Here is a 57671-nt window from a genome sequence, read left to right as displayed (position 1 = left end):
AATGACATTCGGGCCGAGGTCGCCGCCGCCCGGCAGGGCCCGCGGGCTCTTGCTCCGGCCCGCGGGCGCGGCGGAGGCGGGAGTGGACAGCCCGGCGAGGGCGGGGGCCGATGCGACGGCGGCCGCGGCGCCGAGTACCGCCCTGCGGCCGACCGCGGGGCGGCCGGAGGAGGAGGGCGTGGGGGAAGGTGTCATGGGGGCGTCTCTCCTGGTTCAGTAAATGAACGGGATGGGGGGTGAGGGAGCGCTCTCTTGCCGTCGCATGCTTCAGCCATGTGAATGACTCGTCAAGAGTTGTGACCGTAGTCCTTACATCTTGTTGCCTTTTGAGCGCCAATTGACCTGGTAAATCCGGTGGTTCGGGCGCACTTGGGGGAGATTCGCGGAGTCGCGCGTCCAAGGTCGTTGTGTTCAAGAGGTTAGGGGAGTCGGCGTCCGATCCTTTCCGTTCGGTGCCTTGACACCTTCACGTCCCCGCCCGGACACTCCCATCTCGGAGAGCGCTCTCCAATTGTTGTCACGGGCCTTTGACGGTCCGTCATGCGGGCGGCCCGGCCCGCACCCACGGCGCCGCGAATCCTCGCCGTGCACGGCCGCCTGGCCACCTTCACCCTCTCCATGTGGCAGGAGTCCCCATGGCACGGAGATCGAAGATCGTTTCAACCACTCTGATCACAGGCGCGCTGCTGCTGACCTCGCTCGGGCTCGGTGGTATCGCGATGAGCGCCGAAACGCCCCCGGCGAAGTCCGCGGGCGCCGGTGTCACGGCGGCCCACGCCGGGCACACCATGGCGGCGTCGTCCGCCTCCTCACCCGAGGACCCGGACGGCGACGGCTACATCCCCGCGAATCCGCCGGTCACCGGCGTCACACCGTCCACCAAGGAGCCGCCCCACCGCTACTTCCACGAGTTCCAGGCCAACTGCTCGGTGAGCCACACCAAGGCGGACGACCCCATCGTGTATCCGCAGCAGCCGGGCGCGTCCCATGACCACACCTTCATGGGCAACACCACCACCGACGCGGCCAGCACCACGGCCTCCCTCGAGGCCGGCCGCACCACCTGCAAGGCGCCGGGGGACAAGTCGGGCTACTGGATGCCCACGCTGTCCAACGGCGACAAGCCGGTGCTGCCCATCGGCCCGCAGACCATCTACTACAAGGCGGGCGTGACCGACTACACCAGTGTGCGGCCGTTCCCGAGGGGGCTGCGCTTCGTGGTGGGCGACCCGATGCAGAGCGCCGAGGAGTTCCGCCACCACCCCGGCTTCGTCGAGGGCTGGGAGTGCGGCGACAGCTTCTTCAACATCGAGTTCCCCAAGGACTGCCCGAGTCGGCCCGAGGTCCAGCTCAACATCCGTTTCCAGGCGCCCAGTTGCTGGGACGGGAAGTACCTGGACACCCCCGACCACCGCAGCCATATGGCGTACCCCGTGGTCAACCCCGGCACCAACAACAACGTGTGCCCGGCCGACCACCCGGTCGCACTGCCGATGATCGAGTTCAAGATGGCCTTCCCGGTCAACGGTGACCTCTCCAAGGCGAGGCTGGCCAGCGGCCCCAGTTGGTCGTTCCACTACGACTTCTTCAACGCCTGGGACGCGCCCACGCTCAAGGCGCTCGTCGATCACTGCGTCGTCGGGGCGCTCCAGTGCGACGCCCGCGGCTACGACCAGACCCACCCCGAGGCCGGAGCGGCCCTCGACGAGAACTACGAACTGCCGTGACACGTACGGCCCGGCCGCCGCGCACACCGTGGCGGCCGGGCCGTACGCACCCCCACCCCCCCGACACACCGAAAGACACCACCATGACCCGGACCCGTACCGCTCCACGCCGTATCGCGGCGCCCCTCACCGCCGGGCTGCTGGCCGCCGGTGCCCTCGCGCTGCCCGGCCAGCAGGCACACGCCGCCGGAAGCGTCGTCAAGGTGACCGGCGCCCAGGGCGACTGGCGGCTGACCGTGGATGGCCAGCCGTATCAGATCAAGGGCCTGACCTGGGGCCCCGCCATCGCGGACGCCGGACGCTATATGCCCGATCTGAAGTCGATGGGCGTCAACACCATCCGCACCTGGGGCACCGACGCCACCAGCAAACCCCTCTTCGACTCCGCCGCCGCCAACGGCGTCAAGGTGATCGCCGGTTTCTGGCTCCAGCCCGGTGGCGGTCCGGGCAGCGGCGGCTGTGTGAACTACCGGACGGACACCGCCTACAAGGACCAGATGCTCGCCGAGTTCCCCAAGTGGGTCGCCACGTACAAGGACCACCCGGGCGTGCTGATGTGGAACGTCGGCAACGAGTCGGTGCTCGGCCTCCAGAACTGCTACAGCGGCGATGAGCTGGAGCGGCAGCGCGACGCCTACACCACGTTCGTCAACGACATCGCCAAGAAGATCCACGGTGTCGACCCCGACCACCCGGTCACCTCCACCGACGCATGGACCGGCGCCTGGCCGTACTACCGGAAGAACGCCCCGGACCTCGACCTCTACGCCGTCAACTCCTACAACGCCGTCTGCGATATCAAGGCCACCTGGGAGCAGGGCGGTTACACCAAGCCGTACATCGTCACCGAAACCGGACCGGCGGGGGAGTGGGAGGTCCCCGACGACGCCAACGGGGTGCCGGAGGAGCCCACCGACCAGGCCAAGGCCGAGGGCTACACCAAGGCGTGGAACTGCGTCACCGGCCACAAGGGCGTGGCGCTCGGCGCCACGATGTTCCACTACGGCACCGAGGACGACTTCGGCGGCGTCTGGTTCAATCTGCTGCCCGCGGGCCAGAAGCGGCTGTCGTACTACGCGGTGAAGAAGGCGTACGGCGCGGACACCTCACGCGACAACACCCCGCCGGTCATCTCCTCGCTGGCCGTGGACGGCGACCCGGCCAAGGTGGAGGCCGGCCGTGATCTGAACCTCACGGTCAAGGCCACCGACCCCGACGGCGACGCCATCTCCTACCAGGTGCTGGGCAGCACGATGTACCTCGACAAGGACAAGGGCCTCATCCCGCTGCCCGCCACCGACCTCGGCGGCGGCCGGCTGAAGGTCACCGCGCCGGACCGCCCCGGTGTGTGGAAGGTCTACGTCAAGGCCACCGACGGCAGGGGCAACGTGGGCATCGAGACCCGCTCCGTACGGGTCGTCCCGCCCGCCGTGAACGGCACCAATGTGGCCCTCGGCAAGACGGCCACCGCATCCTCGTACCAGACGGGCGGCGGCGACTGCCCCTGCACCCCCGCCAACGCCGTGGACGGCAAGGCGGACACCCGCTGGGCCGCCGACTGGAGCGATCCGCAGTGGCTCCAGGTGGACCTCGGCGCGTCCACCCCCTTCACCCATGTCCAGCTGGTCTGGGAGGCCGCCTACGCCAAGGCGTACACCATCCAGACCTCCGACGACGGCCAGAACTGGCGCAGCGTCCGCGAGGTGACCGACGGCAACGGCGGTGTCGACGACTTCGACGTCTCCGGCACCGGACGCTACGTCCGTGTCCACGGCACCGCGCGCGGCACCGGCTACGGCTACTCGCTCTACGAGTTCGGCGTCTACCGCTGATCCATGGCCGGCCGGAGCACGCCCATGCGCACCCCGGTGGAGTCGGGAGAGCGCTCTATGCCCTCGGCGCGCGCTGCCACTAGGGTGCGGGCATGAACCGACAGGCCCCGACCTTGGAGGATGTCGCCCGGGAGGCCGGTGTCTCCCGGGCGACCGTGTCCCGGGTCGTCAACGGCGTCCGCAATGTGGATCCGGCCATCCAGGACCTGGTCCGTCTGGCGATCGAGAGGACCGGATACGCGCCCAACCGGGCGGCCAGATCGCTGGTGACCCGCCGCACGGGCACCGTGGCGCTCGTCGTCTCCGGGGCCGGGGACACCTCGGAGCAGGAGCAGAACGCCTTCGCCGCGCGGGTGTTCGCCGATCCGTTCTTCGGCCGGGTGGTCGGTGGCGTGGTGGGTTTTCTGCGGCCGCGCGCGACACACCCGGTGCTGATGTTCGCCGAGTCCCCCGAGGCCAGAGGGGAAGTGCTGAGGTATCTGCGGCAGGGAAACGCGGACGGGGCGCTCGTGGTGTCCACCCACCCCGACGATCCGCTGCCCGCCCTGCTGGCCGACGCCGGACTGCCCGCCGTGCTGTTCGCCCGGCCCGTACGGCCGGTCGCGCTCAGCCATGTGGACCTGGCCCACTGGGACGGTGGCCGCCTCGCGGCCGAGCGCCTGCTGGCCCGGGGGTGCCGGAAGGTGGCCACCGTGTCGGGGCCGTGGGCGGTGGCGGCGAGCCAGGAGCGGCTCGCCGGGTTCCGCGACACCATGGCCCGCGGTGGCCATCCGTATGTGCCGGTGGCCGAGGGCGGCTTCACCCTGGACAGCGGGGTGGCGGCGATGACCGGGCTGCTCGCCGAACACCCCGATCTGGAGGGCGTGTTCGCCGCCAACGACCTGATGGCCCAGGGGGTCTGCCAGGTGCTGAGGGAGCGCGGCCGAAGGGTGCCCGGCGATGTCGCCGTCGTCGGCTTCGACGACTCCAGCGTGGCCGCCACCTGCCGCCCGCCGCTCACCACGGTCCGCCAGCCGGTGGAGGACATGGCGGCGGCCATGGCCCGGCTGCTCGACGAGCACATCCGGGGCCTGCGCGACGAGCCGGCCTCGGTCCTCTTCGAACCGGAGCTGGTGGTACGGGAGTCGGCGTAGCCCCTGCGCGGGGCGTGTGCGTAGCCGCTGCGCCAGCCGTGTGCATGGCCCCTGCGCGGACCGTGTACGCAGCCCCCGCGCGGGCCGTGTACGCAGCCCCCGCGCGGGCCGTATGCGCTGCCGCTACGCCAGCCGTGTGCCCAGGGTGGTGCGCCACGCGGGGGACGGCTCCGGCGAGGGGCTGGGCGGCAGATGGCGCCCGCCGCGTGCGAAGAAGGCGGCCAGCGGCAGGATCGCGGCGCCCACCGTCACCGCGTCCGGCCCCAGCGCGCCCAGGTCGATGCCGACGCGTCCGGAGGGGTACGGCAACGCGTAGGACAGCGCGTGGTGGCGCACCGAGTCCAGGAAGCGCGCGCCGAGCTGGAGACCGGCCCAGCCGCCGACGAGGATGCGCTCGGGCTGGAAGAGGTTGATCAGGTCGGACAGTCCCGCGCCCAGGTACTCCGCGGTCTCGGCCAGGACGGCGGCCGCCACCGGGTCCGGGGCGGCCCCGTCCGGGGGGTAGGCGGCGGCCAGCATCGCCGTCAGGGCGGTCTCCTCGTCGGTGTCGGACGGCGGCTGCCCGCCCGCCTCCTGCCAGCGCTCCAGCAGCGCTTCGGCGCCCGCGTACGCCTCCAGACAGCCCAGCGCCCCGCAGCGGCACCGGCGGCCCCGCACCCGCACCGTGAGATGGCCCCACTCCACCGCCCGGCCGCGCTCCACCTCCTCGGTGACGACGCAGGCGCCGACGCCCGAACCGAAGAGCACGACCACCGCGTTACGCGCACCGCGCCCGGCGCCGAACCACATCTCGGCCTGCCCCAGCGTCTTGGCGCCGTTCTCGATGAAGTACGGAATTTCCTCGGGGAGATCGCCCGGTCCGCGCAGCATCCGCTCCAGCGGAACCGCCTCCCAGCCGATCGGCTGGCAGTGCACCACCGCACCGTCCTCCGCGGAGTGTTCGACGATGCCGGGCACGCCGATGCCGACGCCGAGTATCCGCTCGGGGGTGAGTCCGGCCGTGTCCAGGACCTCGGCGATACCGTCGCGGATATGGCCCGCGATCAGCCGGCTGTCGTAGCGGTCCCGGTGCCCGTCCCCGCGTGTGGGCAGTGGCCGGTCGGCGCTGGCCCGCTCCGCGAGCGAGAGATCGAACAGCTCGACGCGGACCCGCGTCTCGCCGACATCGACCCCGATCATATGGCCGCTGTGCGGGGTGATCCGCAGCAGGGTACGCGGGCGGCCGCCGTCGGAGTCGACGCTTCCGGCCTCCTCCACCAGCCCCTCGGCGAGGAGCTCGGCGACCACGTTGCTGATGGAACCTGAACTCAACCCGGTCGCGGGGGCGAGCGAGAAGCGGCTCATCGGCCCGTCGAAATACAGCCGGCGCAGCACGGCGGCCCGGTTCTCCCGCCGCAGGTCACGCACCGTACGGCCGTTCTGCTCTGCCACCTGGCCTCCTCAACTCGCCGCTCCGCGCCGCAAGATACCTCCGCCGGATCTCTTGACGCGACCTTCTCTTGAGGTTTAACTCACGTCCTAAATTAAGCCGTGAGCGGTTTCGGGAGTTGAACGCGGTTGGCGCGCCCGTGGCCCTTCTTGGCATTTACCACTCCCGGAAGGGACACCAGGAGCCATGCGCAGCATCCGAGTCGCGGCCATAGGCGCCGTCACCTTGTCACTCGCCCTCGCCGTCTCGGCCTGCGGAGGCGGTTCCTCGACGGCTGGCGGCGGCGGATCCAACGACTCGCCCAAGACGCTCACCTACTGGGCCTCCAACCAGGGCGCCAGCATCACGGTGGACAAGAAGGTCCTGAAGCCCGAACTCGACAAGTTCGAGAAACAGACCGGGATCAGAGTGAAGCTCGAGGTCATTCCCTGGTCGGAGCTGCTGAACCGGATCCTCACCGCCACCACCTCCGGTCAGGGCCCCGACGTCCTGAACATCGGCAACACCTGGAGCGCCTCCCTTCAGGCGTCCGGCGCGCTGCTGCCGTGGGACGACAAGAACTTCGACTCCATCGGCGGCAAGGACCGCTTCGTGGACTCCGCCCTCGGCTCGACCGGTGTGAAGGGCGAGGACCCGGCCGCGGTGCCGCTGTACTCGATGGCGTACGCGCTCTACTACAACAAGAAGATGTTCGCCGACGCGGGCATCTCCAAGCCGCCCGCCACCTGGGACGAACTGGTCGCCGACGGCAAGAAGATCTCCAAGGACGGCAAGTGGGGCCTCGGCGCCGAGGGCGCCAACCTCTCGGAGAACATCCACCAGGTCTTCGTCTTCGCCAAGCAGCACGGTGCGGACTTCTTCACCGCGGACGGCAAGCCCGACTTCACCTCCGAGGGCGCGGTCGCCGCGATCAAGGACTACGTCGACCTGATGGCCAAGGACAAGATCATCGCCCCGGGGAACGCCGAGTACGCGCAGAACCAGTCCCTGAGCGACTTCGCCAAGGGCAAGACGGCGATGATCCTGTGGCAGACCGCCTCCGCCACCCTCACCTCACTGGGCATGAAGGACGACGAGTGGGGCGTGGCCCCGGCGCCCGTCCGCTCCGGCACCCCCGGCACCGGCACCTCCGTCAACTCCATGGTCGCCGGCATCAACCTGGCCGTCTTCAAGAACACCGACAACCACGACGGTGCCCTGAAGTTCGTGAAGTTCATGACCAGCGACGCCGAGCAGAAGACCCTCAACAAGGCGTACGGCTCCATCCCGCCGGTCAAGGCCGCCCAGTCCGACTCCGCGTTCAACACCCAGGCGACGGCCGCCCTGCGGGACACCCTCGCCAAGAGCGCCGAGGCGCTGCCGCAGGTGGCCGACGAGTCGCAGTTCGAGACGTCCGTCGGTACGGCCGTCAAGGAGCTGTTCGCGGACGCCGCCGCCGGACGCCCGGTGACCACCGAATCGGTGAAGGCCAAGCTGGAGAAGGCCCAGCAGCAGATGCCGGCGAAGTGAGTGCGGACACCCCATGACCACCACGACCGCTACCGCCAAGACAGACGGGCGGACGGAGTCGGCGGGGAGCACCCCCGGGGCGGCGCGAGGCCCGCGCCGCCCCGGGCGGATCCGTCGCATCGGACTGCCGTACCTGCTGCTTCTGCCCGCCCTGGTCCTCGAGCTCCTGGTCCATCTGGTGCCGATGGTGATGGGCATCCTGATGAGCTTCAAGGCGCTCACCCGGTTCTCCATCCGGGACTGGGGCGCCGCCCCCTGGTCCGGATTCGACAACTACAAGATCTCGGTGGACTTCAACGCGCCTGCCGGTGAGGCGCTGCTCCACTCGTTCTGGGTCACCTGCGGTTTCACCGTGCTGTCGGTCGGGCTGTGCTGGCTGCTCGGCACCGCCACCGCCATCTTCCTCCAGGACACCTTCCGCGGACGGGGCCTGCTGCGCGCCCTGTTCCTGGTCCCCTACGCGCTGCCGGTCTACGCCGCCGTCATCACCTGGGCGTTCATGTTCCAGCACGACAACGGGCTGGTGAACCACGTCCTCCACGACCAGCTGGGCCTCACCGACAAGCCCTCGTTCTGGCTGATCGGCGACAACAGCTTCATCGCGCTGCTGACCGTATCGGTGTGGAAGGGCTGGCCGTTCGCGTTCCTCGTCGTCATGGCCGGTCTCCAGAACATCCCCAAGGAGCTCTACGAGGCCGCCGCCCTCGACGGCGCCGGGATGTGGCAGCAGATCCGCCGCATCACCCTGCCCTCGCTGGCCCCGGTCAACCAGGTGCTGGTGCTGGTGCTGTTCCTGTGGACGTTCAACGACTTCAACACCCCGTATGTGCTGTTCGGCAAGGCGGCGCCGGAGGCCGCGGACCTCATCTCGATCCACGTCTACCAGACGACGTTCGCCACCTGGAACTTCGGCACCGGCTCCGCGATGTCCGTCCTGTTGCTGCTCTTCCTGCTCGTGGTGACGGGCGGATACCTGCTGCTGACCTCCCGACGAAGGAAGACGGCCGATGTCTAGTGCTTCCCAGGGGCCGCCCCGCTCGCCGATGGCCGCGCCCCGGTCCTTCCTCTGGGCCCGCCGGATCTTCCTCACCCTGCTCACGGGCTTCGTGCTGCTGCCGGTGTATGTGATGGTGTCCAGCTCCCTGAAGCCGCTCCAGGACGTGTCGGGCACGTTCCGCTGGCTGCCGAGCGGGCTGACCATCCGCCCCTACATCGACATCTGGTCCACCGTCCCGCTCGCCGACTACTTCGTGAACTCGGTCATCGTGGCGGGCGCGGCCACCGTGTGCTCGGTGGTGATCGCCGTCTTCGCCGCGTACGCGGTCAGCCGGTACCGCTTCCGGGGCAAGCGGGTGTTCACCGTCACCGTCCTGTCCACCCAGATGTTCCCCGGGATCCTCTTCCTGCTGCCGCTGTTCCTCATCTACGTGAACATCGGCAACGCCACCGGTATCGCCCTCTTCGGCTCCCGGGGCGGCCTCATCCTCACCTATCTCACCTTCTCGCTGCCGTTCTCGATCTGGATGCTCATCGGGTACTTCGACTCGGTGCCGCGCGATCTGGACGAGGCGGCGATGGTGGACGGCTGCGGACCGCTCGGCGCGCTGTTCCGGGTCGTCGTCCCGGCCGCGATCCCCGGCATCGTCGCCGTCGCCGTCTACGCGTTCATGACCGCCTGGGGCGAGGTGCTCTTCGCGTCCGTGATGACCAATGACACCACCCGCACCCTCGCCGTCGGCCTCCAGGGCTACGCCACCCAGACCGAGGTGTACTGGAACCAGGTCATGGCCGCCTCGCTCGTCGTCAGTGTCCCCGTGGTCGCGGGCTTCCTGCTCCTCCAGCGCTACCTCGTCGCCGGACTCACCGCCGGAGCCGTGAAGTGACCGGCCTCCCCACCTCCGAAAGGACGTACGTGTCCGAACTCCTGGACCTCACAGCCCTCCCGCACGACTTCCTGTGGGGCACGGCCACCTCCGCCTACCAGGTCGAGGGAGCCGTCGCCGAGGACGGACGGTCGCCCTCGATCTGGGACACCTTCTCGCACACCCCCGGCAAGATCGCGGGCGATGACCACGGCGATGTGGCCTGCGACCACTACCACCGCTGGCGTGAGGACATCGGGCTGATGAAACGGCTGGGCACCAATGCCTACCGGCTGTCCATCGCCTGGCCACGGGTGGTCCCCGGCGGCGACGGGCCGGTCAACGCCAAGGGCCTGGCCTTCTACGACCAGCTGATCGACGGCCTGCTGGAGGCGGGCATCACCCCGTCCGTCACCCTGTACCACTGGGACCTGCCCCAGGTGCTCCAGGACCGGGGCGGCTGGCCCGAGCGCGACACCGCGGAGCACTTCGCCGCGTACGCCTCGGTGGTGGCCGAACGCCTCGGCGACCGGGTGCACCACTGGACCACCCTCAACGAGCCGCTGTGCTCCGCCTGGATCGGCCACCTCCAGGGTGTGATGGCGCCCGGGTTCACGGATCTCACCGCGGCGGTCCGCGCCTCGTACCACCTGCTGCTCGGCCACGGCCTGGCCGCCCAGGCGATCCGGGCCGCGGCGCCAGGCGCCGAGGTCGGCATCGTCAACAACCTCAACACCGTCGAGGCCGCCAGCGACCGGCCGGAGGACCAGGCGGCCGCGCGGCGCGAGGACGGCCACACCAACCGCTGGTGGCTGGACCCGGTCCACGGCCGCGGCTTCCCCGCGGACATGCGCGAGGTGTACGGGGTCGAACTGCCCGAGCGCCCCGGCGACCTGGAGACCATCGCCGCGCCCCTGGACTGGCTGGGCCTGAACTACTACTTCCCGGCCACCGTCACCGACGACCCCACCGGCCCGGCCCCGCACGCCCGCGCCATCCGCCGCCCGGACGTCCCCCGCACGGGCATGGACTGGGAGATCGACGCCACCGGTATCGAAACCCTCCTGCTGCGGCTGACCAACGAATACGGCGCCCGCAAGCTGTACGTCACCGAGAACGGCTCCGCCTACCCCGATGTCGTACGCCCGGACGGGACCGTGGACGACCCCGAGCGCCAGGACTACCTCGTCCAGCACCTCGCGGCGTGCGCCTCGGCGGCCGCCAAGGGCGCCCCGCTGGCCGGCTACTTCGCCTGGTCGCTGCTCGACAACTTCGAGTGGGCCTACGGCTACGACAAGCGCTTCGGCCTCGTCCACGTCGACTACGACACCCAGGTCCGCACCATCAAGGGGACCGGCCACCGCTACGCGGAGATCATCCGCGAACACCGGGGCCGGGCCCGCCACGCCGCCTAGCAGGTACCCAAGGGGGCCTGCCGCCTACGCCGGACTCGCCCCCTCCCCGCCCCTTCCCACAACTGAGGCTCCGCCCCAGCCCCCGCAGCTGGGTCTCTGCCCCAGCCCCCACAACCGGGGCTCTGCCCCAGCCCCCACAACCGGGGCTCCGCCCCAGGCCCCACAACCGGGGCTCCGCCCCAGGCCCCGTAACCAGGGCATTCGTCCCAGGCCCTGTAACCGGGGCTCTGCCCCAGGCCCCCCAGCTGGGGCATCCGCTCTAGGCCCCACAACCGGGGCTCTGTCCCAGGCCCCGTAACTGGGGTATCCGCACTGGGCCCTGTAACTGGGGCTCCGTCCCAGGCCCCGTAACTGGGGTATCCGTCCTAGGCCCCGTAACTGGGGCGTCGTCCTAGGCCCCGCAGCTGGGGCATCTGTCCAGGCCCCTTAGCTGGGGCGTCCGCCCTGGGCCCTGTAACCGGGGCTCTGCCTCAGGCCCCGCAACTGGGGCATCTGTCCAGGCCCCGTAACCGGGGTATCCGCCCTGGGCCCCGTAACTGGGGCTCTGCCCCAGGCTCCGCAGCTGGGGCATCTGTCCCAGGCCCTGTAACCGGGGTTCCGCCCTAGCCCCCGTAACTGGGGCGTCCGCCCTGGGCTCCGCAGCTGGGGCGTCCGCCCTGGGCCCTGTAACCGGGGCTCCGCCCCAAACCCCGTGCCCCGGGGCCCGCAGCTGGGGCATCCGGCTCAGGTCCCGGAGCGGGGCTTCGACTCTTCCCGGGGTGTCGATTGCGGTTCCGCCGCGTTGGGGGCTCCGCGCCGGACCTCGGGGTCCAGGGGCGGAGCCCCTGGTAACGGGAAGGGGCGGGGAGGGGGAAAGCCCACCCGCGCCACACAGCTACCACGCAAAGCACCTCGGCACGACGGAAACACCACGGCACGACGGAAACACGACGGCACGTCAGCACTACGGCACTACGGCACGACGGCACATCGGCACCGCACCCGCACCCCCACCACCTCATCGAGGAGAGCCGCATGCCATCCCGTACCTCCCGCACGCTGCTGAGCGCCCTCGCCACCCTGGCCACGGTGGCACTGCTGTCCACGGGCCCGGCCCTCGCCACTCCCACATCGCACTCCACCGCGGCCGCCGCCCAGGCGACATGGGACACCGACCGGGCGGCGGCCGCGTACGCCGCGAACCCCGGCGCCGTCACCGCGTCCGGCAGCGAGAACGACGGCACCGGACCGGGCCTGGCCTTCGACGGCAACGGGTCCACCCGCTGGGCCAGCCCGTTCACCAATGACGCATGGATCCGTGTCGACCTCGGCGCCACCATCCGGATCGACCGGGTCGTCCTGGACTGGGAGGCCGCCTACGGCAAGAGATATGTCCTGGAGGTGTCGAAGAACGGCACCGACTGGACCCCCTTCTTCACCGAGGACGCCGGTACCGGAGGATCCCTCACCGCCCACACCTATCCGCAGGACGTCACCGGCCGCTACGTACGGATGCGTGGCATCGAGCGCGGTACGCCCTACGGCTATTCGCTGTACTCGTTCAAGGTCTACGGCGGCGAGCCCGCCCCCGCGTCCACCAGCCGGACCAATCTCGCCCTGAACCACCCCGCCTACTCCAACTACTACCAGCACGCGGGCAATTCACCGGCCTTCGTCACCGACGGCGGCTGGCCCGCCAATCTCAAGGACGACCAGACCCGCTGGTCCAGCGACTGGAACGCCGACCGCTGGGTCTCGGTGGACCTCGGCGCGACCTCCACCATCGACACCGTCGACCTCTACTGGGAGGCCGCCTACGCGGTCGACTACCAGCTCCAGGTGTCCGACGACAACCGCAACTGGCGCACGGTCCACCAGCCCTCCGCCGCCGACGTGGCCGCGCGCCGCGCGGACGTCAAGTCCCCCGCCGACGCGGTGGGCCGCCATGACACCGTGAAGCTGTCGCAGCCCGCCAGCGGCCGCTATGTGCGGATGCTCGGCAAGGAGCGCCGCTCCTTCTACAACCCGGCCCCGGCCACCGCCCAATTCGGCTACTCCCTCTATGAGTTCCAGGTCTGGGGCACGGGTGGGAGCGCCTCCGCCGCGTACCCCGCGCTCCCCGGTGAACAGTCCGGGGCGTACCGCACCACGTTCTTCGACGACTTCACCGGCGCCTCGCTCGACCGCTCCAAGTGGCGTGTGGTGCGGACCGGCCAGGAGATGGGATCGGTCAACGGCGAGTCACAGGCGTATGTCGACTCGCCCGACAACATCCGCACCGAGAACGGCAACCTCGTCCTCAGGGCGAAGTACTGCAAGGGCTGCACCCAGGCGGGCGGCGGCACCTACGACTTCACCTCCGGACGCATCGACACCAACACCAAGATGGACTTCACCTACGGGCGGGTCAGTGCCCGGATGAAGCTGCCGGTCGGCGACGGGTTCTGGCCCGCGTTCTGGCTGCTGGGCAGCGATGTGGACAATCCGTCGGTGTCCTGGCCCTCCTCCGGCGAGACCGACATCATGGAGAACATCGGCTACGGCGACTGGACCAGCACCGCCCTGCACGGCCCCGGCTATTCGGCGGACGGCAACATCGGCGCCCGCCAGGTCTACGAGGGCGGCGGCCGCGCCGACCAGTGGCACACCTACGCGGTGGAGTGGACACCCACCGGGATGCGCTTCCTCGTCGACGACCGGGTGGTCCAGGAGACGAGCCGCAACAAGCTCGAATCCACCCGTGGCCAGTGGGTGTTCAGCCACAACCAGTACGTCATCCTCAACCTCGCCCTGGGCGGGGCGTACCCCGCCGGATGGAACAAGGTCACCACCCCCTACTGGGGCCTGCCGCAGTCCAGCGTCGACCGCATCGCGGCCGGGGGAGTGCAGGCGGAGGTGGACTGGGTGCGCGTCGAACAGAAGTAGTGAGCGCTGCATGATGGGACGTTGACGGGCGGCCGCCACGGCCGCCCGGCAACGGCCGCGGCAGAAGGAGGAGCGTCGATGCGGGTGGCGTTGCACTCGGTTCTCAAGGAGGGCCAGGAGTCCGGTTATGAGCAGGCGCACGCCACGGTCCCGGAGGACCTGCTGGCGGCGTTGCGACGAGCCGGGATCACCGACTGGCGGATCTGGCGCAGTGGGCGCCATCTCTTCCACCTCGTGGACTGCGAGGACTTCGCCGCCGCGATGGCGGCGCTGGACGAGGACCCGGCCAACCAGCGCTGGCAGGAGTTCATCGGCGCGTATGTCGACCACTTCGAGGACACCGGCGGTTCCCCCGCCGAGGCGGAGCGGATGGCGCTCGGCGAGGTGTGGCAGCTGAGCGCACAGGCCAAGGCCGCAGAGCGCGGGTAGGCACTCCCGGCAGCCGGGCCGGTCGGCCGAACCGGCGGAGCCTACCCGTCCGCACCGTTCGGCGCAGCCATTCATCAGACCTTGAGTACGGGTGAGAGCGGGGCGACGCGTCCTCGTACGACGTGGTGGCCCCGCGCGGAGGCGGGGGCGGAACGCACAAGTGCTCCGCACCCGCCTGCCGCGCATCCCCGACTGGAGGTCAGTGAGTTGAGCCACCGACGTGTGAACAAGCGGACCCTCGCCATTTCCGGAGCCGCCATCGCCGCGCTCGGGGCAGCGGCCATTCTGCTGCCCAACGCGAACGCGAACCCGGATGAGACGTCGGGCGCGAAGACCTTCTCGTCCCCGGCCGCCGTGAAGCTCGCGCGGAGCCTCGCCTCTGACCTCGGTGACAACGGCGCGGGCTGGTACTACGACGGCGCGAACCGCCAGCTGGTCATGAATGTGATGGACCAGGACTCCGCCGAGTCCGTCCGCGCCCAGGGCGCCGTGGCGAAGGTCGTCCAGAACAGTATGGCCGAGCTGAAGGCCGCCACCGAGACGCTGAGCAGCGATGCCTCGGTGCCCGGCACCGCCTGGTCGATCGACCCGGTCACCAACAAGGTCCAGGTGACCGCCGACCGGACGGTGACCGGCGCCAAGTGGGCCACGCTGACCAAGGCCACCGGCCGGATGGAGGGCACGGTCAGCGTCAAGCGCAGCCAGGGCGAGTTCAAGAAGTTCGACGGCGGGGAAGCGGCCCAGCCCGGCGACAACGGCGACAACGGCGACAACGGCGACAACGGCGGTACGGGCGCCGGGGACGCGGCGGGTGACGCGGGCGCGGCGGGTGGCGCGGGCGACGCTGGTGCCGGCGCGGTGGGCGGTGCTGGTGACGCGGGTACGGGCGGTGCGGGTGACGCCGGTGGCGGCGGGGACGCCGCGGCCGGTGGGCTCGACGGCGGCGATGCCATCTTCGGCGGGGGCGCCCGCTGTTCGCTGGGCTTCAACGTCAGCGTCGACGGCGCCCCGGGCTTCCTGACCGCCGGCCACTGTGGCAACGAATCCCAGACCTGGAGCTCGGACCAGGCCGGTGCCCAGCAGGTGGGCACGGTGCAGGACTCCCAGTTCCCCGAGAGCGACTTCGCGCTGGTGATGTACGACGACGCCACCACCCAGGCGTCCAGCACGGTCGACCTCCAGAACGGCAGCACCCAGGAGATCGGGCGCGCCGTCGAGGCGAGCGTGGGCCTGAAGGTGCAGCGCTCCGGTTCCACGACCGGGGTCAGCGACGGCACGGTCACCGGTCTCAACGCCACGGTGAACTACGGCAACGGCGACATCGTCAACGGCCTCATCCAGACCGATGTGTGCGCCGAGCCCGGCGACAGCGGCGGTGCGATGTTCGCCGAGGACGCGGCGGTCGGGCTGACCTCCGGTGGCAGCGGCGACTGCGCCCAGGGCGGCGAGACGTTCTTCCAGCCGGTGACCGCCGCACTGGAGGCCACCGGCGCGGTCATCGGCGCGGGCGACGGCGGAGCCGGTGGCGGCGACGCGGCGGGTGGTGCCGGTGACGCGGCCGGTGGCGCCGGTGACGCGGCGGGCGGCGCCGGTGCGGGCAACGCGGGATCGGGCAACGCGGGATCGGGTAACGCGGGATCGGGCGACGCGGGCGCCGGTGACACAGGCGCCGCCGCCGGAGCCGGTGACACCGGCGGCGACATGGGCCAGAGTCTCAACTGATCGGGCCCACCCCATGAACGAGGCCCCGGGCGCCCTCCTGCCCCAGTGCCCGGGGCCTCCCCTTCCCGGTCAGGACGGATCGGTCCCGGAGACCGCGAGCCCCGCCGCCTCCGCCGCGGCGCCCAGCACCTCGCGCAGCATGGCCGGGGTGAGCCGTCCGGTGAAGGTGTTCTGCTGGCTCACGTGGTAGCAGCCGAAGAGCGTGAGCGGCGCCCCGCCGTCGGTCGCCCGCAGTGTGGTCCGCGCGCCGTGCGCGAACACCGGCCGTGGCCTGGGCACGGCCCATCCGGCCGCCTCCAGCACGGGCAGCACGGCCTGCCAGCCGAACGCGCCGAGCACCACGACGGCCCGCAGCGTCGGCCGCAGCAGCCGCAGCTCCCGGGCCAGCCAGGGGCGGCAGGTGTCCCGCTCCCCGGGGGTGGGGCGGTTGGCGGGCGGGGCACAGCGCACCGGTGAGGTGAGCCTGACCCCGCGCAGCTCCAGACCGTCGCCGCGGTGGGTGGCGGTGGGCCGGTTGGCCAGCCCCAGGTCGTACAGCGCGGCGTACAGGAAGTCGCCGGCGCGGTCGCCGGTGAACATCCGGCCCGTACGGTTTCCGCCGTGGGCGGCCGGTGCCAGACCCACGATCGCCACCGCGGCGTCCGCCGGTCCGAAGCCGGGCACCGGACGCCCCCAGTAGTCCCAGTCGGCGTAGGCCCGGCGCTTGGTGCGGGCGGCTTCCTCCCGCCACTCGACCAGGCGGGGGCAGGCACGGCAGTCGATGACCCGTGCGTCCAGCTCGGCGACGGTTTCGGCGCCGGGGGCCTGACGGGCGGGGTAGGAGTGCGCGGGTTCGGAGGTGGTCATGTAGAGGGCCGCTGCCCCGTGCCCTTGCGCAGGAAACGCCGCAGCCGGGTCAGGGGCCAGGTGTTGATGACATCGTCCGGGGTGAGCCAGCCCCGCTGGGCCATGCCCACCCCGTACCGCATGTTGTCCAGATCGCGGGTCGAGTGGGCGTCGCTGTCCAGGGCGAACACCACTCCGTAGGACTTCGCCCGCAGGATGTTGTCGTCCGACAGATCGAGCCGGTCCGGATGGGCGTTGATCTCCAGCGCGGTGCCGGTGCGGGCGCAGGCGGCGAACACCTCGTCCAAGTCGGCGTCGATACCGGGCCGTTTGCCGATCAGCCGGGTCGTCGGGTGGCCGATGACATGGACGTACGGATTCTCGCAGGCCCTCACCAGCCGCCGGGTCATGGCCTTCCGGTCCAGCCCGAACTGGGTGTGCACCGAGGCCACGCACACATCGAAGTCCTCGAGGAAGTCGGCCGGCCAGTCCACGTCCCCGTCGACGTCGATGTTCAGCTCCACACCGTGCAGCAGCCGGGTGTCCCGGTGTCCGCGCCCACGGTCGAGTGCGCGCACCCGCTCCCGCTGGGCCAGCATCTTCTCCTCGGTCATCTGCTGCATATAGAGCTTGGGCGCGTGATCGGTGATGGCGTAGTACGCGTAGCCGCGCCGCTCCGCCTTGGCGATCATGTCCTCCAGCGATTCCAGCCCGTCGGTGAGGTTGGTGTGGGTGTGCAGATCGCCCCGCAGATCGGACTCCGTGACCAGCCGGGGGAGTCGGCCTTCGAGGGCGGCCTTGATCTCGCCCCGGTCCTCGCGCAGCGTCGGCGGGATCCACTCCATGCCGAGCCGGGCGTAGACGTCCTCCTCGCTGCGCGAGGCGATCGTCTTCCCGCTCTTGGTCTCGAAGAGGCCGTACTCGGAGAGTTTGAGGCCATGGCGCACCGCGATCGCGCGGATGCGGATGTTGTGCGCCTTCGAGCCGGTGAAGTAGAGCAGTCCCGCGCCCCAGGAGTCCAGCGGCAGCACCCGCAGATCCACCTGGAGCCCCTTGACGGTGCGGATCGATGTCTTCTTCTGGCCGTGGGCGATCACCTCGGAGGTGAGCGGTAGCCGGGTGAACGCCTCCATGAACGGGCCGGATTCCTCCGCCGCCACCAGGATGTCCACATCGCCCACGGTCTCCCGCATCCGGCGCAGCGACCCGGCGTACGCACACCGCCGGCAGCCGGGCACCCTGGAGAGGGCGGAGACGATGTCATCGGCCACGTCCATGGCCTCGTCGAGCGGGATGCGGTGGCCCGCGGCACGCATCAGCGCGATGCCGTGGAGGATGTTCTCCTCGGACTTCGGCCCGAAGCCCTTGAGGTCGCGCAGCTGGTGGTCCTCGATCGCGTCGGCCAGCTGGTCGATCGAGGAGATCTCCAGCTCCTCGTAGAGGATCATGGCCTTCTTCGGTCCGAGCGCCGGGATGGCGGTCAGCTCCCGCACCCCGGCTGGGATCGCGGCGCGCGCCTCCTCGACGGCGGGCATGGTGCCGGTGCGCAGATACTCGACCACCTTGTCGGCGATCGACCGGCCCACGTTCGGGATCTCCCGCAGCCCCTTGGCGTCGAACTGCGAGATGTCGGCCGCATGGCCGCCGATCGCCCGGGCGGCCTTCTCGTACGCACGCGCCCGGTACGCGTCCCCGCCCGTGATCAGGAGGAGATCGGCGTACTCACGCAGGAGGGCTTCGACCTCCTCGTTGGAGCGAGCCATGACAGCGATTCTAGTCGGCTCTGGCGATCCCGGTGAGGTGGAGGGATCCTGGGGTCAGGAGCGAAACGGCGATCCGCGGCAGTCGGGTCGACCGGTTTCTGGCGTGTGTTTCCCCGGTTTGGGGGAGGTCATGGACGTTGGATTCCTGAAGCCGTTGTTCGACCGCCCCGGTCCATGGGCGGGCGTCTACATGGACACCTCTCGCAGTACGGAGGACGCGCCCACGCGGCGCAGGCTGCGGGAGCGGTTCGTGGCGGATCAGCTGACCAGCCAGGGCGCCGACCGCGCCACCTGCGACGCGGTGGTCGAGCGGCTGGCCGGTGAGGAGGAGGCCAGGGCGTCCGCGGGGCGGGCGCTGTTCGCGGCGGGTGGCGAGGTGGTGCTCGACCTGCCGCTGGCCACGGCCCCGATCGATGTGGTGACGTCCTGGTCGATGCTGCCGCGGGTGGCGCCGCTGGCCACGTTCCGCGGTGAGTGGCCGGCCTGTCTGGTGGCCTTCGTCGACCAGGCGGGGGCCGATCTGGAGCTGCGGGACGACACCGGAACCCGCCCGGCGGGCCGCGCCGCGGGCCGCCGGGCGCACGGCCGGGGCCATCGGTCGGTGCCCGCGGACCGCTATGAGTGGCACTACCGCAACCGGGTCGGGAACACCTGGGAGCAGACCGCCGATCGGGTGGCCGACGAGCTGGTGCGGCAGTGGGCGGAGAGCGACGCCGAGCTGCTGATCCTGGCCGGTGATCCGCGCGGGCGCCGGGCCGTGCGCGACCGGCTGCCCGAGTCGCTGCGGGCCAAGACGGAGGAGATGCGCCACGGCAGCAGGGCCGCCGGCTGCTCCGAACTGCTGAACACGGAGATCGACCACGCTCGGGCGGAGTGCGCCCGCGCCCACCTGGAGTCGGTCCTCGATCTCTTCCGCGCCGGGCGGGGCCGCCCCGGCGGGCCGGGCCCGAGCGGACACGACGGCGCGGGGCCGCCGAGCAGCGGGGCGGCGGAGGGGGTGCCGGCGGTCGTGGAGGCCATGCGCAGCCATCAGGCGGCCACGCTGCTGCTGGGGCACACCGGGGGCGATATGCGCCATGAGGTGTGGATCGGCCCCGACGCCGATCAGGTCGCCGTACAGCGCTCCCAGGCGCGCGCCATGGGCGTCAGAGCACCCGAGCCCGCCCGTGCGGACGACGCGCTGATGCGGTCCGCCGCGGTGGCCGACACCGAGGTGCTGCTGGTGCCCGAGGGGGTCCCGGGACCGGCCGGGGGCCTGGGCGCGGTACTGCGCTGGCACGCCTGACGAGGCGCGGAGGGAAGAGGCGCGGAGCGGTGGCGCTCCGCGCCTGATCGCGCTGTTGCGCCGGACGGGCCATTTCCCCGCGGGGCTGATTGACATGACTCGTTCAGCTCTCTACCGTCCCTGGTTTGTTAGGAAACCTACTTGACCAATGCTCTGCCTGCCCTCAGGGAGACATCCGTGGTCCTGCGTCCGGTATCACCCCGGCGGCGGGCGCGAGCCCGCGTCCGACGCGCCCTGACCGCCTCGCTCGCCGTCGGCGGCCTGCTCCTCACCGTCTCCCTCACCACGGGCGCGGCGCCCCCGCGCACCGCGCCGGCGGCGGGCGCCCCGGCCCCGGTGACCCGGGTGGGCGCGGCCCCCGGCACCGCGACCCCGCTCGCGGGCTTCGCCACGCAGTCCTCGGCCAAGGTGACGGACACCCCCGCGGACATCTCCACCCCCGGCTACCCCGCGTCCGGCTGGCACTCCGTGGGGCCCCGGTCGACGGTGCTCGCCGGGCTGCTCGCGGCCGGGACGTACCCGGATCCGTTCTACTCGACCAACCTGGAGAAGATCCCCGCGGCCGACTTCGCCGTCCCCTGGTGGTACCGCGGCGACTTCACCGTGGCCGACCCCTCCCGCCGTACCTATCTGGACGTCAGCGGTGTGGTGTCCGCCGCCGATGTGTATGTCAACGGCGTTCGGGTGGCCACCAAGGAGCGGATCGCCGGGGCGTACACCCGGCATGAGCTGGATGTCACCGACCTGGTCGGGGCGGGCACCAATACGGTGGCGTTCCGTGTCCAGCCCAACGATCCGCGCAAGAACCTCACGATGGGCTGGATCGACTGGCTCCAGCCCCCGCCCGACGAGAACATGGGCATCGTCCGCGATGTGCTGGTCCGCCGTGGCGGCCCGGTGGCCCTGCGCGACGCGCATATGACCACCCGGCTGGACACCGCATCGCTCGCCTCCGCCGAGCTCACCGTCAAGGCCCGGGTCCGCAACGACTCCGCCTCCCCGGTCACCGCCACGGTCTCCGGCACGGCCGGTCCCGCGGCCATCAGCCGTACGGTCTCGCTCGCCCCGCACGAGAGCAGGGCGCTCACCTTCACCCCCGCCGACTTCCCCGCACTGCGGCTGGAGCGGCCCGAGGTGTGGTGGCCCGCCGGGATGGGCGACCAGCCGCTGTACGACCTCGACCTCACCGCCACCGTCTCGGGCACCCCCTCCGACACCGCCCACCACAGCTTCGGCATCCGCGACGTCAAGGCGCCGCTGAACGCCGACGGTGCCCGGCGGTACCTCATCAACGGACGCCCGCTGCTGATCAAGGCGGGCGGCTGGTCCCCTGATGTGTTTCTGCGCTGGGACGCCCGCTCGGTGGAGGACCGGCTGAAGTACACCCTCGACCTGGGGCTGAACACCGTCCGCCTGGAAGGCCATATCGAACCGGACGAGTTCTTCGACCTCACCGACCGCTACGGCATTCTGACCCTCCCCGGCTGGGAGTGCTGCGACAAGTGGGAGGGCCAGGTCAACGGCGAGGAGGCGGGGGAGAAGTGGACCGCCGCCGACTACCCGGTGGCCAAGGACTCGATGGCCGCCGAGGCCGCCCGACTGCGCGACCACCCCAGCGTGATCTCCTTCCTCATCGGCAGCGACTTCGCCCCCGACGCCACCATCGAGAAGAACTACCTCGACGCGCTGAAGGCCGCCGACTGGCCGAACCCGGTGATCCCCGCCGCCTCCGCCAAGTCCTCGCCGAAGCTGGGCACGTCCGGTATGAAGATGACCGGCCCCTACGACTGGGTTCCGCCGGACTACTGGTACGCCAAGCGGGAGGGCGGTGCCACCGGTTTCAACTCCGAGACCAGCGCCGGACCCGACATCCCCACCCTGGACACGCTCCGGCGCATGATGTCCCCCGGCGAACTGGAAACCCTGTGGCGCGACCCGTCGGCCAAGCAGTACCACCGGTCCCCGTCCGACACCTTCGGCGACCTCCAGCTCTTCGGCAACGCGCTGATCGGCCGCTACGGACCGCCCAGCGGGCTGACGGACTATGTGCGCAAGGCGCGGCTCGCCCGCTACGAGGCGGTGCGCGCCCAGTTCGAGGCGTACGCGCGCAACTTCTCCGACACCTCCCGGCCCGCCACCGGTGTGGTCCACTGGATGCTGAACAGCGGCTGGACCTCGCTCCACTGGCAGCTCTTCGACCGCTATCTGGACCAGGGCGGGGCCTACTACGGCGCCAAGAAGGCCAATGAGCCGCTGCACATCCAGTACTCGTACGACACCCGCTCGGTGGTCGTGGTCAACGGCCGGCACACCCCCGCCACCGGTCTCACCGCCCGCGTCGGCCTCTACACCCCCGACGGCACCCGGAAGTTCGAGAGGAGCGCCACCGGTCTGCGGGTGCCGGGCGACGGCGGCAAGGCCACCGCGCTCACCGTCCCGGCGGACGTCGGCGGAGTGTCCGGCGCCTATCTGGTCAAGCTCCAGCTCACCGACCGCACCGGCAAGGAGGTCAGCCGCAATGTGTACTGGCTCTCCACCGAGAAGGACGTGCTCGACTGGGACAGCACCGAGTGGTACTACACCCCCACCACCTCCTACGCGGATCTGACCGGACTCGACGACATGGCCGAGGCGCCCGTGTCCGCCACCGCCGACACGAGCCGCAGGCCTGACTCCACCGCCACCACGACCGTCACCCTGCGCAACACCGGGAGCGGGCGCACTCCGGCGCTGCTCGTGGACGCCCATCTGGTGAACGGCTCGGACCGGCCCGTACTGCCCGTTCGCTGGTCGGACAACGAGGTGAGCCTGTGGCCGGGCGAGTCGACGACGCTCACCGCCACCTATCGCACCGCGGACCTGGGCGGTTCGGCCCCCTCGGTGCGGATCTCGGGCTGGAACACCGCCACCCGCACCGTGCCCGCGGCCGCCAAATCGCGCTGATCGGCCCCATTCTGAAATCGTGTCGAAAGGAATTTTTTCGGCGAGTCCGATCCATGGAGCAAGTTCACACTTTTGTATGCTTTCTCCAGCGCGTCGTTCCCCCGCGTCGGACAGTCACCGTCCGTACGCTCACGAAAGGGGCTCCATATGCACACCATGGAGGTTCGCCCACCGGTACCCAGCCGTTCCAGCAGCAGATGGCGTCGATACGGCCGACTCGCCGCCGCCAACTTCGTCCGGGGTGCCTCGTATGCGTGCGGCACCGCGGCCATCGGCCTGATGGCGTGGTGGGTGCAGACCCGCTGACACACCCCGCCACCGCGTCCCGAGCCGGAGCCCCTGACCGTCCGCGATCCGCCGCGACGGCCGTAAGCGGCCGTCGCGACGGCCCGGCTATGCCTGAGGATGCGGCTGCGAGCGGAAGGGGAAGTGCAGCCCCCGGTGCTCCGCGCGGGGCGCGCCGCCGCCGAGGTGCATGCGCAACTGGATGCCGTGCATGATCTCGATGATGCCCAGGGCGATCAGCCAGATACCGGCCACCACGGTGAGCGCGGTGATCGAGCCGAAGGGCGCCACGATCAGGATGATCCCGGCCACGATGGTGAGCAGACCGAGGAACACCTGCCAGCCCCGCGCGGGGATGCCCTCACCGGAGATCGCCGTGGCGGTCTGCATCACGCCCCGGATCAGCCAGGCGAAGCCGATCCACAGCGCGAGCAGCAGGATCGACTGGGCCGGCCCCCGGAAGCAGAGCAGTCCGAGCAGCACGCTCAGCGCCCCGGTGATGAAACTCAGCACCCGCAGATGTCTTGGTATATGCGCGCCGAAGGCGCCGGCCAGCTGGAAGATCCCGCTGATCAGCAGATAGGCGCCGAACAGGGCGCCGACCACCGTCAGGGAGGCCGCCGGCCATGCCAGCACCATGATGCCCAGCGCGATCGCCACCAGACCGGCGGTCACCAGGACCTGCCAGGCGGCGTTGGACATGACGTTCTGCAACGCGGCGTACGGGCTGCCCTCGCCGAAGGGCCGCTCTCCCGGCCGGCCGGAGGGTTCCTCCCTCGGCTGCCCGGAGCCGTGTGGACTGTCGGAGGAGTAGGTCATGGTCGTCCACCTCCTGAGGGAACAAGATGGCCGTGGCCCATGGCTCCATCGTCCCTCCGTGCCCGCTCCAGCGCCTCGCGGGAGGTGGGCGGGCATGGCAAGGTGGGGTTAGGCCCTGTCCTGGTGCGCGTCGTAGGGAGGCCGCATGGACGACCGGGAGTTCTTCCGGACAGTGGCGGACCGCACCCAGCTCTCACGGCAGGAAGCGGCCGATGTCACCCGCGCCACGCTCGAGACCCTGGCGGCCCGCCTGAGCGCGGGCGAGGCCCGGGACCTCGCCCTGGAGCTGCCCGAACACCTCCGGGAATCCCTTCGGCGCGGGGAGGGGGACATGGAGATCTTCGACCCCGATGAGTCGATCCGCAGGGTGCGGGAGCGCACCGGGCTGACCGAGCCGGAGGCCGACCGGGGGGTGCGGGCGGTCCTCGCCACGCTCCGGGAGGCCGTCTCGGCCGAGGAGTACGACCACGCCATGTCCCAGCTGGGCAGCGAGTTCGCGAGGATGGCGGAGTCCGTGCGCTGACGCGCCCACGGGCGGCGGGCTCATACGGCCCGCCAGCCGCTCCACCGGCCGACGGTGATCTCCACGACCGGCCCGCGCGGCGGCCGGTCCGCGTACTGGGCCGGGTAGGTGTCCACGAGCAGCCGGACATAACCCGCGGACACCTCCGACTCCTCCGCCGGTGGCAGGACGCGGGCCGTGCCGTCGGCCCGCGCCCACCACAGGTGGTCCCAGTTCTCGTCGTAGTCGTCCACCAGAAGGCATACGGCGGGGTGGGCGCGGATGTTGTCCAGGCGTTTCAGCCGTGTCGTCCGCTTCGGCTTGTGGTCGACGGCCGTCACCACGGTGTCGCCGGTCAGCGCGAAGACCACCGGCACCAGATGCGGGTGGTCCCCGGCGCCGACGGTGGCCAGCCGGGCCAGCCTGGCCCGTGCGAACCGCTCCCGCGCCCGCTCGCTCGTCAGCCGTGGCATCGCGGGCCCCGGTGGCTCACCGGAACCGGGCGGCGATCCCGGCCATCGAGTCCAGCCGCGCGATCGTCTCCGCCTCCGGCATGGTCGGCAGATAGAACAGCACCCGCTCCACACCGATGCGCTGATACCCCTCGACCGCCTCGGCGTCCTCGGGCATCGCGTACAGCGTCACCGGCACCTCGCGGCCGGCCACCTCGCGCAGCCGCTCCATCTGCGGGCGCAGCTCCTCGGGGGATCCGCTGTTGGCCAGCCAGGCGTCGCCGAGCTCGGCGATCCGGCGGAACGCGGCCTCGCCGCTGCCACCCACATAGATCGGCGGATGCGGCCGCTGGACCGGCTTGGGCCACAGGAAGACCGGGTCGAAGTTCACGAACTCCCCGTGGAATTCGGGCTTCTCCTTCGTCCACAGCTCACGGATGGCCCGCAGCCGCTCGTTCAGCAGCCGGCCCCTGGTGGACGGATCCGTCCCGTGATTCTCCATCTCCTCACGGTTCCAGCCCGCGCCCACCCCGAACACGGCGCGTCCGCCGGAGACCACGTCGAGGGAGGCCACCTCGTTGGCGGTGTGGATCGGGTCCCGCTGCACCAGCAGGGCGATGCCCGTGCCCAGCAGCAGCCGCTCGGTGACCGAGGCGATCGCGGCCAGCGTCACATACGGGTCGAGGGTGTGGTAGTAGACCTCCGGAAGGTCTCCGCCACCCGGATAGGGGGTGCGGCGGTCCACCGGGATATGGCTGTGTTCCGCGATGAAGAGCGAGTCGAAACCGCGCTCCTCGATGGCCCGCCCGAGGGGCGCGGGCCGGATGCCCTGGTCGGTGACGAATGTGGATACGCCGATCTTCACTACGGCTCCCTGGGAAGGTGCGTCGATGAGCTACGGGAACCACATGGGTACCCAGCCGGGCCGGAACCACAACGGTGCGCACGAGTGACACGGCCCGGGCGGGGCCCGCGGACACTCCGCCCGCCGCGCCCCGGCCCCCGGTCAGCCGCCGGTGGCGAAACCCGGGAAGAGGGTCATCCCGCCGTCCACGTAGACGGTGGTGCCCACCACGTAGTCGCACAGGTCGGAGACGAGGACCACGACGGCGTTGGCGATGTCCAGCGGGTCGCCGATCCGGCCGTACGGGATGAGCTCCAGGAGGGAGTCCCGCGCCTCGGCGGTCTGCCAGGCGCTGCGGTTGATCGGGGTCTTGATGGCGCCCGGCGCGATCGCGTTCACCCGGATCTTCCGGGGCGCGAACTCCTGGGCCAGGGTCTCCGTCAGCATCGCCACGCCGCCCTTGGCCGCCGCGTAGTTCACATGGCCGGCCCAGGGGATGATCTGGTGGACCGAGCTCATGCAGATGATTTTCCCGGCCGACCGCGACACCTCCGGAACCACACCGCGCCGCAGGAACTCCTTGATCGCCTCCCTGGCGCACAGGAACTGGCCGGTGAGGTTGACGGAGATGACCTTCTGCCACTGCTCGAGCGTCATCTCCACCGTGGGGGCGTCCCGCTGGAGCCCCGCGTTGGCGACGAGGATGTCGATCGTGCCCAGGCGGTCGGCCATCGTGGACACCATCTCGACGACCTGGTCCTCCTGGGACACATCCGCCTGATGGGCGTAGGCGCGCACACCGTGGCCCTGGATCTGGGCGACGACCGCCTCGGCGGCCGGCCGGTCGCTGGCGTAGTTGACCACCACATCCGCGCCGGAGCGCCCCAGGGCGATCGCGGTGGCCTTGCCGATCCCCGAGTTCGCCCCGGTCACCAGCGCCTTCTGCCCCCTGAGGAGCTCGGGGACGTACACCTGAGGAGGACGATCGGGATGGGTGTTCACTGGCTTTTCGTCTCCTTCGTCCGGGCGGCCGTCACCCGCCGCCCCGACCCTCGCAGTCCGCGTGGGGAGCCGTCGCTCCCCACGACGCCACGGTCACCCACTAAGGCGATGCGGATCGTTCCAGCGGCGCAACGCGGTCCCCGGCTCAGTTGGCCTCGGCCATCGCCTGGGCGCGCAGTGTCGAGCAGGTGCGGTTGATGAGCCGCGAGACATGCATCTGGGAGATGCCCAGCTGCTCGGCGATCCGGCTCTGGGTCATATCGCAGAAGAAGCGCATGTAGAGGATCTGCCGCTCGCGGTCGGGGAGCCTGCTGAGACCGGGCCGCACGGCCTCTCGGTCCACCACCCGGTCGTACGCGGACTCCTGGGCGCCGAGCGTGTCGGCCAGGGAGTAGCCGTCGTCGGAGCCGGGCAGCTGGGCGTCCAGGGAGAGCGGGGCGAAGCTGCCCATGGCCTCCATACCCGCGCGCACCTCCTTCTCGGTCAGCCCGGTGCGCTCGGCTATCTCCTCGGCCCGCGGCGGCCGGTCGTCCGCGGAATGGGACAGCTCGCGGTGGGCGGCGCGCACCCGGTTGCGCAGGTCCTGGACCCGGCGGGGGACGTGCAGCACCCACAGATGGTCCCGGAAGTGGCGCTTGAGCTCGCCGACGATCGTGGGCACCGCGAACCCGGCGAAGGCGGTGCCGTGTTCCGGGTCGTACCGCTTGACGGCCTTCACCAGGCCGAGCGCGGCCACCTGCTGGAGGTCCTCCAGGGATTCGCCGCGGTTGCGGTACTGCCGGGCCAGCCGCTCGGCCATCGGCATCCACGCCTCCACGACCCGGCGGCGCAGCACCTCCTTCTCCGGCCCTTCGGGCAGCCGGGCCATCTCCGCGAACTCGGCGCCGGTGTCGGGCGCGTCGTCATGCGGGTGCTTCGCGGGGCCGGTTCGGGGCCGTGTCATGTCCTGCGTCGCGGTCGTCACGGAACACACCTCCTGCGATGGGCTGACAGGTCTCTGGGACCGGGCCGCGTCGCGGGAGGCTCACGGGGACGTACGGACCGGCGCGCCCCGCGGTCCGGAGCGATACAGACTGCTCCCGCGGTGCGTGCCTACGGTCCGAAGCACGAATATCCGCCTGCCCTGGGCCCCGAGGGGCAAACCAAAGTTCTTCCGGACCGGCCCGGCGCGTGGCACACCGGTGCGAGTGCCCGGTCCAACCGGCCGCCGCGGGGCCGGTCTCAGCCCAGCAGCGCGGCGACGGTCATCAGCACCGGCGGCGCGAGCAGCGTGGACAGCAGGATCGACTCACGGGCCAGGACGGTGGAGGTCTCGTACCGCGAGGCGTAGGTGAACAGGTTCTGGGCCGCCGGCAGCGCGGAGGTGACGACGGCGGCGAAGAGCGCCGGACCGCTCAGCCGGAACAGCCCCGCCGCGATGGCCCAGGCCACCACCGGCTGGGCGAAGGACTTCAGCGCCACCGACAGCAGCACCGGCCCGCGTTCCTCGCCGCGCCCGGGGAGTTGACTGCCCGGCAGCGAGATCCCGAAGGCCAGCAGCACGGCGGGGACGGCCATGCCGCCCAGCAGCGACAGCGGTTCGGCGATGGGCCCGGGGATCCGCCAGCCCGCGGCGGACACGGCGACACCGGACAGCGAGCCGATCACGACGGGGTTCCGGAACGGGCTGGTCAGCCTGCGGAGCAGCGAGGGGCGCATCTCGGGCCGGGAGAGGTCGATGACCGTCAGGGCGATCGGGGTCATCACGAGTTGCTGGAACAGCAGCACCGGGGCGATCAGGCTCGCGTCCCCCAGGACGTACATCGCGATGGGGATGCCGAGGTTGCCCGCGTTCACATAGCTCGCGCACAGCGCGCCGATCGTCGTCCGGCCGACGCTCCACCGCCGTACGGCCCCGACGGCCACGAACGCGCCCGCGACCACGAAGGTGCTCAAGGCCGTCACCAGCAGCGGTGTGGAGACGATGACGGAGAGGTCGGCCTTGGAGAGCGTGGTGAACAGCAGCGCGGGGGAGGCCACATTGAACGAGAGCTTGGTGAGCACATCCCGGCCGTGGTCGCCCAGGGAGCGGCGGTGCCCGATGACATAGCCGGTGAGGATGATGGCCGCGATGACACCGAAGCCGGTGATCACACCGCCCACTGGGCCTCCACCCCACCGTGGCCGGAGCGGCCCGCCGGGTGCGCCGCGGGGTCTCGTCCGCTCGTCGTGGTGGTCGAGGGCCAGGGCGCGGCGGTCATCAAGGGCGTCTTCCGGGTGCGTAGCGGTCAGCATGCACCCTACAAGTAATTCGGCCGCTGCGCTGGTGAAGCCGGTCACGAGCGGGCGGGCCGGGCTGGGGCTCGGGCTCGGGCTCGGGCTCAGACGATGGTGAGGGTGCGTCCCCGCTTCGCCAGCGAACTGTTGCCCGCGAAGACCTGGATCTCGCCCTTCTGTATGAGGAACCTGCCGTGCGGGTCCTGGGTCCAGAAGCCCAGCTCCTCGGCGCTCAGCCGGAAGCGCACGGTGGTGGACTTCCCGGCGCCGAGGCCGACCCGGCGGAACCCGCTCAGCCTGCGCACCGGCTGCACGATGCTCGCCACCGGATCGCGGATGTACAGCTGCACCACCTCATCGCCCTTGCGGCGCCCGGTGTTGCGCACCGCCACCGCGACCTCGACGGTGTCGCCCTTGCGCAGCGCCTCGGCCCGGACGCGGCTGACGCTGAGCAGGGGCTCGCCGATGTCGAAGGTGGTGTAGCTCAGGCCGTGGCCGAAGGGGAATTGCGGCCCGTTGGCCAGGTCCAGGTACTTGGAGGTGTAGTGGTTGGCCCGGTCGTAGGGGCGTCCGGTGTTCTCGTGGTTGTAGTAGACGGGGATCTGCCCGACCGTGCGCGGGAAGGTCACGGGCAGCTTGCCACCGGGGTTCACGGTGCCGAAGAGCACATCCGCGATGGCGTTGCCGCCCTCGATCCCCGGATGCCACGCCTGGAGCACGGCGGGTGTGCGGTCCAGCCAGCCCGCCATCGTCAGCGGCCGTCCGCTGAGCAGCACCACCACGAATGGCGCGCCGGTGTCCGCGATCGCGGTGATCAGCCGCTCCTGTCGGCCGGGCAGACTGAGGTCGCTGCGCACGGACGCCTCCCCGCTGAGCGTCGCCGCCTCCCCGACCACCACCACGGTCACATCGGTGGCCCTGGCCGCCGACGCCGCCCGTGCGATGCCCCGGGTGTTCCGGCCCGCTGCGTCCACGCCTTGGACATGGCTGATCCGGGCCTTCGGCGCCGCGTCCTTGACCGCGTCGAGCACGGTGACCGGGCGGAACGCCTCCGCCCATGTCCCGGCCCAGGAGCCGCGCAGATCGGTGGAGTCGGCGAACGGCCCGACGACGGCGATGGAACCCGACCTGTCCAGGGGCAGCGTGGACTTCTCGTTCTTGAGCAGCACCATGGTGCGCCCGGCCGCCTCGCGCGCCGCCGCCCTGGACGCCTTGGTGGGCCCGGCGATCGCCGTGTCCTCGTCCGCGTAGGGGTGCTCGAAGAGCCCGAGCCGGAACTTCAGGCGCAGAATGCGGGCCACCGCGTCGTCCAGCCGGGCGGTGGTGATCCGCCCGCTCCGCAGCAGCCGTTTGCCGTACTCGTTGATGGTGGTGCTGGCCATCTCCATGTCGATCCCGGCGTTGAAGGCCAGCTCGGCCGCGTCGGAGCGGTCGGCGGCATAGCCGTGGACGATCATTTCCTGGACGCCGTTGTAGTCGCTGACGACGAAGCCGTCGAAGTCCCACTCCTCCGTGAGGATCTCGGTCAGCGCATGGCGGTAACCGTGGGCGGGGACCCCGCTGACGGTGTTGAAGCTCGCCATGACGGTGGCCACCCCGGCGTCCACGGCCGCCAGGAACGGGGGCAGGTAGGTGTTGCGCAGCCGGGCCTCGGAGACATCCACCGTGTTGTAGTCGCGGCCGCCCTCGACGCCCCCGTACGCGACCATGTGCTTGGCGCAGGCCGCGAGACGGTGCCGGGAGCGCAGGTCGTCGCCCTGGTAGCCGCGGGTCTTGGCGGCCGCGAGCGCCGACGCCAGATACGGGTCCTCGCCGTCGCCCTCGGCGATCCGCCCCCAGCGCGGTTCATGGGTGACGTCCATCATCGGGGAGAACGTCCAGTGCACACCGTTGGAGCGGGCCTCCCGCGCCGACACCTCCGCGTCCCACTCGGCCACCGCCGGATCGAAGGCGGCCGCCTGGCCGAGGGGGATGGGGAAGGTGGTCCACATGCCATGGATGACATCGAGCCCGAAGATCAGCGGAATGCCCAGCCGGGACTCCTCGACGGCCATCCGCTGGAGGGTGTTGGTGGTGCGGGCCCCGTAGATGTTGAGCACGGAGCCGAGCCTGCCCCTGCGGGCCGCCTTCTCCGCGGCGGCGGTCTGCCCGCCGCCGGGCCCGGTGTCCCCGGTCCAGGCGAGCTGCTGAAGCTGGCCGAGCTTCTCGTCGATGGTCATCCGCGCCATCAGGGCCTGGATCCTGGTCTCGTACGGACCGGGTTCCCTGCCCGGCCGGGCCGCTTCGGCGCCGGGCGCGGGCGGGGCCTGGGCACGGGCGGTCGCCGCCTTGCCCGCGACAGCCGCCCCTCCGGCCGCGGCGAGCACCGTACGTCTGCGCACATCGTTCATGGTCTTCGTCCTGGTCTTCGGCGAACCGTTCTCCCCGAGCCCGACTTCCTCAAGACCATGCTGGTCACGACCCGGTGCCGAATGCGGGCCGCCACCTTCGCCGTGGGTCCTCTGCCAACGTACGCCAGGATCGGCGGCCCGGCCCCCGGTGAGCCCGCCGGTGCCCCTCACCCGACGTGGACGCGCGCTACACCCTGCGCGAACACCTCCTCGGCGCGAGGAACCGACTCCTGCTCCGCGCACGCGGCGGCCGACCACGGGTGAACCGCCCCCGCCGCCCTCGCTGTCCCGCCGTCCTCGCCGCCCTCGTCGTCAGGCCCGGGGCTCGTCCATGCCCGCCATCAGGGCCTGGTGGCTCATGCGCACATGGTCCCGCATCACCCGCTCCGCGCCGTCGCCGTCCTTGGCCTGGATCAGACTGAGAACGCGGTGGTGCTCATCGTCGGACTCGACCAGCCGGCCGGGCCGCGACAGCGAGGTGCGCACCAGCCGGGCGTAGGCCAGCTGGTTCATCAGGGTGCGGTAGTGCGCCTCCAGCTTGCTGTTGTCCGCGCCCACCACGATCAGATCGTGGAACTCATGGACCAGCGCCGCGTATTGCTCGGTGTCACCGTCCCGGACGGCCGCGTCGGCCGCCTTCATGGTGGCCTCCAGCCGCTCCACTTCGGGGACGTTCCCGCGGAAGGCGAGCAGCCGGGCGGCGGCGCCCTCCAGCAGCTCCTTCATCTGGAACAGCTCGGTCAGCTCACGCCGGGACGGTACGGCGACGAACGTGCCGACCCGTGGCCGCACCTCGACCAGCCCCTCGATCTGGAGCTGTTTGAGGGCCTCGCGGATGGGCGTCCGGCTGACGCCGAAGGTCTCGGACAGCGCCATCTCCGAGAGGCTGGAGCGGGGCGGCAGTTCACCACTGATGATCATCTGCCGCAGCTCTTCGGCGACCCTCGCCTGCATGCTGGTCTGCTGAAGCCGCTTTCCGGTGGGTCGTTGCATGGCACGTGACCCTAGAGGTGGCCATCGCCCCTCGTCAACTGAGGAAACGCGGGTGTGTTGTGCCATACAAGGACCCTTTCGGTGGCCATGGGCCATCAGCCGGAACCGCCTCAGGACCTCAGGATGAAGGGATCCCCGGCGGGCTCCTCGCTGGTGTTGACCCAGACGCTCTTCAGCCGGGTGTACTCCCGGATCACCTCCGTGCCGTGCTCGGTCCCCATCCCGCTGGTCTTGAACCCGGCCCGGGGCGACATCGGCGACATCGAACGGTAGGTGTTGGCCCACACCGTCCCCGCCTCCAGCCGGGCGGCCATCCGGTGCACCCGGTTCACATCCCGTGTCCACACACCCGCCGCCAGGCCGTACGCGGAGTCATTGGCGATCGCCAGGGCCTCCTCCTCGGAGCCGAAGGGCATCACGGTCGCGACCGGCCCGAAGATCTCCTCCTGGCAGATCCGCATCCCGTTGTCGGTGCCCGTGAAGACGGTGGGGGAGTAGAAGTACCCGTCGAGACCGGTCTCCGGCCGCCCGCCGCCGCACACCACCTTTCCGCCCTCGGCCCGGCCCAGCTCGACGTACGACTCGACCTTCTCCAGCTGCTCGGCGATGGCGAGCGGGCCGAGCTCGGTGGTCTCCTCCAGCGGATCGCCGATGCGGATCGTGGCCGCCCGTGCCGTGACCCGCTCCAGGACCTCGTCGTACACCTCCTGGTGCACCAGCACCCGGCTGCCCGCCACACAGGTCTGGCCGGCGGCCGCGAAGATGCCCGCGATCACGCCCATGGCGGCCGACCCCAGGTCGGCGTCCGGGAAGATGATGTTGGGGGACTTGCCGCCCAGCTCCAGGGTGCAGCCGATCAGCCGGTCGGCACAGGTACGGGCGATCCGGCGGCCGGTCGCGCTGGAACCGGTGAAGGTCACCTTGGACACGCCCGGGTGCTCGGTCAGCGGCGCGCCCGCCTCCGGACCGTAGCCGGTGACCACATTGACCACCCCCGGCGGGAAACCCGCCTCCTCGAAGAGCGGCGCGAGCGCCAGCAGCGAGGCCGAGGTGTGCTCCGAGGGCTTGACCACCACCGTGTTCCCGGCGGCCAGGGCCGGGGCCAGCTTGGTGGTGGTGAGCAGCAGCGGGGAGTTCCAGGGGGTGATGGCGCCGACCACGCCCACCGGTTCGCGCAGGGTGTAGTTGAGCAGCTCGCGGCTGGCCCCGGGGATCACCTCGCCCTGGATCTTGTCGGCGAGTCCCGCGTAGTAATGGAAGTACTCGGGCAGCCCGGTGAGTTGGGCCCGCATCTCGCGCAGCAGCTTGCCGTTGTCGAGGGATTCGGTACGGGCCAGCCGCTCCGCGTGTTCACCGATCAGATCGCCCAGATTCCGCAGCAGCCGGCCGCGCCGGGTCTGGCTCAGATCGCGCCAGCGCGGATCCTCGAAGGCGGCGCGGGCCGCGCCCACCGCACGGTCCACATCGGCGGCGGTGCCGCGCGCCGCCTCGTACCAGGGCTCGGCGGTGGCCGGGTTGACGCTTGCGAAGTAGCCGCCGTCGGCGGGGGCGGTCCACTCGCCCGCGATGTAGTGGTCATGGCGCGGCAGGGGATTCATGAGCGGTGGGACTCCTGTCCGGGGTGGGATCCGGGGCGGGTTCGGGAGCGGGTTCCGGTGAGGGTTCCCGTGTGGGGTCCGGGGTGGGTTCCCGTGTGGGTTCCGGTGTGGGCGAGGATCAGGTCGGCGAGTTCCTGGGGGCATTCCAGCGGCAGCAGATGGCGGGCGCCGGACACGATCACCGCCCGGCCGCCGGGGATCCGCTCGGCCAGCCGGTGCGACATGGCCGGGGTCGAGCCGGGGTCCCGTTCGCCGGTGACCGCCATGGTGGGGGCGGCGATCCGGGGCAGCCACGGCCACAGCCCGGCGTCGGCGGTCGCGAAGACCTGGTAACACGCCAGGTAGGAGGCCCGGTCGTTGGCCAGCAGCGTGTCGAGCACCTGCCGCGCCAGACCGGGCTCCTGGGCCCGCCAGGCGGGTGAGAACCAGCGGTCGACCGCCGCCCACGCGGACGCCCCGAAGTCCTGGACGGCCAGCTCCTGGCGGTGCTCCACCGCCGCCCGCTCCTCATCCGACCGGTCCGCGACCGAGCTGACCAGGGTGAGCGAGGCGGTGAGGTCCGGCCGGTCCAGCCCCAGTCGCTGGGCCACCAGGGCGCCGAGCGAGAAGCCCACGACATGCGTGGGGCCGCTCAGCAGTGCCGCGACATCTGCGGCCAGCTCGGCGAGGGACACCCCGGCCGCCGCGGCCGGGGAGGCGCCGTGGCCGCGCAGATCGACCAGCGTCACCCGGTGCCGGGCGGCCAGCGCGGGCAGACACCGGTCCCACAGGTGGCGGTCGAGGCCGACGCCGTGCAGCAGCACCAGCTCCGGGCCGTCGCCGTGTGCTTCATGGCTCAGCGCCACCGGCACCGGGGCACCGGCCCCACCGGCCCGCGCCTCCCGGCCGGGGCCCTCCGGCCGCGCTGAAGCCCCGGCAGGGTCCGCGGGCGCGTCGGCGGCGCCCGCCTCCGGTGTGGGCTCCGACGGCTCCGTGCCGGCCGTGGCCGCGGCGTCGGGGCGGAGCCCGGCCCGGGAGGCCGCGACGCGCGCCCGCGTACCCGCCTCGAACCCGCCCATGTCACTCACCATCCGCTCACCGCTCCGTCGACAGCGGCGCCAGCCGGGCCTGGGGGCGGCCCTGGGCGGCCGCCGCCAGCCCGATGACGATCTCGTCGGCGCGCGGCCCGTCCGCCACCCGCACCTCGACGCTCTGGTGGTGCGAGCGGATGGTGGCGTCGGTGATGTGCTTGAGCGGAATGTCGAAGACGGTCCCCGCGGCGGCCCGCTTCTCCACGGCCGGCAGCAGGGTGGTCGCGTTCGCCGCCCGGCGGAAGTGGTCGCCGAACTTCAGGGTGTGGATCAGCGCGGAGCCATGCTCGATCTCCCCGTCGAGCCCCACGATCGCGGCCTTCCCGTACGCCTCCACCGGTGCGCCCAGCGCCTCGACCACACGTGGCGCCAGCAGCTCGCCCAGCTTCGGCGCCGCCTCGTCGATCCCGGGCAGCAGATCCGTCACAAAGCCCTGACCTGCCCAGGGGTTCTCGATCACGGCGAGCACCACCGCCGTACGGGCCGGCGGGTCCACCGGGCGGCCGCCCTCGCTGTGGATGTCCTCGGTGAAGGTGATGATCTTGCGGATGTTCATGTCACGGTCTCCAGGTCGTCCAGATCGGCGAGGCGGATGAGGGGGTCGGTGGCGCGGTCCCCGATCCGGGCGTTCGGCCGGGGGCCGGACGCCCCGGCCGCGATGACGACGATCTCGTCCGGGCGGGGCGCGTCGGGGATACGGATCTGGCAGGTCTGGTAGTGCGAGCGGGTCGCGGCCGCGGTCTTGTGCCACAGCGGCACGGTCAGCGGTTCACCGGCCGGCAGCCGGTCGTCGCTGAAGACGATGATCGAGGTGCCCTCGGCCAGCTCGCGGAAGACATTGCCGAAGAAGGGGGTGTGGATCAGCGCGCCGCCGTGCTCGATCTCCCCGTCGAGCCCCACGATCGCGGCCTTGCCGAAGGACTCGATCCGGTCGACCCCGCCGAGCGCCTCGCTGATCCGGTCGGTGAGCAGCCGGGCCAGCCCCGGTGCGATCCGCTCGACCTCCGGCCCCAGGTCGGCGACGAAGCCGCCGCCGGCCCAGGGGTTGGCGATCACCGCGGCCGCCGCCACCCTGCGCACCGGCACCGCGACCGGGCGGCCGAGCTCCAGCAGCAGCTCATCGGTGACGGTGACGACCTTGCGCAGCCGCGCCTCAGCCATGGCCGCCACCGGTGGTGAACCGCGGCATGACCTTCTCGGCGAACAGCTCCAGGCTGCGCATCGCGTTGCGGTGCGGCAGACCGGGGTGGGTGGTCCACAGCAGCAGATGCTCCAGGCCCACCTCGTCGCGCAGCTCGGCGATCTTCTCCGAGACGTACTCGGGGGTGCCGACCAGCAGATTGCGCCGCTGGAGGAAGTCGAAGGACAGCTCATGGGCGTCGGTGAGCTCCTCGCCCGCCTCCATGAGGTTGGCCAGTCCCCGCCAGTGCATGATCCACCGGTAGGTGGTCATCAGCGCCTCTTCGAATTCGGCGCGCGCCTGCTCCATGGTGTCGGCGACATACACATCGCGCACCAGGCCGATGCCCTCGCCCAGCGCGTACTCGCGCCCCGACGCCCGGCTCGCGGTGTCCCGGTAGAGCTCGAACCGCTCCTTGAGCGCGGAGACCGGCGGCAGCCAGAACATCCCCTGGACGCCGTCCGCCGCGGCGGCCTGGATCGAGCGGGGGCTGTCGATGACCTGCCACAGCGGAGGGTGCGGCCGTTGCAGCGGAAACGGCGTGACCTGCATCTTCGTGATGACGCCGGCCTCGGTGTACTCCGGGGTGGCGGGGGAGAGCGGGTGGTTCCACTTCACTCCGGGGGCGGGGAACTCGTAGAAGCGGCCCCGGTGCGAGAAGAACTCGCCGCTCCACGCCTTGCGCAGCACCTCCACGGTCTCGTCGTACAGGGCCCGGTTCTGCTCCTGGTCGCGGGGATCGGCCAGGGCGTTGAGGTTGAGCGCCTCGCGGCCGTACAGCCCGCGTCCCAGACCGACCTCGACCCGGCCCCCCGAGAGCTGGTCGAGCATCGCGATGTCCTCGGCGAGCCGCAGCGGATGCCAGAAGGTGGCGATGGAGGCCGCCTGGCCGATCCGGATCCGTGTCGTACGGGCGGCGATGTCCGCCCCCATCAGCACCGGGTTCGGGGTGATCTCTATCGCCTCGTGCCCGAAGTGGTGCTCGGTGTACCAGGTCGACCAGAAGCCCGCCCGGTCCGCGGCGACCGCGAATTCCCGGGCCTCGGCCATGACTTCGGCGTACTCGCCGAGACGGCCCGGGGCACCGAGGTTGTGAAATATCGAGAAGCGCATGCAGCGTCCGTCCTGTTCTTCCGGCTCACGCTGTGCCATGGCAGGGAGGCTAGGAGTCCATTTCGGGGCCGTCAAGGGCCACCGATGGGAAAACTAGCTTGACCAGTGTCTTTAGCCTGTACCTGGAACTTTCTCGGCTCATCTGTCCCAAGGTGTTGACAGCTGTCGATGGCCTTTCTACGGTCCTCTGCCATACAAGAGCCGAATGAGGGAAGACGTCATGACGCATACTCTTGACCGCACCGCCCGCATCCGCTCCACCTGGCAGGCGGTCTGGGACCGGGGCCAGGTCGACGCGCTCGACCAACTGCTCGGCCCCGCCTATGTACGCCGCCGCGGGCCCGCCGCGGCCCCCCAGGACCGTGAGCAGTTCAAGGAGTCCATCCGCGCCGTCCGCCGGGCCTTTCCCGATCTCCGCACCGAGATCGAGGAGATCGTCGAGGAGGGCGAAACGCTGGCGATCCGCTGGCGCAGCACCGGCAGTCACACCGGCGACTTCCTCGGGGTCCCGGCCACCGGCAGGCCCGTCGAGGTCTCCGGCGCCACCTTCACCCGCTTCGACCACGGTGTGGTCAGCGAGGAGTGGGTGACCTGGGACCCCCGCCAGCTGCTGGAGGCGCTCGGGATCGTCACCACCACTCAGCGGGCGGCCGTCGACGCCGATCTGGTCCGTGGGGTGCACCGTAAGTTCATCACCGGTGTCACCGTCGTGACCTGCGACGACGACGGTACGCCACGGGGGCTCGCGGTCAACGCGTTCGCCAGCATCTCACTGGACCCGCCGATGGTGCTGGTGTGTGTGCAGCGCACCTCCACGACCCATCCCGCGCTGCACCGGGCCACCCATCTGGGGATCAACATCCTCGCCGCCGACCAGCTCGATGTGGCGAAGACCTTCGCCTCCAAGGCGGACGACAAGTTCGCCGGGCTGTCCTGGACCCGCGGCGAATTCGGCGCCCCGCTGATCGACCGGTCCTGCGCTCAGCTGGAGGTGGAGATCGGTGAGCGGCTGGAGGCCGGCAGCCACACCGTCTTCACCGGCCGGGTGGTCGCCGCCCGCCATGAGGAGCTGGCCCCGCTGGTCTACAGCGGCGGCGGCTTCTTCGACATCTCCCACACCGCGCCGCTGCCGTGGTGAGACACCGCCGTTCGGATCCCTCCGCCCACCGGCCCCCCGCCACCCCCTGACGTCCACTCCTCCCGTTCCAGGAGCACGCCCATGACCCACGACGACACGGCGCCGGTGTACGGCAGCGCGGTCACCAAGGTGGAGCCCTTCGGGGTCGACCACATCCCCGACAACGAGCGGCACGGCAAACCCAGTTCACAGTTCTTCGTCTGGTTCGCCGCCGGTCTCAACTTCCCCATCATCCTGCTCGGGTTCAGCGCCGTCGGGCTCGGCCTCAGCTTCGGCGCCGCCGTCGCCGCGATCGTGGTCGGCGCGGGTCTGGGCTCGCTGCTGATGGCCGTGATGTCCCGGATGGGCGTACGGCTGGGGGTGCCCCAGCAGATCCAGGCCCGTGGCCCGCTGGGCTTCTTCGGCAACTTCCTGCCGGTGGCGTACATCAATGTGTTCGCCGGGGTCGGCTGGGCCGCCGTCACCGTGATCCTCGGCGGCAAGGCCATCGCCGAGCTGACCCATCTGCCCTTCTGGCTCTGTGGACTGGCGCTCACCCTGGTCGAGCTGGTGGTGTCCATCTACGGCTACAACATGATCAATTTCCTTCAGCGGGTGCTGACCTATGTGCTCACCCCGCTGTTCGTCATGATCACGGTGGTGGCCCTGGTGCGGGGTGCGGGCACCTTCGGCGCCGATCCGAAGGCACCGGACTACGTCGGCTCCACCGGCGGCTGGATCACCTTCGGCGGCTGGTTCCTCTCCTTCCTCGTCGCCTGGGCGCCGTTCGCCTCGGACTACTCGCGCTATCTGCCCGACTCGCCACGTGTGGTGAGCCGCACCGCCTGGTACACCGGGCTCGGCAACTTCGTCACCATCTGCTGGCTCGGCATCCTCGGCGTGCTCCTCGGCTCCAGCGCCACCAGCTCCGACTCCATCACCGCGCTGCACCAGCTGACCGGGCCGTTCGCCGTCCCCGCCCTGATCGCCATCGGACTCTCGGCGCTCGCGCAGAACTTCCTCAATGTCTACGGCGGCGCGATCTCCGTCCAGACGCTGAAGGTGCCGGTCACCCGGACCCAGGCGGTCACCCTCATCTGCGCGCTGGCCTACGGGATCAGCCTGTGGGGACACTCCGGGACCGAGGACAAGTTCTCGGTGTTCCTCAACCTCACCGCGTACTTCATCGCGCCGTTCGCCACCGTGCTGCTGCTCGACTACCACCTGGGCGGCCGCTCCGACCCCAGCCGGATCGCCGAGCTGTACGACCGCGGACGGGTGCTCTCCTGGGGCTTTGTCGCCTGGGGCGGCGGAGTGGTGGCCTCGGTGCCGTTCTGGCAGTCCGACCTCTACACCGGGCCGTTCGCCTCGGCGTATCCACACGCGGGCGATCTGAGCATGTTCGTCGCGGCGGCCGCCGCCGCGGTGCTCTATCTGCTCACCTACCGGCTGCGGCCGCTGTGGGTGCGCGACGTCCCCGCCACCCCCGGGCCGCGGCCGGAGAAGGCGGCGGCGGTGACGGGATCCTGACGCCGCGTCGGTGAACGCCCCGGGGCGGGCGGTGCCGCGAACGGCGGTGCCGCCCGCCCCGGGGCGTGCCCTGCTTCGGCACCAGGACGCGATCGGCCATGAGCACGCCCTTCCCGGACCGCCGCGTTACCGCCTCCGGCGGGAGGGCGCGGGGCGCTCGGCGGGGGCGGGGTCGATACAGCGCGACTGGGCGTGTTCGTACACCATCGTGCTCTGCACATCCGCCACCTCACGCCGCTCGGTCAGGCGGTCGATGACGAACGCGTACAGCCCGTTGGTGTCCGGCACCGCCACATGGATCAGGAAGTCATGGGCGCCGGAGGTGACGAACAGGCCGATGGTCTCCGGCAGCTGGGCGGCCCATTCGCGGAAGCCCTCGATGACCGGCCGGGACGGCGGGCGGATCCGCACCGAGATCAGCGCCTGGACGGGGCGGCCGACCGCCTCCAGGTCGACGGCGGCGTGATAGCCGCTGATGATGCCGCGCTCGCGCAGCGCCCGGACCCGCTCCAGGGAGGTGGACGGCGAGACCCCCGTGCGCAGGGCCAGCTCGCGATTGGTCTGGCGTGCATCGTTCTGTAGCTCCCGCAGAAGAGCACGGTCCAGTGCATCAAGTTCCACGAAAGCGCTCCCTTGCCTGAGGAAATTCGGCGGACGATGCCGAAGCTCGGATGGATGGGTACCGTCCACCACATTAGCCATCGACAAGGAGTAGCGCTCGTGTCCGTTCCCCAGCTGTCCGACGAGGATGTACGCACCGATCAGTCCACCCGGCAGGCCAAGCTGAAGTGGGTGATCGTCGTGGCCGAAGAACTGCCCGCGGGCCGGGCGGTGAACGCCGCCGCCTGCATGGCCGCCGCCGTCGGCCGGGCGATGCCCGAGCTGCTGGGGCCGGACGGCACGGACGGCTCCGGCGCCGGCCACCCGGGGCTGCCCTGGGCCGGCTGCTCCATTCTGGCCGCCGGCCCGGAGGCGCTGCGCGAGCTGCGCGCCAAGGCCGCCGAGAAGGATGATCTCTTCCTCGTCGACATGCCGGGGCAGGCCCAGACCTCCCGGGTCTACGACGAGTATCTCGACGCCCTGGCCGCCACCAAGACCGAGGATCTGGACTATCTCGCGGTCAGCCTCGTCGGCCCGCGGAACAAGGTGAGCAGGCTCATCGGGAAGCTCCCCCTGCTCCGCTGAGCCCGCCAACCTCGTGACGTTCGCGCCGCCCCCGTCCGGACGTGGCGGACTGCCTGGTGTCGGCACACCCGGCGGGGTCCACCGGCTTCCCCGGCCTCGGTGCGGTCGTATGCGCGATGTGGTTCATGCCGCCGCGGCCGGATCGCCCAGTGCGTAGGGGGAGAGGATGTCGGCGACGGCCCGGTTGCGCGGGGTGGCGACGCCCAGCTCGGCGCCGAGGTCGGCCACCGCCCCGCTGAGCCAGCCGACCTCCAGACGGTTGCCGCGGAGCAGGTCGTTGTGCATGGAGGACGACATCGTGGCGGGCAGCGTGTCACAGAAGGCGAGCCGGTCGTCGGCGAAACCGGGGTCCAGGGCCACCCCCTTGGCCCGTCCCACGTCGACCACCTCGTGCATCACATCGCGCAGCAGGGACCGTGACCCCGCGGTCCCGCGGACCACCCCGATCGGCTGCCGCACCGCCGATGTCGTCGCGGAAAGGCCCACCAGGAAGACGAACTTCTCCCAGATGGTGCGCTCGATGTCGCCGCTGATCTCCGCGTCGATACCGGCCGCGAGACAGCGGTCGAGGAAGAGGCGGGAGCGAGGGGACTCCTTGCGGTCGTACTCCCCGAAGACCAGCCGCTGGAGCGTGCCGTTGTGCACCACCACCCCGGGCTCCTCGATGAACGCCGAGATATAGCTGACCCCGCCGAGGATGGATCCGGCCGGCAGATGGCGCCCCAGCACCGTGTCCTTCCGCACCCCGTTCTGGAACGACACGACGGCGGCGCCGCCTTCGGCGAGGGGCGCCAGCTGCCGGGCGACGTCCTCGGTGTCCCACAGCTTCACCGCCACCACGATCAGGTCGGGGGCCGCCAGATCGGAGATGGACGGCACCACCGCGTCGGAGGGCACCCGCATATCGCCCAGCGGGCTGCGCACCGTCAGTCCGTGCTCCCGGATGGCCGCGAGATGGCGGCCCCGTGCCACAAAGGTGACCGCGTCCCCCGCGGTGGCGAGCCGCGCGCCGAAGTATCCGCCGACGCCACCCGCGCCGATGATCCCGATCCGCATGATGTGCCCCTCACCCTCAGCCTCTTAGTAACCCCTCAGAGGGTTACCATATTCGCATGAGTTCCTCGACGGAGCCGGTCCCGCGGCCGCGGGTGACCGCTCGGCTGCGAGCACTGCGCTTCGACGCAGGGAGCCTCGCCCTGAATCTCGTCGCGACCCTCGGGCGGCGGAGCAGCACCCCGGTCGAGCGCCTCGGCACCCTCGACCGGCTGCGGGAGTGGTGCGACGGCGTGGGGCTGCGGCTCCACGACGAGGCCGTCACCGATGAGCTGCTCACCGAGCTGTGGACGCTGCGCGAGGCGGCGTACGACGTGGTGGCGGCGGTCGTCGAGAGCCGGCCCCCGTCCGCCGCGTCCGTGGTGCTGCTCAACGACCGGGCGTCCCCCGCCCCGCCGCAGTCGCTGCTGCGGGCCACCGGCACCGGGGTCACGGTCGACGGCGGCGACCGCCCCCTGTCCGGGCGGGAGCTCCAGTCGGCCGTGGTCCGCGACCTCATCGCGGTGCTCGGCGACCCGGAGCGGCGCGGGGCGCTGCGGCGCTGCGACGCCTCGCTGTGCACCATGGTCTACCTCGACCACACCCCGGGCAGAAGGCGCCGATGGTGCTCCATGCGGCTGTGCGGCAACAACGCCAAGGCCGCGAAGCACCGCCTGCGGCAGGCATCCGCCGCCTCGGCCGGCTCCTGAGGCCCCCGGCGCTCCCAGGGCCGCTGTTTCCGGTGTGCCGCCGGGGGCACCCGAGGTGCCCGGAGGAGTGCCGATGGCCGATGAGACCGAGAGCGACACCGACACCGACTCCGCGCCGAAGCGCCGGCGCCCCGGCCGGGCCGGTGGCCCCGCCGGAGTGGTGGCCGCCGTCGCGCTCACCCTGGTCACCGGCTCGATGGACGCGATCAGCTTTCTGGCGCTGGGCGGCGTCTTCACCAGCGTCATGACCGCGAATCTCTCCCTGCTCGGCATGTCGACCGCGTCCCTGGACCCGGAACTGGCCCGGGGCACCGTGATCGCCATCGCCGGATACATCGTGGGTGCGCTGCTGAGCGGGCGGATCGTCCGCGGCCCTCGGCCGGCCCGGCGGGCCCGGTGTGCGCTCGCGGTGGAACTGCTCGTGCTCGGCGGGCTCTGGGCGGTATGGGCGGCCGCCGGCGGCCACCCCACCGGCGGCCGGCAGCTGGGGCTGCTGGCGGTGGCCGCCATCGCCATGGGAGGGCAGAGCGGACTGGTGCGGGCGGTCGGGCCGGCCGGCTTCTCCACCACCTATCTGACCGGCATCCTGACCGCGCTGATGGTCGACGTGGCACGCGGTGGAGGGGTGCGCCGGCTCAGCATCGCGCTGCTGGTGTCCCTGGTGGTGGGCGCCGCGGCCGGTGGGCTCCTGGTGGCCCATGCCGCGCGGGCCGCGCCCGCCCTGCCGACGGGGCTGGTCGCCCTCGTGCTGCTGGCGTCCCTGACCTCGCTGGCCCGGGACGCCCATGGCCATCTCTGGCCCCATACCTGAGCGGAGGCCCCAGAGGCCCCATACCTGAGCGGAGGCCCATACCTGAGCGGATCGGCGGAGGTCGGCTGCGGTTCGGTGGCGCCCCGAATTGGCGCGGGGCCGTGTCGATATGCGGCTCCGCCGCGCGGGCGCGACCGGCCACGATGGCGCCGCGGGCGATCGACGGCAGGTCGGGGCACTTCCGGCGGAGCGCGCAGGAGAACGCCCCAAGTCCTCCGGTACCCGTGCGGGTTGACCGGTGATTCACTCTTCCGGCGGGGTGTCATCCGATGCCAGACTCGGTCCGTGACCGACTTTGACATGCTTGTGATCGGGTCCGGGCCGGGTGGCCAGAAAGCTGCTATCGCGGCCGCCAAGCTCGGTCGCCGGGTAGCCGTCGTCGACCGCAGGGAGATGGTGGGCGGGGTCTCCCTGCACACCGGGACCGTTCCGTCGAAGACCCTGCGCGAGGCGGTGCTCTACCTCACCGGGCTGACCCAGCGGGATCTCTACGGTCAGAGCTACCGGCTCAAGGAGGAGATCACCGTCGCCGACCTCACGGCCCGCACCCAGCATGTGGTCGGCCGTGAGGTGGACGTCGTCCGCAGCCAGCTGTCGCGCAACCGGGTCGCGCTGTACCCGGGCACCGGGCGGTTCGTGGACGACCACACGGTGGCCGTCACGGACCCCACCGGCCAGGAGCAGCTGCTGACCGCGCGGCATATCGTGATCGCCACCGGCACCCGTCCGGCCCGCCCGGCGAGCGTGGAGTTCGACGAGCGGACGATCATGGACTCCGACTCCATCCTCAACATGGAGCGGGTGCCGCGCTCCATGGTCATCGTGGGCGCCGGGGTGATCGGCATCGAGTACGCCTCGATGTTCGCCGCCCTGGGCAGCAAGGTCACCGTGGTCGAGAGCCGCGAGGGGATGCTGGACTTCTGTGACGTCGAGATCGTCGAGGCGCTGAAGTACCGGCTGCGCGACCTGGCCGTCACCTTCCGCTTCGGCGAGACCGTGGCCGCGGTCGAGCGCCATCCGCGGGGCGCCCTGACCATCCTGGAGAGCGGTAAGAAGATCCCCGCCGACGCGGTGATGTACTCCGCGGGGCGCCAGGGGCTCACCGACGCGCTGGACCTCGACAAGGCGGGGCTCACCGCCGACCGGCGGGGCCGGATCGCGGTGGACGAGCACTACCGCACCGCCGTACCGCATATCTACGCGGTCGGCGATGTCATCGGCTTCCCGGCGCTGGCCGCGACCTCCATGGAACAGGGGCGGAACGCGGCGTACCACGCCTGTGAGGAGCCGGTGAACCCGATCCACGACCTCCAGCCCATCGGGATCTACAGCATCCCGGAGATCAGCTTCATCGGCCGCACCGAGGACCAGCTCACGGACGAGAAGGTGCCCTTCGAGGTCGGCGTCTCGCGCTATCGCGAGCTGGCCCGGGGCCAGATCGTCGGCGATGCGCACGGCATGCTGAAACTGCTGGTCTCCCCGGAGGACCGGCGGCTGCTCGGGGTGCACTGCTTCGGCACCGGCGCCACCGAGCTGATCCATATCGGCCAGGCCGTGATGGGCTGCGGCGGCACCGTGGACTATCTGGTGGACGCGGTGTTCAACTATCCGACCTTCGCCGAGTCCTACAAGGTCGCCGCGCTCGACGCCACCAACAAGATGCGCGAGGTCGACCACTTGCGGGAGTGACCCCCGGCCCAGCGGCCCACCGGCCCCTTTCCTTGACCCTTCCCGAATAGCACCTTTTGGGATACTGGGAGACAGATTGGGAGGAGGGCTGAGATGACTCGCGCAGTCGGTATTGACCTGGGTACGACAAACTCGGTCGTATCCGTCCTGGAGGGCGGTGAGCCGACCGTCATCACCAACACCGAGGGCACCCGGACCACCCCCTCGGTAGTGGCCTTCGCCAAGAACGGCGAGGTACTGGTGGGGGAGGTCGCCAAGCGCCAGGCGGTGACGAACGTGGAGCGCACCGCGCGATCGGTCAAGCGCCACATGGGCGAGGACCGGTGGCGGTTCCCGGCCACCGGCGACATCGACGGCAAGCGCTACACCGCACAGGAGATCTCCGCGCGGGTGCTCCAGAAGCTCAAGCGCGACGGGGAGGCGTATCTCGGCGAGGACGTCGCGGACGCGGTGATCACCGTCCCCGCGTACTTCAACGACTCCCAGCGCACCGCCACCAAGGAGGCGGGCGAGATCGCCGGGCTGAAGGTGCTGCGGATCATCAACGAGCCGACGGCCGCCGCCCTGGCGTACGGGCTGGACAAGGAGAACGACCAGACCATCCTGGTCTTCGACCTCGGCGGCGGCACCTTCGACGTCTCGCTGCTGGAGATCGGCGAGGGGGTGGTGGAGGTCAAGGCCACCAACGGCGACACCCACCTCGGCGGCGACGACTGGGACCAGCGGATCGTGGACCATCTGGTCTCCCGCTTCAAGGGTGGCTACGGCGTCGACCTGGCCAAGGACAAGATGGCGGTCCAGCGGCTGCGCGAGGCGGCCGAGAAGGCCAAGATCGAGCTCTCCGCGGCCAGCGAGACCACCATCAACCTGCCCTACATCACCGCGTCCGACCAGGGCCCGCTGCATCTGGACGAGAAGCTCACCCGCTCGCAGTTCCAGCAGCTGACCGAGGACCTCCTGGAGCGCTGCAAGGCCCCCTTCCATCAGGCGATCAAGGACGCCGGGACCAAGACCTCCGATATCGACCATGTGATCCTGGTCGGCGGCTCCACCCGGATGCCCGCCGTGACCGGCCTGGTCAAGGAGCTGACCGGCAAGGAGCCGCACAAGGGCGTCAACCCGGACGAGGTCGTGGCGATCGGCGCCTCGCTCCAGGCCGGTGTCCTCAAGGGTGAGGTCAAGGACGTCCTGCTGCTGGACGTCACCCCGCTCTCCCTCGGTATCGAGACCAAGGGCGGCATCATGACCCGGCTGATCGAGCGGAACACCACGATCCCGACCAAGCGATCGGAGGTCTTCACCACGGCCGAGGACAACCAGCCGTCGGTGCAGATCCAGGTCTTCCAGGGCGAGCGCGAGATGGCCTCGTACAACAAGAAGCTGGGGATGTTCGAGCTGACCGGGCTGCCGCCGGCGCCGCGCGGGGTGCCGCAGATCGAGGTCGCCTTCGACATCGACGCCAACGGCATCATGCATGTGTCCGCCAAGGACCTCGGCACCGGCAAGGAGCAGCGGATGACCGTCACCGGCGGTTCCGCGCTGCCGAAGAACGACATCGACCGCATGATGCGCGAGGCCGAGCAGTACGCGGAGGAGGACCACAAGCGCCGCGAGGCCGCCGAGACCCGCAACCAGGCCGAGGCGCTCGTCTACCAGACCGAGAAGCTGCTGCGGGACCAGGCGGACAAGGTGTCGCAGGACGTCCGGCAGGAGGCCGAGGCGGCGGTCGCGGAGCTGAAGCGGACGCTGGAGGGCGAGGACACCAACGCGATCCGCGAGGCCACCGAGCGGACCGCCACCGTCGGGCAGAAGATCGGCACCGCCATCTACGCCCAGGCCCAGCAGTCCGCCGCCTCCGGCGGCGGGCCCAGCGGCTCCGCGGCCGGGTCCTCCGGCGACGGCGGGGACCGGGCCCACGCGTCCGACGAGGAGGTCGTGGACGCGGAGATCGTGGACGACGACAAGGGCGGGGACGAGAAGCCCGGGGGAGGCGCCGGCTGACCGTCACCGCTTCCTGGCCGGCCCGCCCGTCACGCCCTGGGACGGGCGGGCCGTCACTGCTTCGCGGGCGGCTCATCGCGCGGCTGTGAGACCTCCACCAGCTCCGAGCGCCCCTTGGCGTTGAGGTGCAGGATCGGAATGACCTTGTCGCGTGGATTGCCGTTGTCCTGGAACGAGAGGAACCCACTGGCTCCCGGCACCCGCTGACCGCTGTTCATCTGGTGGAACATCCGCGCCACCGATTCCCCGGTCACGTCGCCCAGCGCCGCCATCCGGATGCCCTGGGCGGCGGTGAGCACCGCGTCGTGCGCCATGATGGCCTGGCCGTCCTGATGCTGGTCGTCGGGGAACCACTTGGCCAGCGACCCGCCCGGCTGGAAGTGGCGGGCCGACAGCCGGGAGACGGAGTCGCGGTCCTTCTGCCACATATCGGGGTGCGCCAGACCCGTGTAGAGCACCCGCACCCCGGTCTCGGCGGCGTGGGCCAGGTCATCGGCGGTGAGGTTGGTGGTGTCGTCGCCGGTGATCACCATGAACTCCCGGTCCTGGCACGGACGGTTGGCGATCGCGTCCAGGAACCGGGTGAGGTGCTTGCCGCGGCCCGCGAAGAAGACCGCTTCCGGCTTCTGGTCGCACAACTGCCCCGACATGTATTGCAGTTCGTTCTGCCAGGTCTTGCGCACCGAGGAGTCGTAGGTCATCCGGTCCGCCACCAGCTCATGGCCCTTCGCGTCCTGGAAGACATCGGTGAAGGCGTCCCCCAGGGTCTTGGCGTAGTAGTTCTTTCGCGCGTCGTCCTGGACCACCACCGCCGTACGGACCTTCTGCTTCTTCAGATACGCGGAGGCGGCGTACGCCTCGTCCACATTGGTCGGGGAGACCCGGACGAACCGTCCCTCGGGATCCTCGATCCTGGTGGTCGTCATGGTGCTGGCGACCAGGGCGAGACCGTTGCGCGACAGCTGCTTCAGCGCCGTGAGGTTCGACTCGTCGCTGGGGCCGAGTCCGGTGACCGCGACCAGCTTGTCATGGGAGGTCTTCCGGTCGATCAGCTCGTCGACCGTGTGCTCCCAGTGGGCCGCGACGCTGCCCATATTGGCGATCAACAGCTTGATCTTGGGAGATGAGGAGCGATCGCCGCGGTTGTGCCGGTACTGCGCCAGATACGCGCCTTCGAGCTCATGCCGGACCGACTCCTCGGAGTTGCTGTCGTCGTCGGTCAGCGTGAAGGAGGTCATATAGGCGACGCTGACGTACTTTTCACCGTGCTCCTCCAGCAGGTCGTTCTCTTTCTTGATCTTGTCTTCCACGGACTTCAGATGGTCCGCGAAGATGAACGAACCGTCGGTGACACCGACGCACTCGTGGTCGTCCCCCAATTTGACGACGCCGTCGCCACAGCGCGCCCGCCGCTCCTGGATCCAGTCGACGGTGAGCGGGACCGCCACCGCGAGCACCGCGACGACGATCACGCCGATCACCACCCGGCGCACGATGTGCAGCGGCCATTCCAGTCTCGGCACAGGTCTCACCCCTCGCTCGTGCGCGTCAGCGGATGGCGCCAGTGGCGGTACCGCTCCGCCTCGTTGAACAGGGCCACGATGTCGGTCCTCCGCAGTCGTGAGAGCTGGTTGAAGCCGTCGGCGATCATGTCGTTCAACCGCATCGCGGGGTCGGTGAGCGGATCGCTCCACACCCAGCGCACCGTGATCAGCTCCCGGATCACCGAGGCGGTGGTGACCGCTTCCGGTGGCTCGTCCGGGGCGAGGCCGGCGAGCAGCTCCAGCGGTCCGCCGGCCGGCCCAAGGCGGTTGGGGGCGGCCGTGATGGTGTTGAACTCGCTGATCCACTGCGCCGCGGGCACCGCCGGGAAGCGCGCCACCAGATACCCGGTGACCTCGTCGATCCGCTCCGTCGCCAGCCGGTGGTACATCTCCTGGACCGTGCGCCCCTCGGACTTGAAGTGCTCGGCCAGCAGCTCGTGCACCGCGTCCCAGTCGTCCGGACGCGCGGCCAGCCGCCACAGCAACAGCCGCCGCGGCCAGGGGTGGAGGGCCGGGGTCACGGTGCCCGGGCTGTGCAGCAGCCAGCGGCCGCGGACCTCGCCGAACAGTGAGTCGCCCGTGCCCAGCAGCCGGGTGCCGACGGACAGATCGCGCGCCGCGGCGCACTCCTCGAGCGCCGCCCGCTGCGCGGGGTGAAAACCGTGCAGCAGATGGTCCAGGGCGGCTTCCGCCAGCGTCCGGGGGTCCTCGCCGTCCCGTGGCGTACGGTCCGGCAGGGTGCGCAGCCAGCGGTCCTGCTCGGCGCCGTCCTCGATGGGCACGGCCGAGTGCCGGAACAGCTCCAGGACCTGGCTGACCGCCCGGGGGAGCCCCGCGGTCAGCCGGTGGATGAAGGGCGCGAGCCGGGTGAACGGAGCGAGGTCGGGGTGGTGGCGCAGCTCCAGCTCGATCCGGATGCGCACCTCGTCCAGATTGAGGTCGCGCAGCCGCAGCGGATACCACCAGGTGTCATCGCTGTCCCGGCTCGGCCGGTACTCCGTCCAGTCCGTGAGGGAGGCCCGGTCCGGGCCGCGCAGCTGCCAGGGCCACTGATCGCCGGTGGCCGGGCCCCAGCGGGGCAGCCACCGGTTGGAACTCGCCACGACGGTGAGCGGATCGCAGTCGGCGCCCGCCACCACGGCGTCGTCATGGCGCGCCCGGATCAGCAGATCGAGGAAGCCGCGGCCGTACTCGGTATGGGAGTTGTCGAGCATCAGCAGATAGGAGCGGGGCATGAACGAGTGGCGCACATTGGAGCGCATGTCCTCCAGCAGGGCCGAGAACAGCACCCGGTCCAGCCGCTCCTGATCGTCCTCGTCCCCCTCGTGGCGCCACAGGTTGAGCTCGACCAGCGCCTCCCACGGATCGCGGCTCTGGAGCAGCGGATGGCCGCCGTACCAGGCGGCGCTGCCGGTGAACTTGCGGCCCGGCAGCCGTCTTCGGCCGCGCCGCAGCGCGTCCCGCAGCAGCGCGAGCGCCGCCGTGGAGGCGCCGTCGGGGGCGCCCACGGCGCCTCCGGCCACCTCGAAGAAGGCGGCGAGATAGTCCCCGTAGCGCGCCTCCGCCTGCTCCTGGAACGCGTCCAGCTCCCGGCGGATGTTGCGCCGCCCCTCCGCGAGGCTCGTCATCCGCAGCTGGTGGTCCGAGGCGAGCAGACCGAGCGTCAGCCGCGGGAAGTGCGAGCGGCGGTAGCGCGGCAGCTTGCGCTCCAGCTGGCGGGCGAGCAGCGCCAGCGCGTACCGCGGCAGCAGGGACTGCTCACCGCCGAGATTGACATAGGCGAACGGCGTCTCGGGGCCGAACTTCTCCATCAGCGCGCCATGCGCGTCGCTCGCCCCGCTGCCGCGCGGCCCCAGCAGCATGATCACCGGCCGCTCGTCCGTGGGCTCCAGCCTGAGACACTCCCCGACCAGGCTGATGATCCCGCTGCGGCCTCTCAAGCCCACGCCCATTGCGGATTCCGTCACGTGCCCCCGTCCCCCCGTCGACCCCCCGTCAGGAACCGGGGGGTTGTTCACCCACGTTCACCCCTTCGATAGCAGGCCGTTCCCAACGTACCTCGGGTGCGGCCGAAGCCGACATCCCCTTTCCCGGCCATGAGGTGCCGTCCGCTCAGCGGCGGAAGATCTCCAGCCGGGTGGGCGCCGCCCGCCCCGGCGCGGGCAGACGGAGCCCGCGAAGGCCCGGGGTGATCGACCCCAGCACGCTGGCATGGCGGGCGCCGGTGCAGCTCGGCGCCGTACCGGCCAGCCCATGGGCGGTCAGAAAGGCGAGTACGGCGAAGGCGTACGCCTCCTTCGCGGCCGCTGGAAGGCCGAGCTCATCGGAGGTCCGCAGCGCGACACCGCCCAGCGCCCGGCGCAACGCCCCCATCAGGGTGGGGTTGCGGATGCCGCCGCCCGAGGCGAGCACCTCGGTGGCGTGCACCGACCGCACCGCGTCGGCCACGGTACGGGCCGTCAGCTCGGTGACGGTGGCGACCACGTCGTCGTCCCGAACCGGACCCACGACGGCCAGGGCGGCCCGCAGATAGGACCCGTGGAACAGCTCCTTGCCGGTCGTCTTGGGCGCGGGCAGCGCATAGTACGGCTCGGCCAGAAGCCGCTCCAGCAGCGGCTCGTGGACGGTGCCGCGCGCCGCCATGGCGCCGTCCGTGTCATGGTCCAGCCGCCCGCCCGTCAGATCGCCGACCGCCGCGTCGATGAGCGCGTTCGCCGGGCCGGTGTCGAAGGCCAGCGGATCGCCCGCGCTCGACACCACCGTGATGTTGGCGATCCCGCCCAGGTTCAGGGCCGCGCACACCCCCGGCCGCCCGCCCAGCCACAGGGCGTCCACCAGGCTGACCAGGGGAGCGCCCTGGCCGCCCGCGGCCACATCGCGGGTGCGCAGATCGGAGACGACCGGGCAGCCGGTGGCCTCGGCGATCCAGGCGGGCTGGCCGAGCTGGAGCGTGCCGTGCACCTTTCCGCCCTCGGCCCAGTGGTACACCGTCTGGCCATGAGAGCCGATGAGGTCCGCGCGGCCCTCGCACAGCTCCCGGTCGGCGCGGGCCGCGAGCGAGGCGAACGCCTGGCCGATACGGGTGTCGAGCGCGCACACCTCCTTCATGGTGGTGGCCGCCGGGGGCAGCGCGGCGCTCAGCGCCGACCGCAACGCCTCCGGATACGCCTCGCCGACCAGCCCCAGCGGGGCCAGCACCACGGTGTCGCCGTCGAGCACCAGATCGGCCGCCGCGGCGTCCACCGCGTCATGGGACGTGCCCGACATCAGGCCGATCACCCGCATGGCGTCTCCTCCTCCCGTCCGGCATCCTTCCCCGGCCGCGCCGCGCCGGGCAGTGCGCCACGGTGGTGCTCGCCGCGCAGGGTGAACAGCGCGACCACGCTGATGGCGCAGGTCACCATCACGTAGTAGGCCGGGATGTCGACCTCGCCGGTGTGCTCGATCACCTTGGTGATGATGAGCCCCGCGCAGCCGGAGAACACCGCGTTGGACAGCGCGTACGCCAGCCCGAGACCCGTGTACCGGACCCGGGTCGGGAACATCTCGGCGAGCATGGCCGGACCGGGCCCCGCCATCAGGCCCACCACCACGCCCGCGACGAAGACCGCCGCCCCTTGGACCCATGCCGAACTGTCCGGGTCCTGCAACACATTGAGCAGCGGGAAGGCCAGCACCACCACCAGCGCGGCCCCGGTCAGCATCACCGGCCGCCGCCCGATCCGGTCGCTGAGCAGGCCCGCCGGGAGGATGGACAGCGCGAAGCCCGCGTTGGCCACCACGGTGGCGACCAGCGCCTGCTGGAAGGTGGCGTTCAAGGTGGCCTGGAGATACGACGGCATGACGACCAGGAAGGTGTAACCGGCCGCCGCCCAGCCCATGATGCGCGCGGCCCCCATGACGATCGCCCCGGCCATCTCACGGGGATCCGCCACCCGCTCCGGTGGGGCGGATGCCGGTGCGCTGGTGGCCTCCCCGTCCGCCGCCGCGCGGAAGAACGGGGTCTCCTCCAGCCTCAGCCGCAGCCACAGCGCGACCAGCCCGATCGGCAGGGTCAGCAGGAACGGCAGCCGCCACCCCCAGTCGGCCAGCGACTCCTCGCTCATCACGGTGGCCAGCACCGCCGCCGCACCGGCCCCGGCCAGCAGCCCCAGCGCCACGGTGAACGACTGCCACGCCCCGTACAGCCCGCGCCGCCCCGGCGGCGCGAACTCCGTCATGATCGACACCGCACCGCCGAACTCCCCGCCCGCGGACAGCCCCTGGAGGATCCGCAACAGGGTGAGCAGCCAGGGGGCGGCCACGCCCAGCGTGTCGTACGTGGGCAGCGCTCCGATGAGCGTCGTGGCGGCGGTCATCAGCAGCAGCACCAGGATCAGCGTGGGCCGGCGGCCGATCCGGTCGCCGACCCGGCCGAAGACGGCGGCGCCGATGGGGCGGAAGAAGAACGCGATCCCGAAGGAGGCGTAGGTCTTGACCAGGCCCTCGAGCTCGCTGCCGCCCTGAGGGGTGAAGAAGTTCGCGGCGATGATCGTCGCGAAGAAGCCGTAGACACCGAACTCGTACCACTCGATGAAGTTGCCGACCGAACCGGCCACCAGCGCACGGCGCGGGGCCCGTCCGGCGGCACGCTCACCGGGATCCGCTGAGGACGTCATCACATCGGGGCCCTTTCAGCCGTGACCGCCAAGGGGATGTGATGTCCGTACCCGTCGGGGGCGGCGGCTACCGGCGCGAGCGCGGCTCAAGTGGCGTACGAGGTCTTGGCGGGAGGCGCCGAAGCCGTCCTTCAGGCGCGGTCGAGCAGGCCCGCACGGGCGTGCCTACACGAACATGCCCGTCACGAGGGGCGTCCCCCGCGTATCAGCCCGTCTCAGCCGCGTATCAGCCCGTCTCAGCCGCGCAGCATCGCGTTGCACTCCCGCTGGAGCGCGATGTCCTGCCACATCGGGTGCTGCGGCGCCGCGTTGGAGCACACCACCGCGCCCCACGCGCCCACCCGCACCGACTCCTCGATGGCGCGGCGGCAGAACGCGGCCCCCACCGGGCCCTCCTCGAAGGTGCCGTGCAGCGGGGTGTAGCCGATCCAGCCCTCGCCGAAGACCAGCGGAACCCCGTGGTCGACCGCCCAGTCAGCGGCCGCCTCGATCCAGGTGACCAGCCGCTGGTCCATCGCCAGCCGGTGCACGGCATAGCGGTCGTACAGCCAGGCGTCCCAGCGCTCGGGGTCGCACCAGTCGTGGACGTAGACCTCCCGGGGGCCGACCGTGGTGGCCTCCAGCCGCCACTGATCGCCGGGCGGAGGTGCCCAGTCCGCCAGATCGGGGGCGCCGGGGCGCAGCAGCTCCCGGCGGACCGACTCCTGGGGGAAGGGACGGGCCCGGTCGCGTATGGCGAAGGTGGCCAGAAGCTCGTCCAGCACCCCGTAGACATACGGGTGGAAGACCGCCACATCCACCTCGCGGGGGACCCCGCGCAGCGAACCGACCGGCACCTTGGCGTAGTTGACCGTGACGGGCCGGTTGGGGTGGCGCTCCTTGAAGCGGGCGATGCCCCGCTCCAGCCGCGGCCGCAGGGCGACGACCTTGTCATGGCCCTCCAGCCCTTCGGCGAGCCGGCTGCCCTGCACCTCGTTGTGCAGCTCGGTGAAGGCGATCCGGTCGTCCAGACCGTGGATCACCAGGAAGTCGATCAGATCCGCCAGCGCGTCCGCGAGCGCCTCGGCGCGCCGCTCGGGATCGACGGCCATCAGCGCGTCGAACCAGGCGCGGTCCTCGCCGAACGACGGGCTCTGCTGGTACTCCCAGCTGGAGAGGATGACGAAGCAGTCATGGCGCAGGGCCGCCTCGAACAGCTCGCGCAGCCAGGCCCGTCCGTCGATCTCGCCCCCGCCGCCCACGTCGTACCAGCGCATCCGCTGCCCGTACGCGCCGCCCAGCGCCGACGGCCGCAGCTTGGTCGTGTCGAGCCGGGAGCCGAAGAGCAGGAACGGCATGGCGCAGACGCGCACGGTGTTGTAGCCGCGCGCCACGGCCTCCTCGAAGGCGCGGTCGAGATCGGCGAAGGGCTCACCCGGGCCGGTGCGGGTGTACCAGCTGAAGTCCCACAGCGAGATGGTCAGGTTGTCCGGCAGATGCGGCGACAGCGTCACAGGGGGCTCCCCGCGGTCGGCGGCTCGGCATGAGAGATCCGTTCATCGTCGGGGGGTGCCCATGGGCTGTCAAGATGTATTCATAAATAATGGCCAGCGCTGGGGTCAGGCGATCCAGCCGTAGCCTGGCCGCGGTCTGCGGGAGGCCGGGGGCGCGCCCGCGCTCTCCAGGTCCCGCTCGGCGGCCCGCACCAGCTGTTGCCCCAGATCGCTGAGCGCCCGCCCGGCCGCGAGCTCGTCGCCGATCACGGGCACGTCATCGTCGTCCGGGTTGCACCTGGCCAGTCCCCGGCCGGTGAGCGCCGTGGACCCGGTGTCCAGCTCCACGCGCGCCGTGGTCCTCCCCTCGTCCTCGGAGAGACGGAGGTGGACCTTCCACTCCACTGTGTGCGACATGGTCTGCTCCTCAAGCTATCGGCGGCCGCTTCGGGCGGCTGCCTGTGACGGCTGCCTGCGACGGCTGCCTGCGACGGTCGCTTCCGACGGCCGCTTCTGACGGCCGCGGACCCCGCGGCGGCGGCCGGAGCCCCGCTCAGCGGCGGTTCCTGCCGGACCACGCGGGTTCCACCACCTTCCACTCTGCCTCCCATCGTGCGTACCGCCCGCGGTCCAGCGCCCGCCGGACCCGCGCCCGGCCGGTGAGCGCGACCGCGGCCACCGCGGCGGCGGTGAGACAGCCGGTGAACCAGCCCATGGTCCGCGCGGTCGACGGGGAGGAGGGCGGCTGCGCCAGGGCGCCCTCGTGGTTCACCCAGACCCGCACCTCGTCCCCCGAATCGCCGCCGTCCGCCAGTGTGGCGGTGCCCGTATGGCGCTCACCGTCATCGGCGACCCAGCGCACCCTCGCCTGCCGCGGCTCCCGCACATCGCTGTGGTCCGGCCCGGGTGCGGCCTCGGCGAGCCGGGCGGTGATCTGGTGCCGCGCGGAGGTCTCGGCGGCCACCACGCGCAGCTGGGAGGCGTGCGCCGCGTATCCCGCGCTGATCGCGGCGGCCGGCAGCCCGACCGCGAGGATCAGCACGAACAGCACGGTGCACCAGGTCTGGATCCGGTCGGTCCGGCGGCGCAGTGGGTTGGGCCCGCCGGCCGGACGCCTGCGCAGGGGCGGACGCGGCCCGAAGACGCGTCGCGGTCCGTGGGTGTTCATGGTCTGGGCCTCCAGCGAGTGCTGAGTGCTGATACCGGCGTGCGGTCGCGCCGGTATCGGGGTCAGATGCGCGGGGGAAGTCAGGGGATCGGGGAGGTCACGGGATCGGATCGCAAGCGCCGTCGAGCCAGGTCTGCCAGGCGGCGGCGCGCAGCGCCGGGCCCGCCCGCAGCGGGCGGCCCAGCCACGCGGTCACCGGACGAATCCCGTGCACCGCGTTGACCAGCCACACCTCACGGCCGTCCAGCTCCCGCACGGCACGGCGGCGGTGCTCGGTGCGGACGCCCAGCTCGGCGGCCCGGTCCTGGATCAGGGCCGAGGTCACGCCCGTCAGCAGCGGAAGCTCCCGGGGCGGCAGGCACAGAACGTCGTCCTCCCACCACAGAACGCTCGCCCCCGTCCCCTCCAGCACCGTCCCGGAGGGGGTGGTGAGCAACAGCTCCTGTGCGCCGCGGGCGGCGGCCCGCTCGCGCAGATGTGCCAGCAGACAGAGGTCGGGGCCCTCGCGGCGGGGATGCGACCGCGGGTCGAACTCCTCGGTCAGGCACACGGTCACATCGACCGTGCGCGGCGGCGCGGGCCGTATCCGCAGGAACAGCCGGGCCGGTTCCGGACCGGCCAGTTCGACCCGGGGGAACCAGCGCTCGGTACGGGGCAGGGCCGCGATCGCGTCGCGCCAGAAGCTCTCGATCCGGGCGGGGGAGTCGCCGCTCGCCTCGACGCACGCGGCGACGAACCGGCGGCGGTGGTGGTCGAGCCCGCGCACCCGCCCGTCGTCGACCAGCCAGGAGCCGGCGGCCAGCAGCGCGCTGTCCGGCACCGCCCGGGAGGGCATCAGCCCGCCGTCCTCGCGCCACATCAGCGTCCACTGCTTCTGGTCCGACGCGTCGGCGTGACCGACGTTCTGTGCAGCGATCATGTCCGCTTCCACGTCTCCGTCCCGGTGTTTCCGAAGTTTCCGCTGTCCGATGCCGTGCCGCCCCGGTGTTCCCCGCCGGTGGGCCTCCGTCGTTTCGCCCTGACCGTCCGACCGGGTTCCTCAGCAGATCGGCGGAAGTCGGCTGCGGTTCGGTGGCGCCCCGAAGGGGCGCGGGGCTGTGTCGATGTGCGGCTCCGCCGCGGGCGCGACCAGCCACGACGGCGCCGCGGACGATCGACGGCAGGTCGGGGTACTTCCAGCGGAGCGCTTAGCCGCGCCCGCTGGAATGCCGGTCAAACGGCCGCGCGCCGGACCGCCCCGGCGGCCTCGCCGCTGTCGCGGACCGCGCTGTGGCGGGCGGAGGCGTACCCGGTCACCGCCGCGGGTCCCCGCGAGGGCTCGGAGCATGCCGCCGACACCGCCTCGGCCGCCGCGACGGCGTCCGCGATCCCGCTGTTCATCCCCCGGGCCCCGAAGGTGCGGCGGGTGGCGCCGCGGCGGCGGCCATGAGCAGATCGTCGAGCTCTCCGGCGGGCGCGCGCTCCACAGCCTC

General features: G+C 71.2%; 49 protein-coding genes (2 of these 49 cut by a window edge). 20 read left to right on the top strand and 29 right to left on the bottom strand.

Going from position 1 to position 57671, the window contains the following annotated elements; all coding sequences use genetic code 11:
• Positions 1–195, bottom strand: the beginning of a protein-coding gene (locus AB0E24_RS22930) for a pectate lyase-like domain-containing protein (protein ID WP_093702698.1). It extends 1611 nt beyond the left edge of the window; 195 of the gene's 1806 nt are visible here — the first part of the coding sequence; the start codon lies at positions 193–195; its stop codon lies beyond the left edge, outside the window.
• A gap of 440 nt (positions 196–635) precedes the next feature.
• Here AB0E24_RS22930 and AB0E24_RS22925 point away from each other — a divergent pair, with 440 nt between their 5' ends.
• The 3 genes from AB0E24_RS22925 to AB0E24_RS22915 all read left to right on the top strand — a co-directional run bounded on the left by AB0E24_RS22925 (position 636) and on the right by AB0E24_RS22915 (position 4692).
• Positions 636–1727: a DUF1996 domain-containing protein gene (locus tag AB0E24_RS22925; protein WP_102936528.1), complete on the top strand. Its 1092-nt coding sequence runs from the start codon at positions 636–638 to the stop codon at positions 1725–1727.
• Positions 1728–1810: 83 nt separating this feature from the next.
• Complete coding sequence (locus AB0E24_RS22920; protein WP_359379466.1) at positions 1811–3559, top strand: discoidin domain-containing protein; 1749 nt, start codon at positions 1811–1813, stop codon at positions 3557–3559.
• 92 nt (positions 3560–3651) lie between these two features.
• Complete coding sequence (locus AB0E24_RS22915; RefSeq protein WP_069860498.1) at positions 3652–4692, top strand: LacI family DNA-binding transcriptional regulator; 1041 nt, start codon at positions 3652–3654, stop codon at positions 4690–4692.
• Between the two features lie 123 nt (positions 4693–4815).
• Here AB0E24_RS22915 and AB0E24_RS22910 read toward each other — a convergent pair whose 3' ends face one another.
• Positions 4816–6123 (bottom strand): ROK family transcriptional regulator, encoded by a 1308-nt coding sequence (locus tag AB0E24_RS22910; protein WP_251770944.1) that lies wholly within the window; start codon positions 6121–6123, stop codon positions 4816–4818.
• Between the two features lie 184 nt (positions 6124–6307).
• On the opposite strand from AB0E24_RS22910, the gene AB0E24_RS22905 reads away from it, so the two are divergent.
• The 7 genes from AB0E24_RS22905 to AB0E24_RS22875 all read left to right on the top strand — a co-directional run bounded on the left by AB0E24_RS22905 (position 6308) and on the right by AB0E24_RS22875 (position 15962).
• The gene (locus AB0E24_RS22905) at positions 6308–7630 is read left to right on the top strand and encodes an ABC transporter substrate-binding protein (RefSeq protein ID WP_102936525.1); all 1323 of its coding nucleotides are present in this window, start codon (positions 6308–6310) and stop codon (positions 7628–7630) included.
• Positions 7631–7643: 13 nt separating this feature from the next.
• Positions 7644–8645, top strand: coding sequence for a carbohydrate ABC transporter permease (locus tag AB0E24_RS22900; RefSeq protein WP_069860501.1), 1002 nt, complete (start codon positions 7644–7646; stop codon positions 8643–8645).
• Positions 8638–9513, top strand: a complete 876-nt coding sequence (locus AB0E24_RS22895) for a carbohydrate ABC transporter permease (RefSeq protein ID WP_079152759.1) — start codon at positions 8638–8640, stop codon at positions 9511–9513. The genes AB0E24_RS22900 and AB0E24_RS22895 overlap by 8 nt, the downstream gene beginning before the upstream one ends.
• A 29-nt stretch (positions 9514–9542) precedes the next feature.
• Positions 9543–10907: a GH1 family beta-glucosidase gene (locus tag AB0E24_RS22890; protein WP_359379462.1), complete on the top strand. Its 1365-nt coding sequence runs from the start codon at positions 9543–9545 to the stop codon at positions 10905–10907.
• A 1014-nt stretch (positions 10908–11921) separates the two neighbouring features.
• On the top strand, positions 11922–13811 hold the full coding sequence (locus tag AB0E24_RS22885; protein WP_359379459.1) for a discoidin domain-containing protein: 1890 nt from the start codon (positions 11922–11924) through the stop codon (positions 13809–13811).
• A gap of 78 nt (positions 13812–13889) precedes the next feature.
• Positions 13890–14240 carry an L-rhamnose mutarotase gene (locus AB0E24_RS22880; RefSeq protein ID WP_100805333.1) on the top strand — a complete coding sequence of 117 codons (351 nt, stop codon included), beginning with the start codon at positions 13890–13892 and terminating at the stop codon, positions 14238–14240.
• 222 nt (positions 14241–14462) lie between these two features.
• Positions 14463–15962, top strand: a complete 1500-nt coding sequence (locus AB0E24_RS22875; RefSeq protein ID WP_359379455.1) for a S1 family peptidase — start codon at positions 14463–14465, stop codon at positions 15960–15962.
• 69 nt (positions 15963–16031) lie between these two features.
• On the opposite strand, the gene AB0E24_RS22870 is transcribed toward AB0E24_RS22875, so the two are convergent.
• The gene (locus AB0E24_RS22870; RefSeq protein WP_251770940.1) at positions 16032–16808 is read right to left on the bottom strand and encodes a uracil-DNA glycosylase; all 777 of its coding nucleotides are present in this window, start codon (positions 16806–16808) and stop codon (positions 16032–16034) included.
• Positions 16805–18550 carry a DNA polymerase/3'-5' exonuclease PolX gene (gene polX / locus AB0E24_RS22865; RefSeq protein ID WP_359379453.1) on the bottom strand — a complete coding sequence of 582 codons (1746 nt, stop codon included), beginning with the start codon at positions 18548–18550 and terminating at the stop codon, positions 16805–16807. The genes AB0E24_RS22870 and polX overlap by 4 nt, the downstream gene beginning before the upstream one ends.
• 130 nt (positions 18551–18680) lie before the next feature.
• On the opposite strand from polX, the gene AB0E24_RS22860 reads away from it, so the two are divergent.
• Entirely contained in the window at positions 18681–19835 is a 1155-nt protein-coding gene (locus tag AB0E24_RS22860; RefSeq protein ID WP_069860509.1) for a baeRF2 domain-containing protein, read from the top strand.
• A gap of 177 nt (positions 19836–20012) precedes the next feature.
• A complete protein-coding gene (locus AB0E24_RS22855) occupies positions 20013–22778 on the top strand; it encodes a glycoside hydrolase family 2 protein (RefSeq protein WP_359379450.1) in 2766 nt (921 codons plus the stop codon).
• Between the two features lie 393 nt (positions 22779–23171).
• Here AB0E24_RS22855 and AB0E24_RS22850 read toward each other — a convergent pair whose 3' ends face one another.
• Entirely contained in the window at positions 23172–23882 is a 711-nt protein-coding gene (locus AB0E24_RS22850) for an HdeD family acid-resistance protein (RefSeq protein WP_069860510.1), read from the bottom strand.
• Between the two features lie 145 nt (positions 23883–24027).
• Here AB0E24_RS22850 and AB0E24_RS22845 point away from each other — a divergent pair, with 145 nt between their 5' ends.
• Complete coding sequence (locus AB0E24_RS22845; RefSeq protein WP_069860511.1) at positions 24028–24405, top strand: DUF2267 domain-containing protein; 378 nt, start codon at positions 24028–24030, stop codon at positions 24403–24405.
• Between the two features lie 20 nt (positions 24406–24425).
• On the opposite strand, the gene AB0E24_RS22840 is transcribed toward AB0E24_RS22845, so the two are convergent.
• The 12 genes from AB0E24_RS22840 to AB0E24_RS22785 all read right to left on the bottom strand — a co-directional run bounded on the left by AB0E24_RS22840 (position 24426) and on the right by AB0E24_RS22785 (position 37321).
• The gene (locus tag AB0E24_RS22840) at positions 24426–24857 is read right to left on the bottom strand and encodes a TIGR03668 family PPOX class F420-dependent oxidoreductase (RefSeq protein WP_079260018.1); all 432 of its coding nucleotides are present in this window, start codon (positions 24855–24857) and stop codon (positions 24426–24428) included.
• Between the two features lie 16 nt (positions 24858–24873).
• Positions 24874–25701 carry an LLM class F420-dependent oxidoreductase gene (locus AB0E24_RS22835; RefSeq protein WP_069860513.1) on the bottom strand — a complete coding sequence of 276 codons (828 nt, stop codon included), beginning with the start codon at positions 25699–25701 and terminating at the stop codon, positions 24874–24876.
• 141 nt (positions 25702–25842) lie between these two features.
• Entirely contained in the window at positions 25843–26682 is an 840-nt protein-coding gene (locus AB0E24_RS22830; RefSeq protein ID WP_147967096.1) for an SDR family oxidoreductase, read from the bottom strand.
• A gap of 145 nt (positions 26683–26827) precedes the next feature.
• Positions 26828–27625, bottom strand: a complete 798-nt coding sequence (locus tag AB0E24_RS22825; protein ID WP_359379646.1) for a SigB/SigF/SigG family RNA polymerase sigma factor — start codon at positions 27623–27625, stop codon at positions 26828–26830.
• A gap of 278 nt (positions 27626–27903) precedes the next feature.
• Positions 27904–28824: an AEC family transporter gene (locus AB0E24_RS22820; RefSeq protein ID WP_093701403.1), complete on the bottom strand. Its 921-nt coding sequence runs from the start codon at positions 28822–28824 to the stop codon at positions 27904–27906.
• 218 nt (positions 28825–29042) lie between these two features.
• On the bottom strand, positions 29043–31328 hold the full coding sequence (locus AB0E24_RS22815; protein WP_251770935.1) for a glycoside hydrolase family 3 N-terminal domain-containing protein: 2286 nt from the start codon (positions 31326–31328) through the stop codon (positions 29043–29045).
• 312 nt (positions 31329–31640) lie between these two features.
• Positions 31641–32321, bottom strand: a complete 681-nt coding sequence (locus tag AB0E24_RS22810; protein WP_102936518.1) for a GntR family transcriptional regulator — start codon at positions 32319–32321, stop codon at positions 31641–31643.
• Positions 32322–32431: 110 nt separating this feature from the next.
• A complete protein-coding gene (locus AB0E24_RS22805) occupies positions 32432–33919 on the bottom strand; it encodes an aldehyde dehydrogenase (RefSeq protein WP_359149127.1) in 1488 nt (495 codons plus the stop codon).
• Positions 33916–34989 carry an alpha/beta fold hydrolase gene (locus AB0E24_RS22800; protein WP_359379434.1) on the bottom strand — a complete coding sequence of 358 codons (1074 nt, stop codon included), beginning with the start codon at positions 34987–34989 and terminating at the stop codon, positions 33916–33918. Before AB0E24_RS22800 ends, AB0E24_RS22805 begins: the two co-directional genes overlap by 4 nt.
• 4 nt (positions 34990–34993) lie before the next feature.
• Entirely contained in the window at positions 34994–35545 is a 552-nt protein-coding gene (locus AB0E24_RS22795) for an amino acid synthesis family protein (RefSeq protein ID WP_069860518.1), read from the bottom strand.
• On the bottom strand, positions 35542–36150 hold the full coding sequence (locus AB0E24_RS22790; protein WP_069860807.1) for an amino acid synthesis family protein: 609 nt from the start codon (positions 36148–36150) through the stop codon (positions 35542–35544). Before AB0E24_RS22790 ends, AB0E24_RS22795 begins: the two co-directional genes overlap by 4 nt.
• Entirely contained in the window at positions 36143–37321 is a 1179-nt protein-coding gene (locus AB0E24_RS22785; RefSeq protein ID WP_232639904.1) for an LLM class flavin-dependent oxidoreductase, read from the bottom strand. The genes AB0E24_RS22790 and AB0E24_RS22785 overlap by 8 nt, the downstream gene beginning before the upstream one ends.
• A gap of 181 nt (positions 37322–37502) precedes the next feature.
• Here AB0E24_RS22785 and AB0E24_RS22780 point away from each other — a divergent pair, with 181 nt between their 5' ends.
• Together AB0E24_RS22780 and AB0E24_RS22775 are read left to right on the top strand one after the other, a co-directional pair.
• Positions 37503–38420 (top strand): flavin reductase, encoded by a 918-nt coding sequence (locus AB0E24_RS22780; RefSeq protein ID WP_079260023.1) that lies wholly within the window; start codon positions 37503–37505, stop codon positions 38418–38420.
• Positions 38421–38501: 81 nt separating this feature from the next.
• Positions 38502–39929, top strand: a complete 1428-nt coding sequence (locus AB0E24_RS22775) for a purine-cytosine permease family protein (protein WP_069860521.1) — start codon at positions 38502–38504, stop codon at positions 39927–39929.
• A 126-nt stretch (positions 39930–40055) separates the two neighbouring features.
• On the opposite strand, the gene AB0E24_RS22770 is transcribed toward AB0E24_RS22775, so the two are convergent.
• Positions 40056–40550, bottom strand: a complete 495-nt coding sequence (locus AB0E24_RS22770; RefSeq protein WP_059144620.1) for an Lrp/AsnC family transcriptional regulator — start codon at positions 40548–40550, stop codon at positions 40056–40058.
• 99 nt (positions 40551–40649) lie between these two features.
• Here AB0E24_RS22770 and AB0E24_RS22765 point away from each other — a divergent pair, with 99 nt between their 5' ends.
• The gene (locus AB0E24_RS22765; protein ID WP_069860522.1) at positions 40650–41114 is read left to right on the top strand and encodes a PTH2-like family protein; all 465 of its coding nucleotides are present in this window, start codon (positions 40650–40652) and stop codon (positions 41112–41114) included.
• 123 nt (positions 41115–41237) lie between these two features.
• Here the strand turns inward: AB0E24_RS22765 and AB0E24_RS22760 are convergent, their stop codons facing one another.
• Positions 41238–42170 (bottom strand): ketopantoate reductase family protein, encoded by a 933-nt coding sequence (locus tag AB0E24_RS22760; RefSeq protein ID WP_251770931.1) that lies wholly within the window; start codon positions 42168–42170, stop codon positions 41238–41240.
• Positions 42171–42226: 56 nt separating this feature from the next.
• On the opposite strand from AB0E24_RS22760, the gene AB0E24_RS22755 reads away from it, so the two are divergent.
• The 4 genes from AB0E24_RS22755 to dnaK all read left to right on the top strand — a co-directional run bounded on the left by AB0E24_RS22755 (position 42227) and on the right by dnaK (position 47357).
• Positions 42227–42856, top strand: coding sequence for a CGNR zinc finger domain-containing protein (locus tag AB0E24_RS22755; protein ID WP_359379422.1), 630 nt, complete (start codon positions 42227–42229; stop codon positions 42854–42856).
• A gap of 73 nt (positions 42857–42929) precedes the next feature.
• Positions 42930–43667 carry a YoaK family protein gene (locus AB0E24_RS22750; RefSeq protein ID WP_093707673.1) on the top strand — a complete coding sequence of 246 codons (738 nt, stop codon included), beginning with the start codon at positions 42930–42932 and terminating at the stop codon, positions 43665–43667.
• A 285-nt stretch (positions 43668–43952) separates the two neighbouring features.
• Positions 43953–45356: a Si-specific NAD(P)(+) transhydrogenase gene (sthA, locus tag AB0E24_RS22745; protein ID WP_079260811.1), complete on the top strand. Its 1404-nt coding sequence runs from the start codon at positions 43953–43955 to the stop codon at positions 45354–45356.
• Positions 45357–45449: 93 nt separating this feature from the next.
• Positions 45450–47357 (top strand): molecular chaperone DnaK, encoded by a 1908-nt coding sequence (gene dnaK / locus AB0E24_RS22740; protein WP_351381760.1) that lies wholly within the window; start codon positions 45450–45452, stop codon positions 47355–47357.
• 53 nt (positions 47358–47410) lie between these two features.
• On the opposite strand, the gene AB0E24_RS22735 is transcribed toward dnaK, so the two are convergent.
• The 10 genes from AB0E24_RS22735 to pabB all read right to left on the bottom strand — a co-directional run.
• Positions 47411–48880: an ABC transporter substrate-binding protein gene (locus tag AB0E24_RS22735; protein ID WP_359379419.1), complete on the bottom strand. Its 1470-nt coding sequence runs from the start codon at positions 48878–48880 to the stop codon at positions 47411–47413.
• 5 nt (positions 48881–48885) lie between these two features.
• A complete protein-coding gene (locus AB0E24_RS22730) occupies positions 48886–50868 on the bottom strand; it encodes a hypothetical protein (RefSeq protein WP_231981165.1) in 1983 nt (660 codons plus the stop codon).
• Between the two features lie 145 nt (positions 50869–51013).
• Positions 51014–52186, bottom strand: a complete 1173-nt coding sequence (locus tag AB0E24_RS22725; protein ID WP_359379416.1) for an anhydro-N-acetylmuramic acid kinase — start codon at positions 52184–52186, stop codon at positions 51014–51016.
• Complete coding sequence (locus AB0E24_RS22720) at positions 52177–53559, bottom strand: MFS transporter (RefSeq protein WP_359379414.1); 1383 nt, start codon at positions 53557–53559, stop codon at positions 52177–52179. The genes AB0E24_RS22725 and AB0E24_RS22720 overlap by 10 nt, the downstream gene beginning before the upstream one ends.
• A 236-nt stretch (positions 53560–53795) precedes the next feature.
• Positions 53796–55052 (bottom strand): cellulase-like family protein, encoded by a 1257-nt coding sequence (locus AB0E24_RS22715; protein WP_079260030.1) that lies wholly within the window; start codon positions 55050–55052, stop codon positions 53796–53798.
• 105 nt (positions 55053–55157) lie between these two features.
• Positions 55158–55448 (bottom strand): DUF1876 domain-containing protein, encoded by a 291-nt coding sequence (locus tag AB0E24_RS22710; protein WP_069860532.1) that lies wholly within the window; start codon positions 55446–55448, stop codon positions 55158–55160.
• 136 nt (positions 55449–55584) lie between these two features.
• Positions 55585–56199, bottom strand: a complete 615-nt coding sequence (locus tag AB0E24_RS22705; RefSeq protein ID WP_347210512.1) for an Rv1733c family protein — start codon at positions 56197–56199, stop codon at positions 55585–55587.
• Between the two features lie 97 nt (positions 56200–56296).
• Positions 56297–57118, bottom strand: coding sequence for an aminotransferase class IV (locus tag AB0E24_RS22700; protein WP_359379410.1), 822 nt, complete (start codon positions 57116–57118; stop codon positions 56297–56299).
• Between the two features lie 293 nt (positions 57119–57411).
• On the bottom strand, positions 57412–57579 hold the full coding sequence (locus AB0E24_RS22695; protein WP_174885328.1) for a hypothetical protein: 168 nt from the start codon (positions 57577–57579) through the stop codon (positions 57412–57414).
• Positions 57576–57671, bottom strand: the 3' end of a protein-coding gene (pabB, locus tag AB0E24_RS22690; RefSeq protein ID WP_359379407.1) for an aminodeoxychorismate synthase component I. It continues 2229 nt past the right edge of the window; 96 of the gene's 2325 nt are visible here — the last part of the coding sequence; its start codon lies beyond the right edge, outside the window; the stop codon is at positions 57576–57578. Before pabB ends, AB0E24_RS22695 begins: the two co-directional genes overlap by 4 nt.

It is taken from the genome of Streptomyces malaysiensis subsp. malaysiensis (assembly GCF_040653035.1).
Classification (GTDB): domain Bacteria; phylum Actinomycetota; class Actinomycetes; order Streptomycetales; family Streptomycetaceae; genus Streptomyces; species Streptomyces malaysiensis.
Note: the sequence above shows the minus strand (reverse complement) of the source record. Positions and strands in the feature narration are given on the sequence as shown.

Bases quoted from the DNA above. Each gene is read 5' to 3' on its own strand.
- AB0E24_RS22925 (WP_102936528.1), top strand. From the start codon at position 636: ATGGCACGGAGATCGAAGATCGTTTCAACCACTCTGATCACAGGCGCG.
- AB0E24_RS22920 (WP_359379466.1), top strand. From the start codon at position 1,811: ATGACCCGGACCCGTACCGCTCCACGCCGTATCGCGGCGCCCCTCACC.
- AB0E24_RS22915 (WP_069860498.1), top strand. From the start codon at position 3,652: ATGAACCGACAGGCCCCGACCTTGGAGGATGTCGCCCGGGAGGCCGGT.
- AB0E24_RS22905 (WP_102936525.1), top strand. From the start codon at position 6,308: ATGCGCAGCATCCGAGTCGCGGCCATAGGCGCCGTCACCTTGTCACTC.
- AB0E24_RS22900 (WP_069860501.1), top strand. From the start codon at position 7,644: ATGACCACCACGACCGCTACCGCCAAGACAGACGGGCGGACGGAGTCG.
- AB0E24_RS22895 (WP_079152759.1), top strand. From the start codon at position 8,638: ATGTCTAGTGCTTCCCAGGGGCCGCCCCGCTCGCCGATGGCCGCGCCC.
- AB0E24_RS22885 (WP_359379459.1), top strand. From the start codon at position 11,922: ATGCCATCCCGTACCTCCCGCACGCTGCTGAGCGCCCTCGCCACCCTG.
- AB0E24_RS22880 (WP_100805333.1), top strand. From the start codon at position 13,890: ATGCGGGTGGCGTTGCACTCGGTTCTCAAGGAGGGCCAGGAGTCCGGT.
- AB0E24_RS22870 (WP_251770940.1), bottom strand. From the start codon at position 16,808: ATGACCACCTCCGAACCCGCGCACTCCTACCCCGCCCGTCAGGCCCCC.
- polX (WP_359379453.1), bottom strand. From the start codon at position 18,550: ATGGCTCGCTCCAACGAGGAGGTCGAAGCCCTCCTGCGTGAGTACGCC.
- AB0E24_RS22860 (WP_069860509.1), top strand. From the start codon at position 18,681: ATGGACGTTGGATTCCTGAAGCCGTTGTTCGACCGCCCCGGTCCATGG.
- AB0E24_RS22850 (WP_069860510.1), bottom strand. From the start codon at position 23,882: ATGACCTACTCCTCCGACAGTCCACACGGCTCCGGGCAGCCGAGGGAG.
- AB0E24_RS22845 (WP_069860511.1), top strand. From the start codon at position 24,028: ATGGACGACCGGGAGTTCTTCCGGACAGTGGCGGACCGCACCCAGCTC.
- AB0E24_RS22840 (WP_079260018.1), bottom strand. From the start codon at position 24,857: ATGCCACGGCTGACGAGCGAGCGGGCGCGGGAGCGGTTCGCACGGGCC.
- AB0E24_RS22825 (WP_359379646.1), bottom strand. From the start codon at position 27,625: ATGACACGGCCCCGAACCGGCCCCGCGAAGCACCCGCATGACGACGCG.
- AB0E24_RS22815 (WP_251770935.1), bottom strand. From the start codon at position 31,328: ATGAACGATGTGCGCAGACGTACGGTGCTCGCCGCGGCCGGAGGGGCG.
- AB0E24_RS22810 (WP_102936518.1), bottom strand. From the start codon at position 32,321: ATGCAACGACCCACCGGAAAGCGGCTTCAGCAGACCAGCATGCAGGCG.
- AB0E24_RS22805 (WP_359149127.1), bottom strand. From the start codon at position 33,919: ATGAATCCCCTGCCGCGCCATGACCACTACATCGCGGGCGAGTGGACC.
- AB0E24_RS22800 (WP_359379434.1), bottom strand. From the start codon at position 34,989: ATGGTGAGTGACATGGGCGGGTTCGAGGCGGGTACGCGGGCGCGCGTC.
- AB0E24_RS22795 (WP_069860518.1), bottom strand. From the start codon at position 35,545: ATGAACATCCGCAAGATCATCACCTTCACCGAGGACATCCACAGCGAG.
- AB0E24_RS22790 (WP_069860807.1), bottom strand. From the start codon at position 36,150: ATGGCTGAGGCGCGGCTGCGCAAGGTCGTCACCGTCACCGATGAGCTG.
- AB0E24_RS22785 (WP_232639904.1), bottom strand. From the start codon at position 37,321: ATGGCACAGCGTGAGCCGGAAGAACAGGACGGACGCTGCATGCGCTTC.
- AB0E24_RS22780 (WP_079260023.1), top strand. From the start codon at position 37,503: ATGACGCATACTCTTGACCGCACCGCCCGCATCCGCTCCACCTGGCAG.
- AB0E24_RS22775 (WP_069860521.1), top strand. From the start codon at position 38,502: ATGACCCACGACGACACGGCGCCGGTGTACGGCAGCGCGGTCACCAAG.
- AB0E24_RS22760 (WP_251770931.1), bottom strand. From the start codon at position 42,170: ATGCGGATCGGGATCATCGGCGCGGGTGGCGTCGGCGGATACTTCGGC.
- AB0E24_RS22755 (WP_359379422.1), top strand. From the start codon at position 42,227: ATGAGTTCCTCGACGGAGCCGGTCCCGCGGCCGCGGGTGACCGCTCGG.
- AB0E24_RS22750 (WP_093707673.1), top strand. From the start codon at position 42,930: ATGGCCGATGAGACCGAGAGCGACACCGACACCGACTCCGCGCCGAAG.
- dnaK (WP_351381760.1), top strand. From the start codon at position 45,450: ATGACTCGCGCAGTCGGTATTGACCTGGGTACGACAAACTCGGTCGTA.
- AB0E24_RS22725 (WP_359379416.1), bottom strand. From the start codon at position 52,186: ATGCGGGTGATCGGCCTGATGTCGGGCACGTCCCATGACGCGGTGGAC.
- AB0E24_RS22720 (WP_359379414.1), bottom strand. From the start codon at position 53,559: ATGACGTCCTCAGCGGATCCCGGTGAGCGTGCCGCCGGACGGGCCCCG.
- AB0E24_RS22710 (WP_069860532.1), bottom strand. From the start codon at position 55,448: ATGTCGCACACAGTGGAGTGGAAGGTCCACCTCCGTCTCTCCGAGGAC.
- AB0E24_RS22705 (WP_347210512.1), bottom strand. From the start codon at position 56,199: ATGAACACCCACGGACCGCGACGCGTCTTCGGGCCGCGTCCGCCCCTG.
- AB0E24_RS22700 (WP_359379410.1), bottom strand. From the start codon at position 57,118: ATGATCGCTGCACAGAACGTCGGTCACGCCGACGCGTCGGACCAGAAG.
- AB0E24_RS22695 (WP_174885328.1), bottom strand. From the start codon at position 57,579: ATGAACAGCGGGATCGCGGACGCCGTCGCGGCGGCCGAGGCGGTGTCG.